The 49,739-nt window shown below is 59.8% G+C and carries 36 protein-coding genes, 1 tRNA gene, 2 rRNA genes and 2 pseudogenes (2 of these 41 running past the window's edge); 21 read left to right on the top strand and 20 right to left on the bottom strand.

The features are described 5' to 3' along the window. The 3 genes from ACSQ3Z_RS24250 to ACSQ3Z_RS24240 all read left to right on the top strand — a co-directional run. Nucleotides 1-1,500: ribosomal RNA gene (locus tag ACSQ3Z_RS24250) — 23S ribosomal RNA — on the top strand (it extends 1,298 nt beyond the left edge of the window). A 159-nt stretch (nt 1,501-1,659) separates the two neighbouring features. Next, nucleotides 1,660-1,774, top strand: a 5S ribosomal RNA gene (rrf, locus tag ACSQ3Z_RS24245). Nucleotides 1,775-1,902: 128 nt separating this feature from the next. Beyond that, nucleotides 1,903-1,979 (top strand) — tRNA-Met (locus ACSQ3Z_RS24240). On the opposite strand, the gene ACSQ3Z_RS24235 is transcribed toward ACSQ3Z_RS24240, so the two are convergent. The 6 genes from ACSQ3Z_RS24235 to ACSQ3Z_RS24210 all read right to left on the bottom strand — a co-directional run bounded on the left by ACSQ3Z_RS24235 (nt 1,936) and on the right by ACSQ3Z_RS24210 (nt 7,219). Beyond that, complete coding sequence (locus ACSQ3Z_RS24235) at nt 1,936-3,633, bottom strand: recombinase family protein (RefSeq protein ID WP_436173978.1); 1,698 nt, start codon at nt 3,631-3,633, stop codon at nt 1,936-1,938. The two genes, ACSQ3Z_RS24240 and ACSQ3Z_RS24235, sit on opposite strands and share 44 nt — an antisense overlap. A gap of 31 nt (nt 3,634-3,664) precedes the next feature. Continuing rightward, a complete protein-coding gene (locus tag ACSQ3Z_RS24230) occupies nt 3,665-4,045 on the bottom strand; it encodes a helix-turn-helix domain-containing protein (protein WP_436173770.1) in 381 nt (126 codons plus the stop codon). Then, nucleotides 4,035-4,358, bottom strand: coding sequence for a type II toxin-antitoxin system HigB family toxin (locus ACSQ3Z_RS24225; RefSeq protein WP_436173769.1), 324 nt, complete (start codon nt 4,356-4,358; stop codon nt 4,035-4,037). The genes ACSQ3Z_RS24230 and ACSQ3Z_RS24225 overlap by 11 nt, the downstream gene beginning before the upstream one ends. 704 nt (nt 4,359-5,062) lie before the next feature. Then, the gene (locus ACSQ3Z_RS24220; protein ID WP_436173768.1) at nt 5,063-5,686 is read right to left on the bottom strand and encodes an HD domain-containing protein; all 624 of its coding nucleotides are present in this window, start codon (nt 5,684-5,686) and stop codon (nt 5,063-5,065) included. Nucleotides 5,687-5,759: 73 nt separating this feature from the next. Beyond that, nucleotides 5,760-6,137, bottom strand: coding sequence for a Rieske (2Fe-2S) protein (locus tag ACSQ3Z_RS24215; protein ID WP_436173767.1), 378 nt, complete (start codon nt 6,135-6,137; stop codon nt 5,760-5,762). Next, complete coding sequence (locus tag ACSQ3Z_RS24210) at nt 6,134-7,219, bottom strand: amidohydrolase family protein (protein WP_436173766.1); 1,086 nt, start codon at nt 7,217-7,219, stop codon at nt 6,134-6,136. Before ACSQ3Z_RS24210 ends, ACSQ3Z_RS24215 begins: the two co-directional genes overlap by 4 nt. 176 nt (nt 7,220-7,395) lie before the next feature. Between ACSQ3Z_RS24210 and ACSQ3Z_RS24205 the strand changes: the two genes are divergently transcribed. Further along, on the top strand, nt 7,396-8,241 hold the full coding sequence (locus ACSQ3Z_RS24205; RefSeq protein ID WP_436173765.1) for a LysR family transcriptional regulator: 846 nt from the start codon (nt 7,396-7,398) through the stop codon (nt 8,239-8,241). 1 nt (nt 8,242) lies between these two features. Here the strand turns inward: ACSQ3Z_RS24205 and ACSQ3Z_RS24200 are convergent, their stop codons facing one another. The 4 genes from ACSQ3Z_RS24200 to ACSQ3Z_RS24185 form a co-directional block, all read right to left on the bottom strand. Then, the gene (locus ACSQ3Z_RS24200; protein WP_436173764.1) at nt 8,243-9,301 is read right to left on the bottom strand and encodes a flavin reductase family protein; all 1,059 of its coding nucleotides are present in this window, start codon (nt 9,299-9,301) and stop codon (nt 8,243-8,245) included. A gap of 149 nt (nt 9,302-9,450) precedes the next feature. Beyond that, entirely contained in the window at nt 9,451-10,194 is a 744-nt protein-coding gene (locus ACSQ3Z_RS24195) for a class II aldolase/adducin family protein (RefSeq protein ID WP_436173763.1), read from the bottom strand. Between the two features lie 121 nt (nt 10,195-10,315). After that, nucleotides 10,316-11,899, bottom strand: a complete 1,584-nt coding sequence (locus tag ACSQ3Z_RS24190; protein WP_436173762.1) for an ABC transporter substrate-binding protein — start codon at nt 11,897-11,899, stop codon at nt 10,316-10,318. 33 nt (nt 11,900-11,932) lie between these two features. After that, nucleotides 11,933-13,090 (bottom strand): serine hydrolase domain-containing protein, encoded by a 1,158-nt coding sequence (locus tag ACSQ3Z_RS24185; protein WP_436173761.1) that lies wholly within the window; start codon nt 13,088-13,090, stop codon nt 11,933-11,935. A gap of 153 nt (nt 13,091-13,243) precedes the next feature. Here ACSQ3Z_RS24185 and ACSQ3Z_RS24180 point away from each other — a divergent pair, with 153 nt between their 5' ends. After that, nucleotides 13,244-13,903 (top strand): TetR/AcrR family transcriptional regulator, encoded by a 660-nt coding sequence (locus ACSQ3Z_RS24180; protein WP_436173760.1) that lies wholly within the window; start codon nt 13,244-13,246, stop codon nt 13,901-13,903. A 299-nt stretch (nt 13,904-14,202) separates the two neighbouring features. Here ACSQ3Z_RS24180 and ACSQ3Z_RS24175 read toward each other — a convergent pair whose 3' ends face one another. Beyond that, on the bottom strand, nt 14,203-14,814 hold the full coding sequence (locus ACSQ3Z_RS24175; protein ID WP_436173759.1) for a hypothetical protein: 612 nt from the start codon (nt 14,812-14,814) through the stop codon (nt 14,203-14,205). Between the two features lie 327 nt (nt 14,815-15,141). Here ACSQ3Z_RS24175 and ACSQ3Z_RS24170 point away from each other — a divergent pair, with 327 nt between their 5' ends. Continuing rightward, nucleotides 15,142-16,062, top strand: coding sequence for a complex I NDUFA9 subunit family protein (locus ACSQ3Z_RS24170; RefSeq protein WP_436173758.1), 921 nt, complete (start codon nt 15,142-15,144; stop codon nt 16,060-16,062). Nucleotides 16,063-16,174: 112 nt separating this feature from the next. Continuing rightward, nucleotides 16,175-16,312: pseudogene (locus ACSQ3Z_RS24165) on the top strand (IS3 family transposase); the annotation flags it as partial. A gap of 262 nt (nt 16,313-16,574) precedes the next feature. On the opposite strand, the gene ACSQ3Z_RS24160 reads toward ACSQ3Z_RS24165, so the two are convergent. Further along, nucleotides 16,575-16,997 carry a CBS domain-containing protein gene (locus ACSQ3Z_RS24160; protein ID WP_436173977.1) on the bottom strand — a complete coding sequence of 141 codons (423 nt, stop codon included), beginning with the start codon at nt 16,995-16,997 and terminating at the stop codon, nt 16,575-16,577. A 438-nt stretch (nt 16,998-17,435) separates the two neighbouring features. Between ACSQ3Z_RS24160 and ACSQ3Z_RS24155 the strand changes: the two genes are divergently transcribed. Together ACSQ3Z_RS24155 and ACSQ3Z_RS24150 are read left to right on the top strand one after the other, a co-directional pair. Then, complete coding sequence (locus tag ACSQ3Z_RS24155) at nt 17,436-18,170, top strand: hypothetical protein (RefSeq protein ID WP_436173757.1); 735 nt, start codon at nt 17,436-17,438, stop codon at nt 18,168-18,170. 667 nt (nt 18,171-18,837) lie between these two features. Continuing rightward, nucleotides 18,838-20,052 (top strand): NAD-dependent formate dehydrogenase, encoded by a 1,215-nt coding sequence (locus tag ACSQ3Z_RS24150; protein WP_436173756.1) that lies wholly within the window; start codon nt 18,838-18,840, stop codon nt 20,050-20,052. Nucleotides 20,053-20,547: 495 nt separating this feature from the next. On the opposite strand, the gene ACSQ3Z_RS24145 is transcribed toward ACSQ3Z_RS24150, so the two are convergent. Next, nucleotides 20,548-21,063 (bottom strand): GNAT family N-acetyltransferase, encoded by a 516-nt coding sequence (locus ACSQ3Z_RS24145; protein ID WP_436173755.1) that lies wholly within the window; start codon nt 21,061-21,063, stop codon nt 20,548-20,550. A 1,089-nt stretch (nt 21,064-22,152) separates the two neighbouring features. Between ACSQ3Z_RS24145 and ACSQ3Z_RS24140 the strand changes: the two genes are divergently transcribed. The 4 genes from ACSQ3Z_RS24140 (at nt 22,153) to ACSQ3Z_RS24125 (ending at nt 27,042) form a co-directional block, all read left to right on the top strand. Further along, nucleotides 22,153-22,395 (top strand): hypothetical protein, encoded by a 243-nt coding sequence (locus ACSQ3Z_RS24140; RefSeq protein ID WP_436173754.1) that lies wholly within the window; start codon nt 22,153-22,155, stop codon nt 22,393-22,395. 464 nt (nt 22,396-22,859) lie between these two features. Next, nucleotides 22,860-23,942: a substrate-binding domain-containing protein gene (locus tag ACSQ3Z_RS24135; protein WP_436173753.1), complete on the top strand. Its 1,083-nt coding sequence runs from the start codon at nt 22,860-22,862 to the stop codon at nt 23,940-23,942. Nucleotides 23,943-24,017: 75 nt separating this feature from the next. Next, the gene (locus tag ACSQ3Z_RS24130) at nt 24,018-26,267 is read left to right on the top strand and encodes an ABC transporter permease (protein ID WP_436173752.1); all 2,250 of its coding nucleotides are present in this window, start codon (nt 24,018-24,020) and stop codon (nt 26,265-26,267) included. Beyond that, nucleotides 26,260-27,042 (top strand): ATP-binding cassette domain-containing protein, encoded by a 783-nt coding sequence (locus ACSQ3Z_RS24125; protein WP_436173751.1) that lies wholly within the window; start codon nt 26,260-26,262, stop codon nt 27,040-27,042. Before ACSQ3Z_RS24130 ends, ACSQ3Z_RS24125 begins: the two co-directional genes overlap by 8 nt. A gap of 33 nt (nt 27,043-27,075) precedes the next feature. On the opposite strand, the gene ACSQ3Z_RS24120 is transcribed toward ACSQ3Z_RS24125, so the two are convergent. The 4 genes from ACSQ3Z_RS24120 to ACSQ3Z_RS24105 form a co-directional block, all read right to left on the bottom strand. Continuing rightward, nucleotides 27,076-27,663 carry a hypothetical protein gene (locus ACSQ3Z_RS24120; RefSeq protein WP_436173750.1) on the bottom strand — a complete coding sequence of 196 codons (588 nt, stop codon included), beginning with the start codon at nt 27,661-27,663 and terminating at the stop codon, nt 27,076-27,078. A 24-nt stretch (nt 27,664-27,687) separates the two neighbouring features. Continuing rightward, nucleotides 27,688-28,917 carry a glycosyltransferase family 4 protein gene (locus ACSQ3Z_RS24115; RefSeq protein WP_436173749.1) on the bottom strand — a complete coding sequence of 410 codons (1,230 nt, stop codon included), beginning with the start codon at nt 28,915-28,917 and terminating at the stop codon, nt 27,688-27,690. 75 nt (nt 28,918-28,992) lie between these two features. Beyond that, entirely contained in the window at nt 28,993-31,452 is a 2,460-nt protein-coding gene (locus tag ACSQ3Z_RS24110) for a family 16 glycoside hydrolase (protein ID WP_436173748.1), read from the bottom strand. A 99-nt stretch (nt 31,453-31,551) separates the two neighbouring features. Next, nucleotides 31,552-31,719 carry a hypothetical protein gene (locus tag ACSQ3Z_RS24105; RefSeq protein ID WP_436173992.1) on the bottom strand — a complete coding sequence of 56 codons (168 nt, stop codon included), beginning with the start codon at nt 31,717-31,719 and terminating at the stop codon, nt 31,552-31,554. Between ACSQ3Z_RS24105 and ACSQ3Z_RS24100 the strand changes: the two are divergent. Beyond that, nucleotides 31,697-31,906 (top strand): annotated as a pseudogene (locus tag ACSQ3Z_RS24100) (IS5/IS1182 family transposase); the annotation flags it as partial. The gene ACSQ3Z_RS24105 and the pseudogene ACSQ3Z_RS24100 sit on opposite strands and share 23 nt — an antisense overlap. Nucleotides 31,907-32,391: 485 nt before the next feature. Here ACSQ3Z_RS24100 and ACSQ3Z_RS24095 read toward each other — a convergent pair. After that, a complete protein-coding gene (locus ACSQ3Z_RS24095; RefSeq protein ID WP_436173747.1) occupies nt 32,392-33,252 on the bottom strand; it encodes a DUF1194 domain-containing protein in 861 nt (286 codons plus the stop codon). Nucleotides 33,253-33,467: 215 nt separating this feature from the next. Between ACSQ3Z_RS24095 and ACSQ3Z_RS24090 the strand changes: the two genes are divergently transcribed. The 4 genes from ACSQ3Z_RS24090 (at nt 33,468) to ACSQ3Z_RS24075 (ending at nt 42,356) form a co-directional block, all read left to right on the top strand. Then, nucleotides 33,468-38,258, top strand: coding sequence for an nSTAND1 domain-containing NTPase (locus ACSQ3Z_RS24090; RefSeq protein ID WP_436173746.1), 4,791 nt, complete (start codon nt 33,468-33,470; stop codon nt 38,256-38,258). A 526-nt stretch (nt 38,259-38,784) separates the two neighbouring features. Next, nucleotides 38,785-40,530: an adenylate/guanylate cyclase domain-containing protein gene (locus tag ACSQ3Z_RS24085; RefSeq protein ID WP_436173745.1), complete on the top strand. Its 1,746-nt coding sequence runs from the start codon at nt 38,785-38,787 to the stop codon at nt 40,528-40,530. A gap of 410 nt (nt 40,531-40,940) precedes the next feature. After that, the gene (locus ACSQ3Z_RS24080) at nt 40,941-41,906 is read left to right on the top strand and encodes an IS481 family transposase (RefSeq protein WP_436173744.1); all 966 of its coding nucleotides are present in this window, start codon (nt 40,941-40,943) and stop codon (nt 41,904-41,906) included. A 45-nt stretch (nt 41,907-41,951) separates the two neighbouring features. Beyond that, on the top strand, nt 41,952-42,356 hold the full coding sequence (locus ACSQ3Z_RS24075; RefSeq protein ID WP_436173743.1) for an MAPEG family protein: 405 nt from the start codon (nt 41,952-41,954) through the stop codon (nt 42,354-42,356). Between the two features lie 379 nt (nt 42,357-42,735). Here ACSQ3Z_RS24075 and ACSQ3Z_RS24070 read toward each other — a convergent pair whose 3' ends face one another. Further along, on the bottom strand, nt 42,736-44,385 hold the full coding sequence (locus ACSQ3Z_RS24070) for a caspase family protein (protein ID WP_436173742.1): 1,650 nt from the start codon (nt 44,383-44,385) through the stop codon (nt 42,736-42,738). A gap of 102 nt (nt 44,386-44,487) precedes the next feature. Between ACSQ3Z_RS24070 and ACSQ3Z_RS24065 the strand changes: the two genes are divergently transcribed. The 3 genes from ACSQ3Z_RS24065 to ACSQ3Z_RS24055 all read left to right on the top strand — a co-directional run bounded on the left by ACSQ3Z_RS24065 (nt 44,488) and on the right by ACSQ3Z_RS24055 (nt 49,214). Further along, nucleotides 44,488-46,554, top strand: a complete 2,067-nt coding sequence (locus ACSQ3Z_RS24065; RefSeq protein WP_436173741.1) for a CHASE2 domain-containing protein — start codon at nt 44,488-44,490, stop codon at nt 46,552-46,554. Between the two features lie 12 nt (nt 46,555-46,566). Next, nucleotides 46,567-47,352, top strand: a complete 786-nt coding sequence (locus ACSQ3Z_RS24060; protein WP_436173740.1) for a hypothetical protein — start codon at nt 46,567-46,569, stop codon at nt 47,350-47,352. 254 nt (nt 47,353-47,606) lie between these two features. Further along, nucleotides 47,607-49,214 (top strand): heparin lyase I family protein, encoded by a 1,608-nt coding sequence (locus tag ACSQ3Z_RS24055; protein WP_436173739.1) that lies wholly within the window; start codon nt 47,607-47,609, stop codon nt 49,212-49,214. A gap of 151 nt (nt 49,215-49,365) precedes the next feature. On the opposite strand, the gene ACSQ3Z_RS24050 is transcribed toward ACSQ3Z_RS24055, so the two are convergent. Further along, nucleotides 49,366-49,739, bottom strand: the final stretch of a protein-coding gene (locus tag ACSQ3Z_RS24050; RefSeq protein WP_436173738.1) for a family 16 glycosylhydrolase. It continues 1,675 nt past the right edge of the window; the window shows 374 of its 2,049 coding nt (coding positions 1,676-2,049); the start codon falls outside the window, past its right edge; the stop codon is at nt 49,366-49,368.

Here is a 49,739-nt window from a genome sequence, read left to right as displayed (position 1 = left end):
CTGACATGAGTAACGTAAGGGGAGTGAGAGACTCCCCCGCCGAAAGACCAAGGGTTCCTGCTTAAAGTTAATCTGAGCAGGGTTAGCCGGCCCCTAAGACGAGGCGGAAACGCGTAGTCGATGGGAACCACGTTAATATTCGTGGGCCTGGAGGTAGTGACGGATCATTGAGGTAGTCCAATCTTATCGGATTGAACGGGCTGCTGCGTGGTTCCAGGAAATAGCTCCTCCTTATAGACCGTACCCGAAACCGACACTGGTGGTCTGGTAGAGTATACCAAGGCGCTTGAGAGAACTATGCTGAAGGAACTCGGCAAATTGCACGCGTAACTTCGGAAGAAGCGTGACCCTTTTCTGCGCAAGCAGAGGAGGGTGGCACAGACCAGGGGGTAGCGACTGTTTATCAAAAACACAGGGCTCTGCGAAGTCGCAAGACGACGTATAGGGTCTGACGCCTGCCCGGTGCTGGAAGGTTAAGAGGAGGGGTGCAAGCTCTGAATCGAAGCCCCAGTAAACGGCGGCCGTAACTATAACGGTCCTAAGGTAGCGAAATTCCTTGTCGGGTAAGTTCCGACCTGCACGAATGGCGTAACGACTTCCCCGCTGTCTCCAGCATAGACTCAGTGAAATTGAATTCCCCGTGAAGATGCGGGGTTCCTGCGGTTAGACGGAAAGACCCCGTGCACCTTTACTATAGCTTTACATTGGCATTCGTAGTGGCATGTGTAGGATAGGTGGTAGGCTTTGAAACCTGGGCGCCAGCTCAGGTGGAGCCACCCTTGAAATACCACCCTTATTACTATGGATGTCTAACCGCGGCCCGTTATCCGGGTCCGGGACAATGTATGGTGGGTAGTTTGACTGGGGCGGTCGCCTCCTAAAGAGTAACGGAGGCGCGCGATGGTGGGCTCAGAACGGTCGGAAATCGTTCGCTGAGTGCAATGGCATAAGCCTGCCTGACTGCGAGACTGACAAGTCGAGCAGAGACGAAAGTCGGTCATAGTGATCCGGTGGTCCCGCGTGGAAGGGCCATCGCTCAACGGATAAAAGGTACGCCGGGGATAACAGGCTGATGACCCCCAAGAGTCCATATCGACGGGGTTGTTTGGCACCTCGATGTCGACTCATCGCATCCTGGGGCTGGAGCAGGTCCCAAGGGTATGGCTGTTCGCCATTTAAAGCGGTACGTGAGTTGGGTTCAGAACGTCGTGAGACAGTTCGGTCCCTATCTGCCGTGGGTGTAGGAATATTGAAAGGATCTGTCCCTAGTACGAGAGGACCGGGATGGACGGATCTCTGGTGGACCTGTTGTGGCGCCAGCCGCATAGCAGGGTAGCTATATCCGGACGGGATAACCGCTGAAGGCATCTAAGCGGGAAACCCACCTTAAAACGAGTATTCCCTGAGAACCGTGGAAGACGACCACGTTGATAGGCCGGGTGTGGAAGAGCGGCAACGCTTGAAGCTTACCGGTACTAATAGTTCGATCGGCTTGATCGTTCTCATTCCTTATGCCCATCGCTCCCAAAAGGGAGGATGAAAGGCACAACAAAGACCAGCGATAAGCTCCGAGAGAGCACCAGAATAGGGATTCCCTATTCGCTACTCTCTCGTGGCTATTCGCTCAAAAAGCTTCTCGAACAACGTGCGTTTTGCCGACCTGGTGGTTATGGCGGAGCGGCTGCACCCGATCCCATTCCGAACTCGGCCGTGAAACGCTCCAGCGCTGATGGTACTTCGTCTCAAGACGCGGGAGAGTAGGTCGCTGCCAGGTCTGCCAAACGCACGTTGAAATCTTCTCCTTACGATTAGGCCCGCCAAACGGGATTTTGGGCCGCGCAAGCGGCCCTTTCATTTGGCGGCGCTTGAATCTGGTAAGTTTCGGCTTACTTCTAAGGTTGACGCGGGGTGGAGCAGCCCGGTAGCTCGTCAGGCTCATAACCTGAAGGTCACAGGTTCAAATCCTGTCCCCGCAACCACTGATACCGACACTCCCGAGGCGAAAGCTCCGGGAGTGTTCTTTTTTTGAGCTTTTCCAATTGTTTGGCGCTCAATCCAATTCAGAATAGTGCCTAGCTCGCCATAGAGAGTTGCGTTGATCTCGCCGCGATTGTGGCCGGGGCGCAGCACGATCTTCTCGATCAGCGTTCGTAATGCCTCGGCAGCCTCTGCCCGCCCTTCAGGGCGGTTCAGCGCTTCCGTCAACCGGGCAACCTTCTTCGCGTAGATCGCCGATGCACTCGGTAGCAGGAGCGGGACATCCTCAGGTACTTCAGTAAGGAGGACGGTCAGTTCCGCCTTACGTGTTTCCAGCTTCTCGATTTTCTCTTTGAGCGTCAGAGGAGGCACGCCGGCAAGAATGGCGTTGATGGCCTTCTCCAGTTCGCGTCCGGTCTTCTCAAGTTCTGCCCCCCATGCGTCGCCTTTGGACCTGCGCTCGCGATTGAGCCGGTTCGTCTCCTCCGCATGAGCGCGCATGGCCTCCGCGGCTACCTCGGATGACATCATTCGGTCCTTTAGGCCGGTCAGCACGCGGTTCTCGAGCTCTTCGCGCGGTATTGTACGGCTGTTGGAGCAGGATTTGTTGGCGATGTGGCTCGAACAGGCGAAGCGACCAGCACCACGAAGCGAGAAAGGGCCCCCGCAGCAGCCGCAGAAGATCAGGCCGGACAGCAACGACTTCGGCCGGTGTGCGCTGTTCAGCTTGTTCTTCCTATGGTGCTCACGCACCGCCTCGGTCACATTGGCATATCTCTCGGCGATCTCGCTCTGGCGAACTCGGACGGCCTGCCAGAGTTGGTCATCAACGATCCGCAACTCGGGAACCTCGGTCACGATCCAGTCGGCTTCCGGGTTCATGCGCGACACGCGCCTGCCAGTGGACGGGTCTTTCACATAGCGCAGCCGGTTCCAGATCAGCCGTCCGATATAGAGTTCGTTGTTGACGATGCCGGAGCCGCGCTTCTGATGCCCGCGGATCGTTGTGTCGATCCAGGGCTTGCCGCCGGGACCAGCGACACCTTCGTCGTTCAGCGTCTTGGCAATGGTGCGCGGGCCGATGCCGGCCGCAAAGTCGCGGAAGATGCGGCGCACGACCTCGGCTTCGTAAACGTCGATCTCGCGGTCGCCTCTGATCAGTTCGCCGCGGTGGTCCAGCTTCTTGACGATTTTGTAGCCGAAGCAAAGCCCGCCGCCGGACTTGCCATCCTCGACCCGACCGCGCAGGCCGCGATGCGTCTTGGCGGCAAGGTCCTTTAGGAACAGCGCGTTCATCGTACCCTTTAGCCCAACATGGAGCTCAGTGATTTCTCCTTCTGCCAGGGTGATGATCGGCACGCCGGCGAACTTCAGATGCTTAAACAAGGTGGCGACGTCGGCCTGATCGCGGCTTACCCGGTCCAGCGCCTCGGCGAGCACCAAGTCAAACTGGCCCTCCTGCGCATCCTGCAGCAGCATCTGGATGCCAGGCCGCAGGATCATGCTCGATCCGGATATGCCCGCATCCTTATAGCAACTGACGACCTTCCAGCCTTCCCGCTTTGCTTGCTCGCGACAGATACGGAACTGATCCTCGATCGAGGAGTCCCGCTGGCTTTCAGATGAATAACGGGCGTAAAGCGCGATGCGGGTCATCTGGAGTATCCTCTCGGCTTCTATCTTCCCGTCAGGCGGCTTCTTCCTGACGGGTGGGGCGGATCAGTACTTCGGCCGAAATGCCGAGCTGCTCGTGCAGGTTACGGATCATCTCGATCGAGAGACCGCGTCGACGGTTAAGCACCTCCGCTACTCGGCCCCGTGTTCCGATTATCGGTTCCAGATCCTTGCGGGACAGACCTTGCTGCTCCATGCGGAACTTGATCGCCTCGATCGGGTCGGGTGGGTCCATCAGATGGTGCTTTTCCTCATAGACCTCGATCAGCGTCGCCAGCACGTCCAGCCGGTCGCCCTCGGGTGTGCCGCTCTTTGCTCCCCACAGGCGCTCCACTTCGGCAAGCGCCGTCTCGTAATCCGCCTCGGAGCGGACAGGCTTCAGGTCAGTTGCCATGCTTCACCTCTGTCACGTCGATCCTGTCATAGGCCCCATGGGCGCCGATCCACTTGATCCAGACAATGCTCTTCTCGAAGTCGACCGCCACCACTAGGCGATAGGCATTGCCCTTGATGTTAAAGACAATCCGCTCGGCGCTGACGATGCTGGCGGTAGCGTAAAGCCGCTTCACATCCGCCGAACTTTTCCAGTCCGCCTTGCTGACTTCGTCGAACCAGGCATCTAGCGCAGCCTTCACTGCCGGCTGGTCCTTGTGCCTCTCAAGCCTGTCGACGAACTCCCGCAAAGTGCGACGGGCAATGATCCTCATGATGCAGCCTTACTTTGGTCCCGAAATGGGTGCAAGCCAAATCTGGAAAAGACCCGGCGGGCAAGCCTCGCCGGGGAATACAAAGCGCTGCAGAGGCAGGTTTCAGGGGCGATCGGCGGATCGCGTCCCAGCTTTCGTACGCTGTTCGGCTATCAGCCTCCGTTCGAACTGCTCGCGGGCGATCTGACGGCCGATTAGGCGGGCGAGACGCAGGACAGCTGCGTGTGCGACGGCCGGAGATCCCGCAGACGTCTCGGATTCGACCGAAGTGTCGCGAACCTCGATCCTGATCCTATCTCGTTTGGCTGCCATGCCTCCAGATCCCGGTGCCGAGCATCATCAGGGGCCATCGGAAACTCATTGCAGGCATAAGGGGAAGGGGCGCGCCGCCATTGTGCGGCGAATCGGATACCACGACTTGGAAAAAGGCTGGGTTGGCCGGGACTCGCCTGAAGAACGTGCGGGACCGAATCGATCGTCGGGGGTTCGAGTCGGGAGAGCGCTACCGCCTTTCCCCATACTCATCGAACTACCAGTTCAGGCTTCGCTGCTACGGCTGAGCGAAGCTAGCTCACGATTCTGGGTCGGGCGTGCCCACTCTCGAAAGAACAGAGGTTCACAGCTTTCAAATCCTGCCGCGGCCAACATCGCCTCCTCATGTCAGAATCGCGCCAATTCAAGACATTCGCCGATGGTGACGGTTCCTACACTGCCGACCGCGCTGCCGCGACATGGTCGTCCGACATCGGAACTCGGACTCCGATCCTGGTGACAGCGGAATCATAGCTCTTGCGAGCGAAAACCTCTCTCACCAGGGGCGCGAAGAACTCCAGCGGCTTGGTCGGATAGTCTGGGTCAAAGCTGGACTGGTCCCATTTCTCGCAGAACTCGGCGCAATCTTCGAAATAGGCCGCGCCTCGGAAAACATCTCTCTTGTGTGGATTGGCCCCGACATGCTCGCCATAATAGAGAAGCTGGAAATCACCATGCTTCTCGACGACCCAGGCGCACTGTTCGCGAACGAAAGGGCGGATGATGGCGGCGGCATATTCGTCGTGATTGTACGGCGCGTAGATGTCGCCGATGTCGTGGAGAAGCGCCGACACCACCCAGTCCGTGTCTGCTCCGGCATTCCAGGCCCTCGTTGCCGCCTGCAGTGAATGGCCGAGCCGTGTCACCTTGTAGCCGGAGAGGGATTTGTCGAGCTCGACCATGGCCGCAAGCAGGCGATCGGCCGTGCCGGCTGCGTACTCGATCTCGTGTTCGGTAAGGAAGGCGTAGTCCTCCCGGTCGCCATCCTTCATCTGCGTGAATTTCACGGTTTCCATGGTCACTGCCTCCGAAGTCTTGTCGTTAAGATAGCCGCGTTCGCGGCGGGCGTGGCGAAAACGGCCCGTCCGGTCATCGCCCCAATTCGACGTAGATGTCTTCGCCGTCCACATGGACCGGAAAGGTCCGTGCCTTGAGTTTGTCGTCAATGAGGCACTTGCCGGAGCGGATCTCGAACTCCCATCCGTGCCAGGCGCAGCGAATGAGTTCGCCGGCGCGCTCGTAGATGAACTCGGCCCTGTCGGTTTGCCGCGTGGTTCCGCATATCGGTCCCTCGCAGAGCTGGCCTGCGCGATGCGGGCATATGTTCAACAAGGCGGCGTAGCCGTCGTCGAGTTGAAAGATGCCGACGCTCATCCGGCCCAGGGTGACTATTCGCGGCTGTCCGATCGCCACCTCGGCGACCTTGCAAGCATAGGTTCGGGAGAGGGCCGTTGCCGCTGTCATCATGCAACCCTCGCGGAAGCGAGCGGCGCCTCGATGCGCTTGTACACTTCAAGAGCGTTCAGCCCCATCACCTTGTCACGCCACGCCGGCGGTATGTGAAGATTGGTCGGCGCGTCGAAATCCCAGTGCGGGTAGTCGGAGGCGAAAAGCAGCGTATTTTGACCGTCCATATGTTCGAGCGTTTCCCAGAGATGTTTGACGTTCTGGGGTTGCTCCAATGGCTGCGTGCTGAAGCGGATGTTGCGGCGGCAATATTCCGACGGAAGCATCTTCAGCCAGGGCGTTTCCTTGCGCAGCGCCTTGAAGTTGGCGTCGAGCCGCCACATCAGAGAGGGCACCCACGACACGCCGCATTCGATGACGATGAAATAGAGATCGGGGTATCTCTCGAACACGCCGTTGGAGATCATGCTGACCACGTGGGTCATGGCCGGTTGGCTCAGCAAGGCATGCGTTTCCCAATAGTAGGCGGTCGGGCCGCTGGCGACAGCGTTGTGATTGACGCCACCCTGGCCGCCGAAATGGATCGCGAAGGGCAGGCCGACTTCAGCGCAGGCCTCGTAGATCGGATGATAGAACGGATCGCCATAGGGACGCTGCGATCCGTGGCTGGCGAGAACCTGCACAATGTCCGGGTGACCCCCGAGGCGCCTGATTTCGGCGGCAGCGCCATGCGGGTCGGTCGGAGAGATGATGATCGATCCCTTGAAGCGCTTGTCCTTGGGCAGCCACCAGTCGACCATGTAGTCGTTGTAGGCTCTGACCAGCGCATTGGCGTAGTGGTAGTTGGCCAGTGTCGAGGCCTCCAATGGTTCGTCGGCCGTGAGGATCGCGACGTCGATATCGTAGAGATCGAGGTGCTTCTCCTTCATGATCAGGTAGTTGTCTTCTTCGGTCCGCGGACGGATATCGTGCCGCGAGAACCCTTCCGGATGCAGCCAGGGGCGGTGGGCGTGGGGAAAGCTTCCCGTTGGGCCAGGCTTCTCGCCGCGCACCAGAAAATCGCGCCAGTAGGGCTCGAGATAGGGGAGCAAAACCTCAGCGCTGGACCAGTAATTGTGGACGTCGGTGTCGACGATGAACATGGATGCTTGCCTGCCATGGAGAGGGTGGGATGGATGGGGCAAGCGTGCGCTTCGGCGGGAAGTCCGGCAACGCAGCCGGCGCCAAGATGTTGATCGAAGAATCCGATTACCCGTTGTCGGCCGGGCCCAAAAAGCGCTAGCCGTTGTGCGGAATTCCTTTCCGCTGGATGGTCGCAATGCAGATCGAACTGTTGGATACGTTCCTGGATCTGATCGAAACCCGCAACTTCAACAGGACCGCGGAGCGCCTGGGCATTACCCAGTCGACCGTCTCCAGCCGCATCCGCACACTCGAGGCGCTGCTGGAAAAGCAGCTGTTCATCCGAGGCAAAAGCGGCACGGAGCCGACTGTCGCCGGCCTTCGGTTCGAAGAGCATGCGCGCGCCGTCAGACTGCGTTGGCTCGACGCTCGCCGTGAAATCCAGTCGGTCGGCAAGTTCGACCGCCTGATCCGCATCGGCATCCAGTTCGAGCTCTACGAGCGCGTGCTGGAAGGGTGGCTGGAATGGGTGCGCGCAACAATGCCGAAACTGGCGATCTATGTCGAGATCGACTACTCGAACCAGATGATCCTCGACCTGACAACCGGCAGTCTCGATCTGGCGGTGCTCTATTCTCCGCAGCACCTGCCGGACATGCACTACGAGCAGATCGCCGAGGAGAATTTCGTCATGGTTTCGACGCGCGGCCTTGCCTTCGGGGAGGTCACCGCGGCGAACTACATCCGAGCCAACTATTCGGCCTATTTCAACCGCGCCCACAAGCAGATGCTGCCGGAATTGGAAAACAGCCCGGTCTCGACCGGTAACGGCGGCGCCGTAACCTATCTCTTGCGCAGCCGGGGCGGCACCGCCTTTGTCACCGAAACCGTGGCGACGAAATTGCGGCAGGAGGGCGTGGTGCAGCTGGTCGTCGATGCGCCGAAGATATCACATCCCATCTACTCGGCCGTGCATGTCAGGCACCATCACTCTCACACCCATGTTCGCCTACTGAAGGCGCTCAAGTTGATGACGGCCTGACCTAGAGATCAACGGTGACGTCGCCTCTCGGCGTGCTGCAGCACGCAAGGATGAAGCCGTCCTGGCGCTCCATGTCCGACAGGCCGCCCATGTCGTTCAGGTCGACTTCGCCATCGAGCAGCCTGACCTTGCATGTTCCGCACACGCCCATCCGGCATGATGTCTCGACCGGGATGCCCGCCGCTTCGGCGAGATCAAGGATGGTTGCACTAGCGCCGGCCACGCGATTGACGCCGGAACGCAGGAAAGAAATGTTTCTACCATCGCTGGGGGTAGCTTCGCAGGCTGACGACTTGGTCGCGCCGGACGCTAGGGCGCCAAAGGCCTCTTCGATGATGTCGCCCGCCGGGATCCCGAGTTCCAGCAGATGGCGTCGCATCGCTTCCATGAAGGCCGTGGGTCCGCAAAGGAAAGCAGTGCGTTCCGCCACGTCGGGTACCAGTTTGACCAACTTGGCCAGATCCAGCCGGCCGCTGGCAACGCGGGGGCCGGCTGCCTGACTGCAAACCGTCTCGACCCGCAGGTTCGGCATGCGAGCGAACCTGTGCAACTCGTCTTCGAACAGCACATCGTCCTGCGTTCGCGCGCATTGGATGAAACATATGTCCAGGTTGCTGCCTGCGTCGTCCAGCGACCTCAACATCGACATGAACGGGGTGATGCCGCTGCCGGCACAGAGAAAGATGGCCTTCCCGAAAGCGCGTCGCTCGAGCGTAAAGCCGCCGCCGGCCTCGCTGATTTCCACCGTGGCGCCCTCGCGGAAATGGTCGTGGAGGATACGTGTTGCCCTGCCGTCCTTCGCCGCCTTGATCGTCAACGAGATACTTTCTGGACGGGTTGGTGGAGAAGCTATGGTGAAGACGCGAGAAAACCCTTCGCCGTTCCAGGAAAAGCGGACCGTGACGAATTGGCCGGCGAGGTGTTTGAAAGCCCGGCCGTCCATCCGCTCGAAGACCAGGGTGACGACATCATTGGTTTCTTGAATGCGGCTGGTGCAGACGCACAGCTGCGATGAATCCAGGCTGGCGCCGATGCTGGCGAAACTGGGTACGAGGTTCATGGGCTCGTTTCCAAAAGAGAGGCGGATCTGCCCCTTGCGCTAGCAGATCCGAACGATCCCACCGCGTATGTCCTTGATCGGGAAAGCCGTTCACGGAACGACGCCTGGCGTGATATCGAGGATGGATAGCTCTGGGTGGTCCAGGCTTCTCAGGTCCGAAATGTCGGATCAATCGAATCGAGCATGCGCAAGTGTGCTGCCCATTCCAGCTCAAGCCCACCGTCGTCGAACGACATTTGATCGTTTTGCGAGGCCACTCTGCGTGCGATGGATTCTGGGATCACAACAACATCCCTGCCCATTGACAGCGTTGCCACCTGGATCTCGCAGGCTCGGTTCAGGTAGAACATGTTGTTGAACATTTCGGCAGCGGTGCGACCGACCGTGAGAAGGCCGTGGTTGCGCAAAACAAGTGCGGAGTGATTTCCAAAGTCAGAGACTATCCGACTCCGTTCCGCATGATCCAGGGCTATGCCCTCGAAGTCGTGGTAGGCCAATCGTTCGAAAAACTGGAGCGCCGTTTGATTCAGCGGAAGCAGGCCTTCCGCAAGGCACGAAACGGCTACTCCCGCCTTTGTATGTGTATGCATGACCCAATGCGCATCGGGGCGAGCATTGTGAATAGCGCTATGAATCGTAAACCCTGCCGGATTGACAGAGGCGGCTGTATTCTCAATTTTTTGGCCATCTGTATCGATCTTGACCAGGGACGACGCTGTAATTTCTTCCCACCGTCGGCCATAAGGATTTATGAGAAACTGACCTTCGGTACCTGGAACCTTGGCCGTAATGTGCGTGTAGATGAGATCCGTCATCTGAAAATGGGCAGCCAGCCTATAGCAGGCCGCCAAAGCAACTCTGGTAGCTTCTTCCGATTGCAGCGCGTGACTCATGGCTTTGCCCAGTCCTACAATTCGAATTTCGACAGGCCGTCATCAAGCTGATGCCCCAACAGCCGGCTCATTGGCCGCTGGGGCTTCAGAATGGAATCGGCAGGCTATGCGCTGTTCGCGACTAGGAGGTCATCCAACAGCGTATCAAGGCCGAGCCGCCGGACATTTCGTAATTTGGATCATCGACCCAGCCCTCCACATTTGGACCGGTTGCGTCGATGTAATCGTTGAACATGGGGATGACGGCCCCGCCATCGTTTCTGACAATGGATCCCATGTCGGCGTATAGCTTCTTGCGCTTTTCAGTGTCCAGCTCCGAGCGGGCCTGACTGAGCATCTTGTCAAAATCGTCGCGGAAGAATCGGGTCTCGTTCCAATCGGCCTTGGAATAATATCCCGTCGTGTACATGAGATCCTGCGTTGGTCGCCCACCCCAATAGGAAGCGCAAAATGGCTGTTTGTTCCACACCTCCGACCAGTAGCCGTCTCCAGGTTCGCGCTTGATGTCCAGCCTGATGCCCGCCTTTGATGCACTTTGCTGATAAAGCTGTGCGGCATCGACCGCGCCGGGAAACGCGACTTCTGACGTTCGCAGCAGGATCGAGCCGCTATGTCCGGATTTCTTGTAATGGAAGGCGGCTTTTTCCGGGTCGTATGACCTTTGCTCGACGGGCGTGTAGAGCGGGTAGGTTGTGTTTATCGGGCTGTCATTCCCGACACTGCCGTAGCCGTTCAGAATCTTCTTGACCATTTCATCGCGGTCTACCGCATATTTGAGAGCCAGCCTGAGGTCATTGTTGTCAAATGGCGCGGTGTCGCAGTGAACGACGAACAGGTAATGTCCCCTTCCCGCAACAGTGCGGATCGTGACGCCGGGTACGTGCTTGACCAAATCAACTATCTTCGGCTCGACACGATTGATCATATTGACCTGGCCGCCCTGAAGTGCGGCGGTGCGTGCGGTTGTGTCGTTGATCACAACAACCTCGACCGAACTGGCATGGCCTACATCGTCATTCCAGTATCCAGAAAACTTCTCTCCAGCATGCCGCACGCCGGGCTGGTTGGTCGAAATCTTGTATGGCCCAGTTCCTATTCCTGCCGCCGGATCGTCCTTGCCCCCATTTGGTTGGATCGCCAAATGATAGTCCGCCAGGATGTAGGGCAGATCAGCGTCGCCATCCTTCAACCCAATGACAACGCTGTCGCCATCAGCCTTGATCGTGTCGATCCCGCGCATCAAACCAAGGGCGCCGGACTTTGACTTTGCATCGGAATGCCGCTCGAGCGTCGCTGCAACGTCAGCGGGCGTCAGCTTCCTACCGTCGTGAAAGGATACGTCTTTTTTGATTCTGAACGTCCAAGTCTTGGCGTCTTTCGACGAGCTCACTTGATCAGCGAGTTTCATTGCGATCGAGCCGTCCGGACTGACGTCAACCAGCGTCTCGCCCCACGTCCGTCCGAATGTCAGAGGTACCTGGCTCGCCCAAGTTGCGGGGTCGAGGCTGTCCGTCGATTCGCCGCCGACCATGCCCGCCTTCAACGTGCCCCCCTTGGTTGGGCCCGCAGCTCGTACCGCACCCACAAGCAGGTTCTGGGCCACCGTGGCGGTGATCCCCAATGTTGCCGCACGTCCAAGAAATTCCCTCCGGCTCAGTTTGCCCCGGACCACGGCCTTTGCCATAATTTCGAATTCTTCCGACATTTGAATCTCCCCTTTTTGCGTATCCAACATTGCCTATTGCAGGTTTACCGCTTGGAAGAGCTTTTCCAGCACGAAGCGCGAGCGACGATCGTCTGGATCGCTCCTCATCTGGTTCATCGTGTAGGACAGCCCTGTTTTTCGTGAAGGCCAGGCGGCATGAATGGAGCCGCCAGCTCCAGAATGCCCGAAGGCATCACGAGCCGGGCCAAAACGCATCTTTTCTGTCTGAAGCGCGAAAGCCGTGGCAAAGGCCATCGGCTCAGAAAAATAGGGATCGGTGAAGCGCGAACGCTCAATCAAACCTTGATCCAACGTCTCGGACTTGAGAATACGCACACCGTCAATCTCGCCACCCTGGCTGAGACAGCCGTAGTAGCGGGCGATGGAACGGGCCGTTGCGATACACCCGGCGCCACCAATTTGAGCAGCGTGAAAGGCTTTCGTGTTCCATGAATTGGTATGGCTTGTGAGCAGTGGGGGATTTTGCCAGATCGAGCGATTTATTGGATTTTCCGGATCGGCATCGACCGAGGCCATGCCGCACTCAACCTCGATTACTCCCACGCGCCGCTCAAGGTCTTCCGGCAGGCCAATCCATGCCTCCAGATTCAGCGGCCGAGCGATCTCGTCGGCAAAGAACTGTCCGAGTGTCCGGCCATCCACACGGCGAACAATGGCCCCGCACAGCCATCCAATTGTCAGTCCGTTATAGCAAGCGAAGGCATCGGGGTCGTTTGCGATAGGCTGCGTTGCAAGCAAGCCTTCTATTTTCTCGTAGTCCGGCACGTCGTCTATCGACAACGGAGCCAAGACACCCGGTACCCCACTACGATGCGAAACGATATGGCGAACGAGAATGCGTTCTTTCCCGCCCTGTGCAAACTCAGGCCAGTATTTTGCGACCGGTGCATCGATATCCACCAGGCCGCGCTCGATCAGAATCAACATGCATCCTGCCAACAGGCCCTTGGTGCCGGAAAAGACAACTTGCAGGGTGTCTTGCTGCCATGGTCGGCTCGGCGCGGCGTTGCCGCCCCAGATGTCGACAACGGTTCGGCCCGAATGGACCGCGGCGAACGCGGCGCCTACTTCGCCACGTTCGGTGAAATTCCTCCCAAACTCCTCCGCAACAGCTTCGAAGCCTGGCTCGACGCGGCCCTTTACGATCCCATCTGACACGGTGGAGGGCATCGGATTCCTTGACAATTAGTACGTATGTACCATCGTTGTACGATCGTACCATATCCGTTGTCAAGGGACTGTCGGGCATGGCGAGCCGCGCGACCATTTGCATTTGGAATCGAAAGCCGGTTCTGTCGATGGAACGCTGAAAGCAGGGATGAGATGGCGGCAATGCGGAAATCCCCACGAACGTATCTAACCTCCGAGGAGCGGAGAGCCGAGATCATCGAGGCGGCGTTCAAGTGTGTTAAGGAGGTCGGCTACGCCAAGTTAACCGCTCGAAAAATTGCTGAGAATCCCAATATCTCCTTGGGTCACATAACCTATAATTTCAAAGATATGAACGAGGTTCTCGTTGAGACCTATCGATATACGTCAAAACTCCTGGTAGCCGCGGTCAGCGACCAACGCGCAAAAGGCTTCAATTCGCCACATGAGCAGCTCAAGATCTTTCTGGGAACGTTCCTGAACCCTAATTTCCTCAAAAGAGACTTCTTGCGGGTCCGGATCGACCTCTGGTCTGCCGCCCTGGCATCAGAGGATATTATGAGAACCGAGATTTCCCTTTACGAGCATTTCCGGAATGAGCTTTCTGAGATCCTGCGGCAGATAGCGGATGAACGAACGAAGGGCCATGAATCAATCCCGTTTCTCGTAGACAGTATTACTGCGACGATGGACGGGTTGTGGCTCGATTGGGTGCGTCGAAAGAATATCGAGGCCATAGAGAATGGCCTGAGAGCTTGCTTGCTTCTGGTGAATTGCGTTTTGGATACTGCCCCATCCAAAGCTGCCCAAGGTGACGCGCTCGAATCTGGATAGCAGGTGTCGCGGTTCGACTAGGCAATTTCCCCGAACCCGAAGGCAAGATAGTCGAACAAGCGTTTGCTCCCCCGGTCAAACGATTTGTGAAATTCCGTCTGGGGTCGCTACCATCGGAGGGGTATTCCTTATATTTCAGTGAGTTATCAGAACTTGGTAGCGGGAGACCGCTACCGCCTTTCCCCACACCAATTGGACTGTCTATTCCGCTTGCGTTGCTACGGTTGAGCGAACACGACTGCACTGATCGCCGCGCAGCGCCTGCCGAATGCATTTCCGTTTGTGAACCCTGCACTACTTCACAGCGAGCAAAACACCAATTTGGCTGCAACAAGATCCGCCAGACCGGAGCCGACTGCCTTGAAAAGTGTGATCTGCTGCGGATTGCTCCGTCCGCTGATCGCTCCCCTTGCGAGCTCGGCAAGGGTGCCGCGGATATGATTTGCCGATATAAGCGTGCTCGCAATCGGCTGGCTCAAATCTCCAGCCTCATGCAGCGCCTCGGGGGTGTCCACATATACGGTCGCACGTCGCACGGCCTCGGAGTCCGCTTCACGCATCTTTGGCGTGAAGCCTCCGATCAGGTCGACATGGATCCCCGGTGAGAGCCACGCACCCTGGATCAAAGGCGATGTGGCAAGCGTCGCCGCGCTGACGATATCGGCATTTCTGACACCAGCTTCGAGATCAGTCTCGATTGACGCCAGGAACCCCCTGTTGCTCAGGTCGGCAACCATGCGGGCGGCGCTCTCCCGGTTGATATCCCAGACCGATACCTCGGCAATCGGACGAACGGCGCGATATGCCTCGGGTACCCGCCGCGCCCTCGACTGGACGTCGAAGTATCGCGATCTGGCCAAGGCGGCCAGCGAGCTCGAGGTGGAAAGCGCCATCATCGACGGCGAGATCATCGTGCGTCTTCGACGTCCAAATCGAAATGGGCGAATTGACTGCATGGCGAAGACGGGTGGCGCTAGGCCAGGCGCCGGCCGCCCTAAGGGCAGCCTAAGCCGACGGCATGTCGAAGTTCTAGCCGGCGCGGTTTCGCAAGGCGTGACGCCGGTCGAATTCATGCTGCAGCCATCCGATTTCTAACCTGCAGGGGCAGTTGACGGACAAGATCGATCCCAATCTGTACGAGGCAGCCCAGGTGGTAGATAGTGGTCAGTAGGCGTGCTGTCCACGTGACCTGAACCGCCGGGTCGAGACGACCGACATGAGCTGACAAAGTCTAAGCCATGGCTGCCATGAACCATCGCGTCGTCACCGTGTTCGGTGGAACCGGGTTTCTCGGCCGCCGCGTTGTTCGGCATCTCCGCGATGGTGGGTTTTTCGTTCGGATTGCATCAAGACATCCGGAACGGGCCAAGAAGTTGTTTGGTTCTGATGATCCACAACTTCAATTGATCGAAGCCAATATCCACGATGAGCGGGCGATCGCCGATGCACTTGCCGGTGCCTACGGAGTTGTAAATGCGGTCAGTCTTTTTGTCGAACAGGGACAGGAGACCTTTCATTCCGTGCATGTCGAGTCGGCCCGGCGGGTTGCAGCTCAAGCACACCGAGCTGGCGTCGAACGGCTCGCTCACGTTTCAGGAATCGGCTCCGATGTTGCCTCGCCCTCGCTCTATATCCGCAAGCGTGGTGAAGGCGAACTGGCAGTGCGTGCCGCGTTTGCCGACGCCGCACTCATCCGCCCGGCGGTGATGTTCGGGCCGGACGACGCGTTTCTCACCACCATCCTCAAGCTGCTCGGCCGGCTTCCAATCTATCCGATGTTCGGCCGCGGCCTGACGAGATTGCAGCCGGCCTATGTGGATGATGTGGCGGAGGCGATCGCAAGAGTGCTGCAGGGGATGGAAAGGCATGCGATCACGTATGAGTGCGGCGGTCCTCGCGTCTACTCCTACAAGGAATTTCTCAGAGCCGTTGCGCACGAAGCCGGTCTTAAGCCCAAACTGATTCCAATCCCATTTGCCGCTTGGCACGCGCTGGCTTGGTTCGCCGAAATGCTCCCGAGCCCGCCCGTCACTCGGAATCAAGTGGAACTGATGCAGGTCGACAACGTGTCATCGCCGCAGATGCCGGGATTTGGGGAACTTGGAATTTCGCCGTACTCGGTCGAGGAAATGCTCCAGGAGATATTGTGGGATCACTGATTAACGAGCTTCATCGGCTAGCGCACTCCCGCCAAGGGGAACGACAAGGGCAAGGTAGAGGGCATGGTATTCCCGCTCGAACTTCATGACGCCGATACCGGCGGCGGCGAGCGTCGATGAGGCTTCGGTCTATCGTCTGCTCAAGGCGCACGGCCTGATCAACAGTCCGGCCTTCATCGTCATGAAGGCTGCCAACGAGTTCAAGGACAAGACGACGGCCCCCAACCAGCTATGGCAGACCGACTTCACCGAAAGCTGGCTGGATCGCGTTAAAGGCAACCGCATGCAGCCACAGCAAGGAGAGGGTGCAATTTTGCGCGAGGCGAGGGCGGACCGAGTGGCTCCGATATTTGCCGCTGCTCCTTCTCCGCCAGAGCTCCGTACAGGTGCAGTATAAGCTCGTCCCGCACACGCGGCATTTCCAAGGATGCAGCCGACAGTTGCGGTTCCCTTCCGCAATCGTCGGAGCCGAAGCCCGACGGATATCGACTATCCGCCGGGCGAGCCGCCCTTCAGTGGTGATGGGCGGAAACGCTCTTGACGTATTCGGACACAAGTTCCCTCGGCGCCGACTGACCGACGTCGCCGACGCTGAGAATGCCGACCATTCGCATACTCTTGTTGATCACCGGCAACCTGCGGATTTTCAGTTCCTCCATGTGCCGCATGGCCTTGGCCAGATCGTCGTCTTCGCGGCAGCAGTGAATGCCGGCAGTCATGACATCGCGCGCCGTCGCGGTACGGCTGTCGAAACCATCCTCCGCTAGTCCTTTGCAGACGATGTCGCGGTCGGTCACCATTCCGATCAACCGGTCGTTCTCTCCGATAGGAATCGAGCCAATATCCTCGGCTCGCATCATCTTCGCTAGTTCGGTGACAGGGGTTTCGGGGCTGACCCAGTCGACACCCTTGTGCATTGCGTCTTTGACTTTCATAGCGGACTCCCTTGCTGGTTGCCCCGCCGCTGAGTTGACGTTTGCTGACGAGGCCGCTGATTCCGGCGTTCTCCTGGGAATTATCTTGGTGCGATCATCATTCGTCATTCGTTATTTTCCTCCGGGCGCGGTCGCGTGAGCGTTCGGCGCATGACGGCCGCACCGAGATTCGCTGAGTGTAGCCACAAGGCGGAAGGGCCGGAATCCACCCTTAGGGGACCTACACGGCGGGTACCAAGCGTCTGATTTTATCCACTAGGCTCGTGCGAAGGAACCGCAACTCTCATGGGTTTTTGAACCTTTCGAGGGTCGCCAGATCCAATTGAGTCGTATGTATCAAACCGGCACACTATATATCGATGGTCGCCTGCACCTTCCCGGCAAGCCGGCGAGTGGAAGAGACCACCACGCTTTCGCCCAACAAAGGGAGAAGCGATAATGAGGTTCAATGACTCAGCGGACTCAAAGCAGCTTTCAATACTGGCCACAGTGGTCGATGATTATTGCCGTCAGGCCGGGATAGCAGTAGGCGATCCGGCCAGGGAACGTCTTGGCCGTCAAATCATCGAGTTGTTCCAAAGCGGCATGGATCAGCCAGACGAGTTGTTGTTGGCCCTAAACCATCACTACGACGAGTGGCTTGGTGAGGTTGGCCTGCCGTCGTCTCGTGCCGACCAAGCCGCATCGCTGATCTCTGGCGCTGCTCCCTCTCCTGCGGATCACCCGTCGATGTCGCCGCAACGCTTCCCCCAACGAAAAACCCCGCAGGAGCGGGGCTTCGAGTTTTTTTCGGCGCGGGCTTGCGGCTCCACTGAAAAAGTGGCGGAGCAGTTAGGCGACAGGGCCAGCGTCTGCCGTTACGGCGAGTCAGGATATCGTTGCATCATCGCCGTTCCGAGCCGCGTCGAACGCGGCCGGTCGATTGATGACGTTGCTGACGGCAGAACCAGCGAGTGTGCGCGTCACGGAAGCCGGAAAGCAGCGGTCGTTCAATTACGGAATTCGGATGGAATTGTATCGACTCCGACTAATCCTTGCACACCCCGCAAAGCTGCGCCGATGGCGCTTGCAAGGACGACAGGAAAACACCACCTATGGACTGATAGCGAACAAGCTGGAAACGTCGGTTCAAGTCCGACGGCCCCGACCGAATCGGGGTTTCGTCTAGGGTAGGACACCACACTTGGTAAACGCCGCTCCCTTCCGGTCGAGCGGCGTTTTCGTATCTTCTGTGAAAAGGCAACAAACGGCCCGCATTGTGGAAAGGCTAGCCTTGTAGCGCTGGCTAGTGCGTCCGCAACTCGAACTTGATCAGGACTTGCATAAGCTGCCTGCCTGTCTCGTCACTTTCGCCATTTCCAGGTGACATCGGTGAGCGTTGCGAACTGGCTTGGCAATACCGTCTGAGCGGCAAGCGATGCGAGATTCCTCTGCTTGATAAGCGCTGACTAACAGGTTGTTTGCAATCTTTGGGGGGATGCAGAAGCCCTTGATGCCTGCGAAGTCGGAGCCTGTCAGTGATCATGATGCACAGTGCCCAACCTCGGCAATTCTGAAGTGTCCGCATCAAGCATTTGTTGTCAGCAGACCGTGCGCGCGGTCTGAAATAAAGGAACTCGAACGCTGCACCAGTGCCGCCCGCAGCACTTGAAACCATGCCCGGGTCTTCCATGTAATACGCAATAGCGCACAACTTTCCGAATGAGGAAGCGCCGGCAGATGAGTCTGCTCCCCACCAGCAATTCAACTCAACAGAGCATCGCCGTGCCGACCAACGTTGGCCGGCAGCGTTAACAACAGAGCGTTTTCCTCTTCGTTGTCAGACGAAGGGAGATAAACAATGGCAAAGGTCGTTTGCGTCCTCTATGACGATCCGGTCGACGGTTATCCGACAAAATATGCGCGCGATGGCTTGCCAAAGCTCGACCGCTATCCCGGCGGCCAGACACTTCCCACGCCGAAGGCCGTCAACTTTGAACCGGGGGTCTTGCTCGGCAGCGTGTCGGGCGAACTCGGCCTGAGGAAATTTCTCGAAAGCGCGGGCCACAGCCTGGTAGTGACCTCGGACAAGGACGGTCCCGACAGCATTTTTGAACGCGAGCTCGTTGACGCCGAAATCGTGATCTCGCAGCCGTTCTGGCCGGCATATCTGACTGAAGAACGAATAGCCAAGGCAAGCAGACTGAAGCTTGCGATCACCGCCGGCATCGGATCCGACCATGTCGATCTTCAGGCCGCCATGGACCGCGGCATCACGGTCGCCGAGGTGACTTACTGCAATTCGATCAGCGTGTCCGAGCATGTGGTCATGATGATCCTGGGGCTCGTGCGCAACTACATCCCGTCCTACCAGTGGGTCGTGAAAGGCGGCTGGAATATCGCCGACTGCGTCGCACGCTCCTACGATATCGAAGGAATGCAGATCGGAACTGTCGGTGCCGGCCGGATCGGCAGCGCGGTGTTGCGCCGGCTGAAGCCGTTCGACGTCAAGTTGCACTACACCGATCGCCACCGCCTGCCTGAGGCGGTCGAGAAAGAACTTGGCGTCACCTTCCACCAGGACCCCGCATCCATGGTCGGCGTCTGCGACGTGGTCACGATCAATGCACCTCTGCATCCGGAGACGGAAAACCTCTTTGACGAGACGATGATCGCCAGGATGAAACGCGGCGCCTATCTGGTGAACACGGCGCGCGGCAAGATCTGCAATCGTGACGCCATCGCCCGCGCGCTGGAGAGTGGCCAACTCGCTGGCTATGCCGGTGACGTCTGGTTCCCGCAGCCGGCTCCCAAGGACCATCCGTGGCGATCGATGCCGCATCACGGCATGACGCCGCACGTCTCAGGATCGTCGCTCTCCGCCCAGGCGCGCTACGCCGCGGGCACCCGCGAAATTCTGGAATGCTGGTTCGAAGGCCGACCGATCCGTGAGGAATATCTGATCGTCGATGGCGGCAAGCTCGCCGGCGCTGGCGCGCATTCCTACAGCGCCGGCGACGCCACCCGCGGCTCGGAAGAGGCAGCACGCTTCAAGGCCAGGAGTGATCCGCGCTAGATCGATTTCCGCTGCGCTCGACTCGGACGAGAACAAGACAAGGGTGACGTGGGGGCAGATCGACATGGGTTCTGCTGCCAAGGTTGACGAAAAGACCAAGGCCGAACTCAAGAAAAATTGGACGATAATGCTGGCCGGTTCGAAAAAGTCCGCTAAAGAAGATTGATATGTCCGTGCCTCTGATTAGCGTTAACACGCTAGGGCGGAGCGGTTGGACGGGGACTCATCCCATCCGGAACAAGTCAGCTTCCGCGCATGCAGGGTGCGCCAGCCATCGGGCTGAAATTTGACCATTTGCTCACCCTATCAGTCAGCCACGACAGTTGCATGAGGGGCAAGGGGTTAGCCATGCTGCGCCTCGTAGGCTCTGCACGTTACCGGCGGATCGGCGCGGTTGGCGCTGCAGTCGTTCCTCGAGGGATCCTAAGCTTTCTGCCGCAAGTCGAACAACACCGCGTGCTCGGGCTATAGGGCCAGGTTCGGTCCTCAGGTCGCTTACCCACGTAGGAACAGATGAATTTCCTGACCGGGATGTTCAGTGGACGGGTAGGGAGACCCATTGGCCGTGAAACCGCGAGCCGGCAAGATTCGCCGCATGGCGGCATTATTGCTGCGTGTTGTAGCGAACACGGCTGATCCGCTTGCGAATGACAGCGCCGCGTCGGCGAGACGCCAGCCCAATTTATGACGGCGATGGCTTTCTGCGACGACCACATACCCTAGTTCGACTGGGTAGGCGGCGGCGTCCGCATTTGATTTCGACTTGGCAAAGACGGCGGTTCGATAGTCCGGCTCTGGATTTATAATCGCGGCAGTTCCGACCAGCTTCTTACCGTCATAGAGCATGACTAGGCCCCGCGCACCCTTGATGCGTTCAAGCAGCCCATAGTGGGAAACTTCGCCCTCCGAAACAGCCAACTTGACAAAGGCATCGAGTTCTTTGTCGGAATATCCATGCGGGGGCTTGGCGGTCAACGAACTGAGATGTTGCATTGCTTGAGCATAGGTCACTCAGATTGAGGTCGCAAATTCATCGACACGGGCGGGCCGAGAGCGCCCTCCTCAGTCCTCATCTTTCCAGATGATCCGCCGCACCACCCTTATCTCAAGCACGGTGAAGGATGGATCGCCGGGCCGCGCGATGTTCGCTACTTCAACCGCGGTCCTCTACCATGGGCAAAAAGTACCATCAGGCCTGTACGAGTGCCTTTATTTCACCGGAACAGGCATGGATTTGATTTATTCTAAGACAGGCTGCGAGCGGCTTATCACCGTTGTGGTGAATACAGGCGACGCAGGCCCGCCGTAGCGGCAAAAGTGGTCTTTCCGCCGGTGCCAGGATCCGCATCCACCCCGGACCACCAGAAAGCGAAACCCACATTTGCGATCTGCAGAAAGCTCCGTTGATTCTGATCGGCGGGGCTTTTACAGGGCCGCCGCCGAGCTCGCCTTGGCAACAATGGGGTACAAAGCTGGCCCAGCCCAGGCACAAGCGCCCGCCAGGACGCGGCAAGCGCTTCAGCGCTGGGCACAGACAGCGGCCGACAGAAACGCGCACTGCCGAGGCTCCCAGGCGGCCCGACAATCTGTTGGGGTAAGGTTCGACTGACCGCCGGGCCTGACCGGCTTGGGGGGCAAGCCGGCTAAGACGAACCTATTGGCGGCTCTGCAACAAAAACCAACTGCAGCCGTTTTCCCCCACTTTTGGCCCGGAGGAATTGCGGTGTCCGGCGGCCACAAAAAGGCTCGCTGACAAGGAGGAGCAGCGGGCTAAAACGAGGGGATGTCTGCGCAATTTACGCGACCTTTCCCAACGCGGCCGGATCGTGGATATCCAGCCGTGAGCGGCATTTGTACGCCTTCGACAATCGGTTGACGAGTAGCAACGAAGGACGAGAGGACCGGAACCTGGTTTTTACAAACCATGCCGTGACACCGGACAAGCGGCGCTAGGCGACGCGACGTCGTGCTGCACCGTCATTCGAACCCAGCCAGATAATTGCGTATTTGCTAATTTAGTGAAACGATGACGCAGGGACATAGGGCAAAGTGGCGCCGATTCTCGAACCGGGAGGTTTGGGATAGGCTGGGGAACAGAGAATGTATTTTCCGCAGTTTCTGGTCGGGATGTCTGCCACGACAGTCGTTGTGGCGATCTGGGCCTACATAGAAGCCAGTTCAATCTGGACCGCGCTCGGCTGGGCAATCCTTGCCATGGTCGTCCTGCAGGTCGGGTACGTCGGCCTGGTCGTTCGCTTGATAGTCAGGCGATCGGAAGCCGAGGACGCGGGGACGGCGTCGGTTGACCGTACGTCCCCGTTGGTGTTCCGGGATTTCTATTAGCAACAAAAACCCCAGCGCGAGGTCCGTGTCACGCATCGCCAAGTGCTCGACCTGGTGATGCTCCTCGATCGGTTCGGCCCGGATGCGCCGGCGATGGCGGACGACCTCATTCCGAGGCTGAAATGCGCGCTAAGTGCGCCGCAAGCAAGGGCTGATCTGCAATTCGGACACCAGGCCGAATGCCAATGGCAAGGCGAAGGTGGGCGATCAGAGGCTCTAAGGGCTGGACGTTTCAATCTAGGGTGATGAGAGCCTTTAATTGCGTCCGGCCTGGCTGAAAACAACCGTCCCGTCGTCTTTGCGAACTTCCACCGCTACGATACCGTGGATGCAGCGGACTATTTACTTGGACACGCTTTGAGCAGACAATTGCAAAATGGGCGGAAGCGGATCGGAGATTTCCCGAGTTCCTGAATAATTGCGCCCGAATGGCTTCCGACCCTTGGATGCAAGGGAGGAAAATCATGAGACTTACTTTTCCGCTCGCGGCGTGCACCGCGGCGCTGTTGCTCGGCGTTCCATCCGCATTCGCACAATCCGGCGGCGTCGAGAAAGCAGTCGGCGGCTACAGCTTCGAAGAAGCTGCAAAGGAAGCCGCCACCACGAAGGATTTCCATTCGGCCGATGGTCACCTCACTTTTGCGATCGTGACCCACACGGCCGGCAATGGCTTCTTCGATCCGGTCTATGTCGGCGCGCTGGCCGCCGGCAATCTGATCGGCGCCAAGATACTGCTGCTCGGCTCGGAATCTCCGACCGACGACCCGGCCCGCGAGATCGAAATCCTGAACCAGATCGTGCAGGATCCGACGATCGACGGGCTGATCATAACGACGCCCCAGGTCGGCGCCTATAACGATATCGTCAAGGCCGCCGAGGCTAGCGGCATACCGGTAGCCACAACCAATTCCTTCGACGGCACGATCCTCAACCGAAGCGGCATCAGCCACACTGGCCAGGACGCCTCCGCTGCGGGGATCGCCGGCGAGGCGCTGGTCAAGTGCCTGGCGGACAAGGGCATCGAGAAGGGCTCGATCGTCCTGCCTTCATCGACGGCGATGGGCAACATCGAGGTGAACAATCGCGTCACCTCGGCCTTCAACGCTATCGTCAAAGGCCTGAAGGACGCCGGCAAGCTTGACGCTTTCAGGGTCGACGCGGGTCCCGAGAACACCGGCATCGACACCAATCCGAACGATCCGGTGAACGGCATCGTGACGCTGTTCGAATCGCGCGGTGACGTCGTCGGCGCGTTCGCCGGCAACAACGTGTTCACGCCGGCGCTCGCCAAGGCCGTCGCCCAGACCGGAAAGGCCGGCAAGATCTGCGCCTACGGCTTCGATCTCGGCCCGGCTCAGCAGGATGCGTTGAAGAGCGGCGACCTGACCGGAGCTCTTGGACAGCAGCCCTTCTTGCAGGGCTTCTATCCGGTCATGCAGCTTTATCTGCAGATCGATCGCGGGATCGCGGCAGCCAATCTCGACACGCGTGCCCAACTGGTGACGCAGGAAACTGTGGGAAAGGTTGGCAAGCGCTTCGAGAACTGAGGAAGCGATCCTGAACCCGTCGCGGGAGGGCTGGCATCCTCCCGCGCATCTTGTCCCCGGGACCCTTTGATCAGCATGGCCGCCGAAGCTCTTGCCCGTCGCCTTCCACCCCAGCTCGTCGGAGGCTGGGAAATGGGATTGCTCACCCTGCTGGTGCTGATCTATCTCGGCGGCGCTGTGGTCAATCCGACGTTCTTCGGCTCGTCGGACGCGTTCCATGCACTGCTTCGCGACACCTCGCGGGTCGCCATCATCGCCGTCGGAATGACGTTCGTTATCGTCAACAAGGACCTCGACCTTTCGGTCGGCTCCATCTACGGCCTGGTGGCCGTGGTCTTTGCCAGGCTGTTTGCGCCAAGCTTCGCCGATCTCGACATCGTCACATCGGTAATCGTCTGCGTCCTTCTTGGCGTGCTGATCGGCTTGGTCAACGGCGTGCTCGTTACCGTCCTCAAAGTGCCGGCGTTCATCGCCACCTTGACTACGCTATTGATCGGCCGCGGTTTCGTGCTCGCGTTGACGCACGGGCAGGCGATCTATTATCCGGCCAAGGCGAAGGAAGCCCCGCTCTTCTTCCATCTCGGCGAGACGAACCTCTTCGGCTTCAACAACCAGATCGCGATCTTCGCGGTCGTTGCCGTGGTCGGCGCCTACGCGCTCGCCAACACCCGCTGGGGCTACGAGACCTTCGCAACAGGTGGCAACGAGCAGGCAGCGGTCTATGCCGGCATACCGACGAACTGGGTGCGCATCCGCGCCTATTTGCTCTCGTCGCTCTGCGCCACCGTCGCGGGCCTTCTGTCGGCCGCCCAGGACAAGGGCGTGACCCCGCTTTACGGCGTCAGCGGCGAACTGACCGTCATCGCAGCGGTAATCATTGGCGGCGCTTCGATTCTCGGCGGTCGCGGTCGCGTCGTTGGGTCCTGCCTCGGCGCCATGCTGGTCGTGCTACTCGACAAGGTGCTGCGCGAGGGTTTGCCGATCACGCGCACGATCAAGATTGGCGAGGAAGAGGTGACGGTCAACGCCGTCTACTCCCTGCCGGTGGGCGCGGTGCCGGTCTTCCTCGGGCTGCTGCTTGTCATCGCCGTGCTGATCGAGCCCTACCTCATCCGCCGCCAGGTCGCGGCGCGCCTCTGGGCATGGCTGCGTGGCAGGCCGCCGCCGCCCGCCTATGAGATCGGCGGCGTGGCGCTCGAGGGCGTCGTGACCAAGGGCGCAATGGCGACCGACATCGCACTGTCGGCGACCGGCTTCGGCAAGTTCCTCGCCCGGCGCGATGCGCTTGCTGTCATCCTGACCGTTGTGCTTTGGCTCGCCGGTCTTTTCCTCAGGCCGGATTACTGGTGGAACCTGTCCAACACTTTCGCGATCCTGCTCAACTATACCGAGTTGGCGCTGATCACGGTGGGGCTCACTTACGTCATTGCAGCCGGCGATATCGACCTCTCCGTCGGAGCGGTCCTCGCTTTGGCCGGCAGCGCGGCGGCCTATTTCCTGAAGGTCCTGGGCGCCGACCCCATCACCGCTGTCGCGATGGGCCTGCTTGCGGGAATGATCGCCGGCCTCGTCAACGCCGTCATCGCCGTCGGCTTGAAGCTCCCGGCCTTCATCGCCACGCTGGGCATGTTTTACATCGCCCGCGGCCTCGCGGCGTGGTTCGTCGCCGGCCAGCAGCTTACCGGCTGGCCGGAGGGCTACAACCTGCTCGGCCGCAAGGTGAACGACATCCTCCTTCATTTCGGCATCATGCTTCCGGACGGCATCTTCAGAACACTCGCCGAGGTGGTCAGCGTGCAGACGATCTGGATGCTCTTCGTCGCCCTGATTGCCGGCATCGTGCTCGCCTATACGCCGTTTGGGCAGAAGGTTTATGCGACCGGCGGTAACATCCGCGCCGCCGCCTATGCCGGCATTAACACCAACCGGGCGCGCTTCATCGCGCTCATGCTGTCGGCGTTCTGCGCGACCATGGCCGGGATCATCAACGTCGCCTACTTCCGAAGCTTCAATCCCGTTGCGGGCCAGTTCCGCGAACTTGACGCCATCGCCTCCGTGATCATCGGCGGCGGGTCGATCTTCGGCGGTTACGGCACCATGTTGGGTTCTCTCGCCGGCGCGGCCGTGATCACCCTCGTTCGGGCGCTGCTGCAGCTCAATGTTCAGGGCTTCAGCATGCCGCAGCATTGGATCAACGTCTTCATTGGCGTCATCCTCATCGCCGCCGTGCTGATCGACATCTGGGTGCGCCAGGCCAACCTCTTCGGCCGCCTGCGAACCCGCCTCGGGCGACGCGCACGAACCCCGGAGACGACCCATGCCTGATACTGCGTTGCCTCAACCGATCGTGGAAATGCGGGGCATCGAAAAGGCCTTTGGGGCCGTGCAGGCGCTTCGCAAGGTCGATCTGGTGCTCTATCCGGGCGAGATCCTTGGGCTGGTCGGCGACAACTCGGCCGGCAAATCGACGCTCATGAAGATCCTGACCGGCGCCTATCAGCGCGATGCCGGCGAAATCGTCGTTGCCGGACAACCGGTGCACTTCAAGAGCCCGCATGAGAGCCGCGATGCCGGCATCGAGATGATCTACCAGGATTTCGCGCTTTGCGGGAACATGGATGTCGGCCAGAACATCTTCCTTGGCCGCTGGCCGCGCAAGGGCCCCTTTGTCAATCGCCGGAAAATGTACGCGGAAGCCGACAGCGTGCTGAAGCGGCTCAAGGTCGACGTGAACTCCGTCTTCCAGAAGGTCGAGAGCCTGTCGGGCGGGCGCCAGCAATCGGTGGCGATTGCCCGCGCGATCTCGTTCGAGCCACGCGTCGTGATCCTCGACGAACCGACAGCCAACCTCTCGGTGATGGCGACCGAGCGGCTGCTCGAGACCATGCTGGAACTGAAAAAACAGGGCGTTGCGCAGATCATCATCTCGCACCGGCTGGTCGACATTTTCGCAGTGGGCGACCGTGTGATGGTGCTCAAGCGCGGCGAGAATGTCGGCGACCGTCACGTCAAGAACACCGACGAGCATGAGGTGCTGGAGATCATCGTCTCCGGCACGCGAGAACAGGCCCGTACGGCCGATCAGGCGAGGGCAGTTTGATTGATCGTGGTTACTCGTCATATACGAAATCGCCTAAGCCGCGATAGGTTGGCCCGGCAGGTGCAATGCCTGCCGCGCCATATCCGCCTCGGTGCGGATCATCTTTCTTGTGGCAAGTCTTTCCGGAACCCGTTCGCCGGTCTCGAAGTCGAGCGTCTCGCGCTGCAGCCGCACCAGCTCCGGGCTGGTCATGAGTTGCGCCATAACGTTCGAGAACGTGCTGGGATCGTCGACATAGCGGTGAACGAGCTTTGCCAGATCGCGCTCGGCAAAGACGCTGCGCTCGCGCGCAATCATGTCGAGAATGATTTCTGGACGGCGCTCAATCCGTTTCGCCGATTCCTGTCTCTGCTCCTCGGTCGCGGGCATCCTGTTTGCCGTCACCATGATGGCCGGGGTAGGGCTGACACTGTCCACGGTCGCCGTTCTGTCGATCCTGTTTCGCGAAAGGCTGGTGCATTTCTTCGACAGTCGCCCACTACTGTTCGATGCCATTTCCCGAACCATCGACGGTGTTGCCGGAATCATTCTTGTGGCCGTGGCCTTTTTGCAGCTCGGACGAACGTGAGTGTGTTTCAACAAAAGTAAGTTTCGACTGGAGCGAGCTTTGGGCTGACGCAAACCAGTCTCCTGCACCCCCGGCCGCTACGCCACGGCTTGGCACCACACCGGAAGGGCCGGAAGCGGCCCGCGTTCTGGTGTCAGAGCCATGGTCTCAGCGTAGACCGCTCGCATCCGCTCTATGATCCCTGAATACAACCAATTCTTTCGCACCTCGTGCGCGGCGGCTCGTCCCAGGCGATGCCGTAGTGCTGGCGTCCCGATGAGGCGAATAAGTGCCTGGCCAAGCGCCGTCGCATCGCGCGGCGGGAACAGCAGGCCGGTACGCTCGTGATCGAGGATTTCCGCCGGCCCGCCAACTGACGAAGCTGCGATTGGCAGGCCAAACAGCATTCCCTCGAGTACGACCATCCCGAATGGCTCATACCAGCTCGGCACCACGAGGACGTCAACTTCCTGATAAAGCCGAGCAAGCTGCTCTTGAGAAAGCCAACCGGTAAAATGAACTTGTTGCCTGAACCGTTCCAAGCCGGCAGGCAGCCAGCACCGCGCCATATCATCGCCACTGCAATGCCTGTGCCCGCCGGCAAGCACGAAGTGCGTGTCCGGTGCGTGCTGCAGTACAGTGGGTATGGCTTCGAGTAGCTCCCGCACGCCTTTACGGTCAACGAAGCGTCCTGAGAAAAGCACACGCAACGGATTCTTGTTGGTGCGGTCGCGTCTTGTAGCTGCAAGGGCATCGGGGCGGTCTTCGATGCCGTTGCCCACGATCCGGACCCGGTTGCGGGCGTCCGGACAGTAGGTTTCGACCAACTCGCGTTCACTTCTGGTGAGCGTCACAACAAGATCGGCCGAGGCGATCAATTCTTGCTGGATGTCCCACTGTGTTAGGCACTCCGGTGGGCCCTGAGCGATTTCGTACTCTGCTCGATCAAGCGAGTGCACGGTGTATACGATGGGTACCCCGGTGCGCATCCGCAACGCGTTAGCCAGAGGCCATAGCCAGAACGAGTGGAGATGAAGCACGTCCGGGCTCCAATTCCACAGCCAGCTGACGCCAACCGCTTCAGCTTCCTGGTGCGAAACATGGAGTAGGCGGACGCTCGGATTCTCATCCCAGGGAACCTCGGCGGTGGCGGGCAGCATCGTCATATCTGGCGCCTGCCAGTAAGATGGGCTGGCATTTCCCCCGACTAACATCACGCTAACCTCGATGCCAGCTTGCGATGACGCGCGCACCAAGCCTCCGATTGCCGTGCCGAGACCGCCGTAGATGAGGGGTGGGAACTCGGTCGTCAGGTGCAAGACCCGCATTTCGGCAACTCCATATGGCCCGCTGACCCACGAAAGGTCAGCGGAGCTGTGAGTGGTGTGGATTGCCCCCGTCGGTTACAGCGCAACTATCTGAATGTTGCGGAACGCGACCGAGCCAGAGTGGGTCTGCAATCCGATAAAGCGGGGGACAGCATTGGTGCTGGGCAAACCACGGTCGGGGTGCAGCGCGTCCGAACCCGCCACGAATGCGAATTGAGTAACCTGAACTCCATTCAGCGTTACGGTGTAGTTTTGCCCTTGCGCCATTATCTCGAAGGCATTCCATTCCCCGACCGGTAGCGTCGGCAATGCGTTGGGATTGTTGGGTCCCTGGAAGCCGTAAATTGCCGCCGTTTTGTGGACCGGCAAACCATCGGGCGCTGCCATCTGATCGATCTGAACTTCGAAACCAAAATCCACGCCCACATACGCTGTGTTGTCGTAGTTCCGGCTCTCCGGATCTGGAAAGCGCAGGAAAACGCCCGAATTGGCGTCTTCTTGCCAGCGCCGCCATTCGAGCCTCAGCACAAAGTCAGGTGGCGTCGGCTGCGTGTGCCACAACAGACCGATGTCGGTTCCAGGCTTCGCAACAAGTGCGCCGTTGGTCACGGAAAACCGGCCCGGATCGTCGTGCCCCGGCTGGTTCCGGATCGTTGACATCTGCCAGTTCTGTAGCGTGGCCCCGTCGAACAGAGAGGTGAAGCCTGCCTGTGCAACGAACGGCGTTGCCAGGTGGTCAGCAAGGCGTCGCGCCAGTGCCGTCCCTGTGAGCATCGGGTTCGGCGAGCCGACCGTCGGGAATAGCGCAGGTCCAGCGACGTAGAGATTGGGCACGCGGTGGAAGCGCGCATTGGCATTGGTAACTGACGTATTTGGGTCGTCACCCAAGGCCAACGTGCCGGCCTCGTGGTGAGTGGTGCCAAGGCCGTCGCGACGGCCTGGGAATGGCAGTACCGTCGAGGCAGCCTGATTGGCAGGGATGGGCTGGAATGCGCCGGCGACAAGTACTTCGTAGGGCTGGCCATTGGCAAATACCAGGCCGACTTCGTCAGCCGCAGTATCCATCGCGTCCCACAGCACTCCGTCTTCTGCCCCAGGGTTGATTGAGACAAACGCGCGGGCAATTCCGAACTCGTCAACTTCGCCGGCGAGCGTCACCTGACTTGCTGGATTGTTCGGCCTCAGTTCGCCGATGCCGCGAATTGTTATGACGATCTGGTCATCGTTGGCGTGACGGAAGGCGGCGATAGTGTCTACGTCGGGGATCTTCTTGAAGAGCTCTGCTTCGGAGTCAGTGCTCGGCGTGTTCAAGCCTGCAGCAGTGATTTGAAGGTGGAAATGGCCGAATAGCCCGTCGGCATGAGCATGACGGCCCTTGACGAACAGCGCCGATGCCTGAAGCTCATGCACGGCTGGGCTCAGCCCGTTTATGGCTGCTCGTGGCAGCCGCACTGTGAGGTTTGAACGCAAATGTGGCATGAGGTTAGCGCCGATGCGTTCTGCGCCAGGCAAGCCGGGCAGCGACACAAGAGCGAGCCGGGCATTTTCGATCGTGCCGAGTGCGAGCACGACCACCGCTTCCTCGGGGACCTGCACCGTGCCATGGTTTGTTTCAACCGCAACGACGCGACGAACTGGACCGCTGCCATCCGTGACCAGACGGGTGACGTGGCAATCTGGGACAACCATCAAGCGTTTCCGCGTATCGTCGCCACCCGACTCAAATTGCGCGGCGCGGCTAGTCTCCATCAACAGCGGCAGGCTCGAAAACTTGCTGAACGGAAAGAAGCCGGCGCGAGGCGGGCGCGCCTGGACTGCGAGCGGCGCTTCGAGTTTGTTCAGATTGCGCTGTGCGTTGGGAATGCCGTCGAGGTGCAGCGGCAGTTGCGCCAAGGGGATCGCATCGGTCACATTGTTGTTGTCGATGCCCTGCTTAAGCTGCGCGCGCAGGGCGGTGTGCAGCGCTCCGAAGATGAAGTCGTTCGTCGTCGTGGTTCCGATCTGCTCGGCGGCCTGACGAAAATATCCGTCTGCGCCGCTTGGCAGGGGGCTGTCTAAATCGGCGATGACGGCCGCCGGCCAGGCACCTGACAGTTCGGACGCCAGCAATTGCGGGGACCAGCCGCCGAAATAGACGGAACGGCCCCCAAGGCAATAGGCCAGCCCCGGGAAGCCGCGCGGGACGTCGGTGCGCCAGGGAAGCCCCCAGACTTCCGCGCGCGCGATGCCGGGGTCAACGGTGGTCGGACCCGGTACGTTGAGTCCAAGCAGCGGTAGATTCTGGACGTGCTCGGCGAGCACGAGGCGACCCGCATCGAGCACCAGCGCACGACGCGCGTGCGCCGTGTCGTTGTAGATCAGGTGCTGGGCGAAAATCGGTCCGAAGGAGCCGCCGCCGATCACGACCACATCGAACGGACGGGGGCTTGCGCCACTGTTGCTGCTTGCGAGGGCTTCATCGAGACCGTTGCAGACATAGCGCCCAAGCACGTCACGCGTGAAATCGGTGTTCTGCGGAACCGGACTGGTCGACATTACAACACTCCCCAAATCGGCGATGAAGGTGGCTGAACGCTGTGCACGACCACCCACGGTCACTGTATCCGGGCAAGTGCCACTCCAATGTGATCGGGCTCACAGTTTGGTTTGGAATTCGCGGGTTGAAACGATCGTGGTGAGGCCAAATGTATCCGACCTGTCGTTGGGTTGCTTCAGCGCCAGGAAGGTCCGCAACTCAACGCGATTCAGACGTTTTCTTTCGATCGACGAAAGGTCCGAATTGGGTCGCATGCCGGACGCCATGATCATCCGCCGGCAGACCGTCGGCACCCGTTGGGGACGCTCAAGGTGTGGATGGGCAGTACCCATTTCCTGACTAGGACCTCGAAAAGGTCAAACCGAGATGGGCTTGCTGGTGCTCGCCTACAACATGAAGCGCATGATCAACATCTTCGGCGTAAAGCCGCCGATGACGGCAATCGCCGTCTGATCCACACCCCTGCCTGCCAGCGGCCTCTTCGCTGCCACGCTCAGGACAGGCGAGACCGGTCAGGCCGGGAACAGGGATAACCCATGCGATGTCGGAGGCATCATAGCCTGCAAAGCAGATTGGGACCTTGTTCGCCGACCCCATCAGGGCCAGCAGCTTCAAACGGCTGCATGAACAGGCCGGACAGAAGACGGCACCCGACCAATGCGCCAGAACAGCGAATTACCTCTTGCAATACGGGAGCCATCCACAGAAGACATCGCGGGGGATCATTGTGGACGTCGTGGTCAACACGCCATTTCCAGACCTACGCGGGGACAAGCGCTAACGCCTCGTCTCGACCCTTCGACGGCGCTCACTGCTGCTGAGGGCAATGGCTGCCTCGGGGTCCGCAAGCAGACCCAATTTGACTGTTGGCAGCGGTGCGCGAAAGGCATTCCGTTGCTGCCCACCCTCCACATCGCGGTCACCCGCATCGCCTATCGTTAGCGGCCCGGCAACTGACCGATCACGTTGCAATCGACCGTGCGGTCTGAACGCGTGGTGTAGGCGGCGTGGATCACCTGACCCATTTTCATGGAGATTTCACGCACCAGCTTTCGACGGACTGCGGTGGCGAACATGCCAGCTTCGGTGACGCCGATTGCAAATGCGTCTGGTCCGCCAATGACGCAACGCTCGAAATAGGATTGCAGGTTGGAACGGTCGTACATCGCAAACCCGTCGGCCCCGCCAATGCGGGGCAGTGCGATAGGCAGCCCGTTGATCGTCACGCCTTCCGCGAAAAGAACCTGCCGGATGGGGTCAAGGAGCGCTCCGGCATTGTTGGGTCCGTCGCCGGATACGTCAATAACCCTGCGCGGGCTGCGCAAGCCACTCTTCGCGAACAGATCATTCGCGGCCGACAATGCGCCGGAAATCGACGTTCCGCGGCCTTCAGTCAGCGGCAGCGCCGCGAGCCTGTCTGCCAAAGTCAGAGCGTCGTCGAGGCTTTCGACAATTGTCCACGGCATGATGACTGTTTGCTGACGTGGCCCTGCCCACTCCAGATAAAGCACTGCGATTCTGCCCCGCTCTCCCGACTTGATTGCCCTCGCGATGTCCGCGTGGCGGAAGGCACCGGCGTAGCCGTCACGTTGCACTCTTTGCTCAACGCTGCTCATCGAGGGCGAGACGTCCACGGCAAGGATCAATTGCAGATCGACTTCGGCCAGATCGTACGCGGGACGGTCGGTCGAGTGAGCCTGTGACGCCATCGAGAAGAACAGAGTGAACAGGCAGACGCCCGTGAGCCGTAGCACCGGTCTTGCACCCGCACATCGAGCAATCTGCACCAAGTAGTCCATGGCGAACCTCTCGCTGACAATGCAATTGTCGGTCGCAATTGTCGGTCCGAGGGGTCTCCTGGGTCACGAACGGCTTCCGATCATTCGCCGAAATCTGCACTCTCCGCTGATCTGGATGGTGATGACCCTTCGCAGCGCGAAACCGTGCTAAGATCGAAGAGTTGGACTGCGGCTTCGTGCTTGAGGGAACCGGCTTGACTAACTCGCCGCCCACGATGTTCGTGCTCAACGGCGTTACCGCCGACGTGAGTAGCGAGACCTTGCGCGACAAGTCCAACAGGACAATCGCACTTCGCCATCAGACCTTCGCGGTGCTTCGTCATCTTTTGGAGAACGCTGATAGCGTCGTCACCAAGGACGACCTGATGAGGGCGGTCTGGAACGGGATAGCCGTCACCGACGACAGCCTGGTGCAATGCATTCACGAGATCCGTGCGGCGCTCAACGACAGTCGGCAGGCCGTCGTGCAGACAGTGCCGAGGCGCGGTTACAGGTTGGTCCTTCCCTCAAATGCCGGACCGAGAATGGCCACCATCCTGGCAGCCGAATTGGCCCCTGAGGGCCGGCCGACAGGCAAGGATGAGCGGATCTCTGCTGCAACCTTCCGGGCGTACAGGCAGATCGTCGATCGGCTGCTGGTTCAACATGCGGGTCGCGTGTTCTGGAGCGCCGAAGAGAGCGTGGCCGCCGAGTTCACCGGCCCAGTCGAGGCGATGCGGTGTGCGAGCGAGATCCAGCATGACGTCGATAGGCGGAACTGCGAAGTTCCCGAGACAAAGCGCCTGCGCTTTCGCATTGGCGTTCACCTTGGCTATGTCGTCGCAGAGGGCGACCACCTCGCGGGCGAGGCCGTCGAGGTCGCCGCTCATCTGCAAACATTGTCGCGACCGGGCGGGATTTGCGTCACGGAAGCGGTCCACGCCCAGGCACAAGACCGACTCTCGCTGGAATTCGTCGATCTCGGCGAGCACAAGCTGAAGAACGTCGCACGCGCCTTGCGCATCTATCGCGTGCCCCTTGCTTCGGAGGAACCGGTCAAGTCGCCATTTCGCGGTCTCGATGCATTCGAATTCGAAGATGCCGACCTCTTCTTCGGCCGAGCGCGGGCGATTGCTGCCTGCACTGCAAGACTGGAGCAGCAGGCAACCGGCGGCACGGCATTCCTGCTCATCTACGGAATGAGCGGTTGCGGCAAGTCTTCGCTCCTGCGCGCTGGCCTGCTGCCGTCATTGACACGGCCTGGAGCCGTCGCGGGAATATCCTTGTGGCGCCGCTGCCTGATCCGCCTGTCCGAAGGACCGGACGCATTCGCTGTGCTGGCAGCGGCACTGCTTCGCGAAGCTGCTGTGCCGGAACTGGCCTGCGAAGTAACAGCCGCGGAGTTTGCCCTGCTTTGCAGGAGCGCGCCGGATCGGGCACTGGCGATGGTCCGGCAGGCTCTTGGCAAGGCCGCCGGGTCGGCCCGCTCGCAGATCAGATTGCTTGTCGCCATCGATCAGCTGGAGGACCTGTTCACGACAGAGAAGCAGCCGGCGACGCGCGAGGCCCTTGTTCGGCTCATGGCGGCGCTAGCCGCGAGCGGACTGGTCTGGGTGATCGCGGCGATCCGTTCGGACTTTTTTCACCGCTGTGGTGAGGTCCCGGGTTTCTCGGCGCTCAAGGACGGCCTCTCCAGCTACGAACTCCTGCCGCCGACTGGCCCAGAGATCGCGCAGATCATCCGCGAACCGGCGGGCGTTGCCGGACTCCGCTTTGAAGAAAGTGCCGAATTGGGGCGGCTCGATGATGTGCTGCAGGAGGGAGCAGCTGCCGATCCCGGATCATTGCCGCTTCTCGAGTTTGTGCTCGACGCGTTGTACCAGGCCGGCCGCGAGCGCCGAGTTCTCACCTTTGCGAATTATCGCGCGCTCGGCGGGCTCGAAGGCGCAATCGCGCGCCGCGCCGATGAAGTCGTAGACTTACTCGCGCCCGAGATCCAGGAGGCCTTACCCCCGGTACTGGGCGCCCTCACAACAGCACGTCCGGGCGATGAAACGGTGACGGCACGTCCGGCCCTGCTCACCGAAGTTGCAGGCACTCCCGCGCGATCGGCCCTAGTCAGGGCCCTGATCGACGCACGGCTCCTTGTCAGCGATGAGGACGCCGGAGGGCATGTCGTCGTCCGCGTTGCACATGAAGCACTGTTGAGCCGTTGGCCGCGCGCCGGTGACATTGTGAATGCAAACCGGAACTTCCTCGAGACGCGCGACCGCCTTGGGGCCGACGCTCACCGATGGCACCTGGAGAGCAGGAATCGAGAGCTTCTCCTTCCGTCTGGCAAACGGCTCGCGGAGGGCGAAGAACTGCTGCTGTCAAGACGGGAGGAGGTCGACGATGACGTCCTTGAATACATCGAGGCGTCCTTGCGTGCCCATCAGCAGAAAGAGGAGAAGGACCGGCACGCAGAGCTGGCGCTGATCGAGGCCGCCGAAGAGGCAAAACGCGAGCGCCTGGAGCGCGAGGCCGAGCGGCGGAGCCTCGCGGCTGCCGCGGCAAACCGGCTTGCCCGACGTACGCGCAATGCCGCGATTGTGGCGATAATGCTCGCTCTCATGGCGGGCGCAGGTGCACTGGTCGCCTTCAGGGCGCAGGAGGAAGCAAGGTGGCAACGCGACCAGGCGCTGCGCAACCAGTCTCTTTCGCTCTCGTTGCTTTCGCAGCAGTCCACGGCGACAGGTAACACCGAGGCTGCGATCCTCTTGGCGCTCGAAGCACTGACCTCGAAAGACCAGTCCGAGCGGCCATATCTCTTTGAAGCGGAGGCAGCCCTCTACAAGGGTCTGTTGGCGCATCACCAGATCAAAATCTTCCGGCATGCCGCCGGCGTAGCGGATGCGGCGTTCAATCCGGCCGGCGATCACATCGTCACTGCATCCCACGATAAAACTGCAGGCGTCTGGGACATCTCCAGCGGTGCCGAAACTGCAGTTCTAAAAGGTCATGAAGGGACTGTGGAGAGGGCTGCATTCAGTCCGGACGGGAGCCGTATCCTGACGGCCGCGAGGGACGGCACTGCACGCGTCTGGAACGCCATCTCGGGAGAACAGCTCTTCATCCTGCAGCCGGTAGGGAATTATCCAACGGCAATCTTCAGCCCGAATGGCAACCAGGTGCTGACGGCGGGGGAGAACAGCGATGCAGCGCTCTGGGACGCTCGGACCGGAAAGAAAGTCCTGAGTGTAAGCAGCGACGGATATGCACGGGCTGACTTCAGTCCCGACGGTCGCAGCTTCGCGACGGCACGCAAGCACCTTGTTTCGATCTGGAATACCGCAGATGGCGCACTGACGCGGTCAATCCGGGTGAACTTCCGGCCCTACAGCCTGGCATTCAGCCCGGACGGAAGCCGGCTACTGGCTGGCGCGTGGGGCTCGTTTTCATACGGCGGCGCTTCCAGCCTTTGCGATGTGTCGAAAGGAACGGAGATCGCAAAGCTGGCCGGGCAGAAGAGCGACACGCAATTGAACGGTGTGATTTTCAGTCACGGGGGTCAGCGAATCGCCGCGGTATCACTCGACGGCGCTGCCCGGATTTGGGATGGAGCGCTAGGAACGCTGCATGACCTGCTTGGCCAGGAGGTTTCGGGTTTGAAGCTGGCTGATATCGGTGCGGATGAACGCGATGCGGAGATGAACGGTGCTTTCAGCCCGGACGACCGCTTCCTGGCGACCGCTTCAGTCAATGGGCCGATCCGCATCTGGGACGTTGAACGCGCCTCGTTGGTCACGACGATCGCCGGTCATGAATCTTTGGTCGAGCATCTGGATTTCAGCCCGGTTGACAGCAACATTCTTCTCACCGCTTCACACGATGGCACAGCTCGGCTGTGGGATGTCGACGGCGTCCTGACGACGACGCTCTCTCATGAATATCGGCCGACTTTCGCGGCCTTCAGTCCCGACAATGTCCACCTGCTGACCGGTGGCGGCGACAGCGCGGCGCATCTGTGGGATGTTGTGAGCGGCCGCGAGATAGTCCGGCTCGATACCCATGAGATCGTTCAACGCGCGACGTTCAGTCCCGATGGAAGGCGCGTCGCGACGGCATCGCTTGGGGGCCAGGTCCGAATTTGGGAGGTGGCCAGGGGATTCGAGACCGCCCAGTTCCGATCGCATGGCGGACTGATCCAGATCCAGTTCGGTCGCGATGGCAAATCGCTTGTTTCCGCATCGATCGACGGTACCGCGCAGCTGTGGGACGCGGCGACCGGCACCGAGCTGGCCGTCATCAAAACAAGCAGCAAGCTGCCGCAGGCCATTCTTAGCCCCGACGGACGTCTGATCCTCGTGGCCATGGAAGACAATGCGGGCCACCTCCTGAAGGCGGGCGGGGCTGAGCTTAAGGCTCTTGTGGGGCATCAGGATCGCATCACGGCAGCGGCCTTCAACCCGAACGGTCAACTGGTCGCCACGGGCTCACTCGACCATACGGTCCGAATTTGGTCGACCACGGACGGAGCAAACGTCGCAACGCTAGAGGGACATACCGACGAGGTGACGGTGGTCGCCTTCAGCCCGGACGGTCAGTCGCTGCTGACTGCCTCACGCGATGGAACCGTCCGGATCTGGAACGTCTCTGGTGGACTGGAAAGGGCCGTTCTTAGGGCCCACAGCGGCGCGGTGGACAGCGCCCAGTTCAGTCCCAGTGGTTTGTATGTCGTGACCGCGTCGTCCGAAGATCGCACGGTCCGGCTATGGGCGACGCAATCGGGGCGCCAGATTGCCGTCCCTGCCAGCCAGGACGAAGCGACCGTTCGACCGAGCCTTACACGCGCAGCTTTCAGTTCCGACGGCACCCAGGTCGCAATTGTTTCCGGCGAAGAAAGGGTCCGTATCGTTCGCGTCTTCCAGACGCCCAACGACCTCATTGACTTCGCCCGGCGCACCGTGCCTCGCGAACTCACCTCTTGCGAGCGGCGAAGCTTCTTCCTTCCTGAAGACCCTGCAGCTGGTACTTGTCCGGGCTGACGGCGGCAACGGGGTCAGATTGCCGCTTGAGCCGGCCGCCGGAACGGGCAACTTAGCGCCGCATGGACGCCGTAGAGACTGTATTAAGCCTTGCTCAATAGCAGACATTCGACAACCGGATTCGGAAGTCCGCCGATGCGCCACTTGCCGACCTCAGCACCTCTAAGCGCGAACGTCTGGTGTGGTGCCCGATGCGCCCGTACATAGGGCATCTCACTGTTACATCGCGGTGACAAAGGCACCGCCACGGTGGCGTCAACCGGTTACACAGGGGAGGAAATATCTCCGGCCTTCTGGGAGTGGCGTGTCAGCGTCCCCAAAGGCTGCGTGGGCGTGTCATTGGTTGGCCGTTAGCGAGGCGACTGGAACGCTCCACGCCTCGCAAGCGGGATAGCGAAATCTCGTGAAGGCAAGGTCAAGCTGCGTTCTCCGTTGTATCGGCGACGGGCGGCGACTGGGAGAGATGGATACCATGCACGTGGGGCGTCTGGAAGTTGGCAGGACATGGACGCGGGGCGGCGGTGCAATGACCACGCAGCGCCACCTCGCAGCGATCCTGGCTTGCGACGTGGTCGGCTATTCGCGCCTGACGGAGCGCGACGAGCGCGGCACGCTCGAGCGGCTGAAGATCTACCGCAAGGACCTCCTCGAACCGCTGGTCTCCGAGCACCAGGGTCGGATCGTCAAGCTCACCGGCGACGGCATGCTGTGCGAGTTCGCGAGCGTCGTTAACGCGGTGACCTCGGCGATGGCGATCCAGCAGGCCCTGGCGGTACACGAGGCGGCGACGCCCGAGGAAAAGCGGATTCGCTTCCGCATCGGCGTCAATCTCGGCGACGTGGTCTGCGAGGAGGACGGCGACCTCTACGGCGACGGGGTCAACATCGCCGCCCGCCTCGAAAGCATCGCCGATCCCGGCACCGTGGTCGTCTCGGGCACCGCCTACGACCACCTTCAGGGCAAGCTCGACTGCGGCTTCACGCCGCTCGGCGACCTGCGCCTCAAGAACATCGAGCGGCCTGTGCGCGCCTACCGCGTCGAGACCGACGCCAGCGCCTCGGTGGCTGCACCGCCTCCCCTGCCCGAGAAACCCTCGATCGCGGTTCTGCCTTTCACCAACATGAGCGGCGACCCCGACCAGGAATATTTCGCCGACGGGCTGGTGGAGGACATCATCACGGGATTGAGCCGGGTGAACTCCTTCTTCGTGATCGCCCGCAACTCGTCCTTCACCTACAAGGGCCGGGCGGTGGACCTGCGCCAGGTCGGGCGCGAGTTGGGCGTCCGCTACGTGCTCGAAGGCAGCATCCGCAGAGCAGGATCGCGGGTGCGCATCAGTGGGCAGTTGGTGGACGCGATCAGCGGACACCATGTCTGGGCCAACCGTTTCGAGGGCGACGTGAGCGACATCTTCGACCTGCAGGACAAGGTGACCGAGAGCGTCGTCGGCGCTGTCGAACCGAGCATCCGGCTGGAGGAGATCAAGCAGGCGCGCATGAAGCCGACCGACTACATCAGCGCCTACGACCTTTATCTTCGCGCGCTGCCGCGCTTCTACAGCATGACGCGCGAAGGCTTTGCCGACGTGCGCCGGCTCACCAACGAGGCGCTCAGCATCGACCCTGGCTTCAACTTGGCGAAGGCGCTCGGCGCCTATATCCGCAGCCTATCCGTAAGCCAGTGCTGGCACGAGCCCGACGATATCCGAGTCGCCGCGCGCATGGCGCGCGAGGTACTCGCGGAAGCGCGCGACGACCCCACGAGCCTACGCTTCGCCGCGCAGGTGATCGCCTACAGCGCGAAGGACTACGAGATGGCGCTGGGCACAATCGAACGATCCCTGCTACTCAACCCCAATTCGGCGCAGGGCCATACGGGCAGCGGCTGGGTGAACGCACATTCCAGCCGCCCGCTCGTCGCGATCGAGCACTTTCACAGGGCAATGCGGCTGAGCCCGGTCGACCCCGAGAAGGGCATCGCGCTCTCCGGCATCGGGATGAGCTACCTGATGCTCGAGCGCTACGAGGAAGCGCTGGCATGGGGAGAACGCGCGCTGCACGAGATGCCGAACTACGGCTCCTCGCACCGGGTGGTGATCATGGCGCTGGTCGAACTCAACCGGCTGGACGAGGCGCAGGCGGCGGCGCGGCGGCTGATGGAGGCGTTCCCGACCTTCACGCTCACCCTGCAAAGACAGATCAACCCGTGGCTGGACAAGGTGTTCGCCGAGCGTTACGTCGAGGCGCTGGGCATCTCCGGCGTGCCGGAGTGATCGTCGCGGTTGCAAAGATGTCGTCTCCTGCGCGTCACGTCCGGCCAGGCGACGTCCCTTGATCCCACGTTGCTTCTGGAAGGATAGTTCTCTGACCGGCTTGTCCGAGGACTGAGCGCGTAGAGCAGCCGTGAACAGCCGGCGAGCTCTCTGTTGGGTTCGCGTCGAACTTCCGGTTTCCATCCTGACGAGACCTACCGACGGTCCAGACAAATGTCGCCGTTGGGTCAGGTCACGACAATGGGTGTGCGGAAATGAATGTCTGCTCTGCTAGATCGGGAGATCAGAACCCGCCAGTCCGTTTTCCGCCACCAAAGGCCGCCCGTCCTCTTCGAATAGCGTTGGACTAGGTGTCTAGTCCCAGAGTGTGGGGGAATCAGTCAAGCTGATCCTTCATTGAGGGATCAGCTATGGGACAGATACTCCACGGCAGCGCCACGACCACGTACGCCATCCGAGCAGCGATACAGCGATCGAAGGCTCCGCTCAAGGAACTCGCCACGCAGCACGGCCTAAATCAGAAGACCGTCGCCAAGTGGCGCAAGCGGACCTTCGTCCACGACGCGCCGATGGGCCCGAAGGCTGTACGCTCCACCGTTCTGACGGCTGAGGAAGAGGCAATGGCCGTCGCTTTCCGCAAGCACACGCTGCTGCCTCTGGATGACTGTCTCTATGCGCTGCAAGCGACGATCCCGCACTTGACGCGGTCGTCCTTGCACCGTTGCTTTCAGCGCCACGGGATCAGCCGCCTGCCCGAGGTCGCCGGCGACAAGCCAGCCAAACAGCCCTTCAAGCGCTACCCGATCGGCTATTTCCACATCGACATCGCCGAGGTCCGAACCGAAGAGGGTAAGCTCTACCTATTCGTGGCGGTGGACCGGACCTCGAAGTTTGCATTCGCTCGGCTGATGCAGAAGGCGACCACTGTCACCGCCAGAGCTTTCCTCGACGAATTGGTCGAAGCAGTCCCTTACAAAATCCACACCGTGCTCACCGACAACGGCATCCAGTTCGCTGACCTGCCCAAGAACCGGGATGGCCCTACCGCGCGCTGGCGCGGCCATCCATTCGACCGGGCCTGCTGGGGGCATGGCATCGAACACCGTCTTACCAAGCCCAACCACCCATGGACCAACGGTCAGGTCGAACGGATGAACCGAACGCTGAAGGAGGCAACCGTCCGGCGGTATCACTACGATACCCACCGCCAACTCGAAAATCACCTAGCTGCCTTCCTCGACGGATACAACTTCGCCAGGCGCCTCAAGACCCTTCACGGCCTCACACCTTACGAAGCCATCTGCACGGCATGGGCCAAACAGCCAGACCGGTTTAGACTCGATCCAATCCACTTGACCTCGGGACTGAACACCTAGTTGATCGGTTACAACGAGCGAGAGTGCTAGCAACGGGGACGGCACATGTCGGCGAGTGCTTTTGCATTGACTGGATTCATCTCGTGGGCACTGGGCCTGCTGATCGTGATGGAAGTCATCCGGACGTACTTGGTGATCTCTGGACAAATCACGGCAAACGGCTTTACGCCAGATAACGCAACGCTCTCCCCCTTCATGCAGAGGTTGGCCCGTGCCCACGCCAACTGCATAGAAGGGCTTCCAATCTTCGGAGGTCTGCTCGGAGTCGCGATCATTATTTCAAAGACAGATGTCACGGATCCCCTGGCCTACACGCTTTTAGGCGCACGGATAGTGCAGTCGGTGATCCACCTCGTCTCGACAAACCAACTCGCGGTCAGTCTCAGGTTCACCGCGTTCGCCGTGCAAATGGTGATTGGTGCGTATTGGTGCTGGGTGCTGTTGATCTGAAGAGTGGCGGAACCCCAGAACATGAAAGCGGACCACCTCGATTCCGGGAGCCTTGCCAAACCCCGCTCCGGGTCGCGAGCCGAAAGATTGTCCCTTTTGGCAGGCGAGTGAACCGCAAAACCGCCCGTAGCAAGGCCGGCGCTAAGGCATTGGTATTGCTGTTGTCAGAACCTGGGGATTTTTGGAGCTGCTCCCCAGCTTCGGAGAATGATGACATTCGGAGAGCAGTTTGGGCGGGAATGTTGTTTCCGCTCTCCCCGGCCTTTGGCCGCACATCTCACAAACTCTGGGCTTCCGAGAAGCCATGAGGGGTCCGGAGAATTGTTTGGACTTTGAAGGTGGTAGAGGGACACGAACCCAGAACCGACCTTCTCTATTTCTACATTCTCTCCATGATAATTTTTCCTGAACACCCGCTGCCAGCTCCGGTCCCTCTAAATTTGCCGGTTCCGTTGTTACCCTTTATGACACCATTCAGGGTGTTCCCGCCTGTTCTTCCTTTATAAACAAAGGGCTGTTTCATATTGACGGCGCCACTGCTAGAAATACTTCCTGTAAATCCAGAGCTAGACGATATTCTGCCGTCATTTATGACGACGAATGTTGAGAGTTCTCGCCAATCGCCGCAGTTCGTTGTGGCTCGTCTGACCAATTTCCATGTGCCATTAAAGGCGCTTAGCCCACTCGTCTGAGGCACACAATGGTTGCCCTGCACCTTCATTCCGTCTTCACAAGTAAGCGGGCAGATACGAGTTCCGACCGCCCTTAGTCTTTCCAGAAGTCCCGCTGTCGGTTCCAGCGATGCAAGCTTGACACCTTGCCGCCCCGCATATTCCTGAAGCGCTTTGCGGCTGGCGGCCCCCCATTTTCCGTCAGCCTGGCCTCCAAGGCATCCTATGCGGGAGAGTTCCGTTTGAGTGGCGCGCGCAAGTTCGCTGTGGTCTGTGGTAGGTGCCAATGACTGCGCCAGCGGGTCGGGGTGTTCAAGGCTTGCGACTTCCGTCCCCTTGGCATCGTCGGTTGCCTTAGTGGCGCCCTCCGTCTCCGGCAGGTGCGTCACCTGCCGTTCCGTTTCGATGCGCTTGTCGATCGCGTCGATCTTCAACCTCGCAAGGGCCGCAAAAGCGCCACCCGGAAATTGCTGCAAATACGCCTCGAAGAAGCTCTTGTCGGTCGAGTCCTTGATAGTCGCCCAATATGCAAGTTCGATTGCATTGTCCGGCGACGTCGACTGTGGAGTGGGGGCAGATATCGCCTTCGGTTGCGTTGCGAGAGGCTTCAACACAACCTCGCCCGTGAGCGAAGAGTTCTCCCACGGCACTTGCTTGCCCTCCGTGGCAGCCAGCACATCGCGGCGCACATCGATGAGGTCGCGCGTGATATCCTGCCCCGGCGTACCGAGGTGAGCGACCAGTGCAGTCGTGAATGGAGAATTCCGCCCTGCTCCGTCCATGGCGACATTACCCGGTTGCGTTGCGAATGCTATGAGCGAGCCGACTCCGCTGCCAAGCTTGGCCAGACCCCGACTCACGGAACCGGAGCGCGTCCCCATCGAGCGGGAAAGCTTCTCGGCGAACGGATTGTCCCGGCAGGCATCTAGGAAGATGAGGTTGACCTTGGTGCTGCGCTCCATCGCTGAAAGTACGAGGTCCATCGGAAGGGCCTCGAAGTCGAGGTCATTGTAGCTGGACAACTGGGCATCGACCGGTACCATGTAGTTGTTGCCATTCACCTGCAGGCCGTGCCCGGCATAGAAGAACAGCGCCATATCGGCACCGTCGAGCTTTTCCAAGAACTCGCGCACCGTGCGACGCATTCCCGCGAGGTCGAGGTCCTGGCCGCTGACAACCTCGAAGCCGAGGCTTTCAAGCTTGGCATTCATGTCGGACGAATCGTTCTTCGGATTGGCGAGTTGGACGGCATGCTGGTAGGCCGAATTGCCAATAACCAACGCCACGCGTTTCTCGGCGACTGCCCGTCCCGAAACAGCGGCAAACAACAAAACCAAGAGAATGAAAGCGCTGCGCATGGCAGAAACGGCTCCCCTGGGAACTATAGCAGAGGCTAATGCAACCGAAAAGAGCTATGCCCCCGGGCTGCGGACGAGTGGTCTGCGGCTCCGAGATGATTGTTGGGCGACACCGTTTCGCTGCTGGGCCGTGATTCCCCGGGCGACAATTTGCTTGATGCGCCTGAACGGGTATGCTGGCAGCGAAGCGCTTCTACTGGCTTAGGGGTCTATTTGGGCGTGCGGACACTTGGCCGGATCGTCAGCCTGCAGCGAGGTGGCATCGCCGCATCGCTCGCCTATCTGGGCCTGCTGGGCCTCTCGACTGCTCTCGTGTCACCGCCGTTGGAGAATATCCTGCGCGACGTGATGATGGTCTCGATCTCGCCGTTCACCCATGCTCCACCCAACATCGTTGTGGTCTCAATAACGGAACAGACCCTAGCCAATTTTCCATACCGCTCACCACTGGACCGTGCCTTCTTGGCCGACATCGTGGCTCGGATCGAGTCGGCCCGCCCTCTTGCCATCGGCATCGACCTGCTGTTCGACCAGGCGACGGAGCCGGAAAAGGATGCCCGCCTCGAAACTGTCATCGAAACCGCCAGTGTGCCTGTGGTGATTGCCTCGGCGTCGCGCACTGACGGCCTTACCCAAAGGCAATCCGACTATCTCAACGCGTTCGCTCCGTCGGCAAAGCGGGGCCTTGCCGCATTGTCGCATGACAATCTCGACGGCGTGGTCCGTGGAGCTTTTCCCGGTCGAGAAGCGGACGGGGGCTGGACGCAAAGCTTTGCTGCTGCGATCGCAGCATCAACCGGCATTAGTCGCGGCCACTGGCCGGAGGAAATGGTCTATTATCGCACGGCGAACAGCTTGCCCTTCAACTTTCCAACCTATCCGGCACAGGCCGTTCCGCTGGCACCGCTCAGCTGGTTCGAGGGGAAATATGTTCTTATCGGCATGGACCTACAGCAAATAGACCATCATCCGACACCGTTCGCGTTGTTGAGCGGCGCGGAAATCGGTGTTCTCCCTGGCGTCGCCATCCACGCCCACTCGTTAGCCAGACTCTTGTCCGGGGACAGAATAACGATCCCTTGGCCTGCAGCGGGTTACGCGCCAATGCTTCTTGTCGGGCTGTTCTGTTTGTGGGTCGTTTCGCGGCCGAACCCGGTGGTCTTCAAACCTGTCGCGGTCGCCGGTGCCGTGCTGCTGGTGTGGATCGGTGAGGCGTGGGCCTTCGCGAGGTTCGCAATACTCGTTCCGATGGTCGCCCCTGCATTGCTTGTGCTCGGTCTGTCGGCATTCTTTGGCTTCCTGGCTTGGAGACGGGATGCGAAGGCTCGCCACTTCATTCAAAACGCGTTCTCGAAGTATGTCAGTCCGGCCGTCGTTGCAGCGATCGTCAAGGAGCCCGACGCTCTCCATCTCGGTGGCGAGAGGCGTGAGGTCACCTGTGTATTCACGGATGTCGAGGGATTTACGTCACTCAGCGAGAAACTCGCGCCAGAGGTGCTCGCAGACGTGTTGAACGAATATCTGGACGGGATCTGCGAGTTGTTCATCGAGCATGGTGCAACCATCGACAAGGTCATCGGCGATGCGGTGGTCGGCTTCTTCGGGGCTCCGGCAGCGCAAAATGACCAGGCGGAGCGGGCGGTGTCCCTGGCACTGGCTGTGCAGGACCTGGCACAGCGGCTGCGAGAAAGATCGGCGGGACGAGGCCATTCATTCGGCACCACCCGCATAGGTATTCATGGCGGGCCGGCAATCGTCGGCAACTTCGGGGGAAATCGGTTCTTCAACTACACAGCTATTGGCGACACGGTAAACACCGCGGCCCGATTGGAGGGCGCAAACAAGTACATCGGCACGAAAAATTGCATAAGTTCGGAAGTCGCGAAACAAGCAACGCGCTTTTTGCTGCGCCCTGCGGGAGTTCTGCACCTTAAGGGCAAGAACCAAGGCATCGAGGCTTTCGAGGCAATGAGCCGTACGTCAGAAAATACGATACTTTGCGAGGAATATGCAAAGGCGTACGCCCTGCTTGCAACCGACGATAAGCTCGCGACGGCGGCATTTGAGCTGTTGGTCACAAACTACCCGCAAGACGCTCTGATCGCTTTTCACCATAGTCGTCTTGCAAGCGGACGCTTCCGAGCAGACATTCATCTTGCCGACAAATAGGGCCATCATGACATGAGCCTCATGCGTCCGATCTCGCAAATCGCCTCTCTGACCCTCGCCGCGGCCGTTCTTGTGACGGCGCAACGCGCGGTGGCCGGCAGCCAGTACGTGGTCCTGTCGGCTCAGCCGGTGGTAGATGAACTGCCGCCAGGCAAGCTTTTTATGCCAAGCGACGTCATCAACGTGCCAGCCGGTACGGTCGTCACTTTGCTCGGTGAAGACGGCAGCGTGAACCCGATTTCGGGTCCAGGTTCCTTCGTGGTCACTGAGGATGCATTGACGTCCGGCAGTTTACAGGGTGCTACCAACGCGCAGGAAGGGCCTTCAAAACTTGACCTGATAGCCGGCCTCTTGGCGAATGAGCGCAAGAGAACGGAGTCTATCGGCGGTTCGCGCACCACTACCGACTATTCCACGCCGAGCGGACTCGACGACCCCTGGGCAGTGTCCATCGAAGAATCCGCCCCTGGCTGCATCCGCGATGGTGAAATGGTTCTGGCGCGCGAGGGCATAGGTCAGAGCGCGGTCTTCTCGATTCGCATCGGCGACGGTGAGCCGTTCAACGGCATAGTCTGGAGCGCCGGCAAGCTCACTTACTCTCTTCCAGACCCTATTCCTCCCGAGGTGAAATCTGTTGTCGTCGAGACCAACAAGACATCGGTGTCGATCGAAATCAAGACGTTTCCAAAGAACGCTGTTCTTGAAAATCCGCTGGAAGTTCTTGGATGGATGGTGAGCAGCGGTTGCGAACGCCAAGCATTGGCCTTGGTGCGTCAACTTGTGACAAAACAGCAATAGGTTATTGGCCAGGAGCCAACGCCGCGAATGCCAGAGCGACTGGCCAATGACATAGCGGCGCCATTCTCACAGTCGCCATCGCCAGGCATCAGGAAAACTGCATGGCCGTGGGTTTGGGTGGGCTGTCAGTGCGCTGACGATGATCCGAGCTTGTCGATTTCTGCACAAGAGCACAGTATCGGGCGAACGAAAGGTGTCATCGGCCAGTGTCTGATTGAATCCCGGACTCGCTGGAAAATCGAGAGGAAGGTGCGATGCTCCATCCGCGTTTCAACGTTATTGTGGCCTTGGCTGTGACTGCGGTCGTGAGTTGTGCCACGGGCCAGCTGAAGGCCGCCGAAGAAACCGGCTTCGATCCTCTCGTAATTGACGAGTTGAGTGCTCCCAAGTCCGTTGCGATCATCGATGACCCGACCGGCGAGGCGCCGACCTCCAAGATTTATTCATTTCGGATCCCCTCAGGCTATTGCAATCCACAGCGCTATGAACCGCATGCTCCAGCTAACGACTGCGATGAGCAGTCGGTACGGTCGCAAGTTCGTGAAAACGTCTTTGTAACCAAAAAGAACGGCAATGGGCAGCCGAAACAAAACTGGTATGGGTTCGCTGTCTACTTACCAGACGACTTCCCGTACGGCAAAAAGCAAGCTGACGGTTACATGCAGTCATTCTACTTTCATAACAAACAATGCCAGCATGTTTCACTCGCAAATTTCGCGGGCAAAGATGACTCTCTCTACCTTGCATTCAGTAACGCGCTCGGAAACTACAGCTGCACGCCCGGTCCGCGTCTCAAAGTCGCCGATTTCAAGAACCTCGTCGGCAAGTGGAGCCGCTTCGAGCTATTTATTAAATGGGCGAAGGACAGCTCCGGTCAGGTTAAGGTGTATCTCGACGGCAAACTAGTGACCGAGTGGCGTGGACCGACCTTCACCCCCGGACTTGAGAGCACCAATTACGCCAAGTTCGGCATCTATCTTTGTTGTACCCAAGCGGTCGCTCGGATCAGAGACGCGTCGCTATACTTCGCGGCGGTCAGACGGGCCGAAAGTCGCGATGGCCTCTATACTCAAGGAGACGCCGTCGCGCTCAAATCGCTCCAGGTGATCCTCAATGCTTTGGGCTGTAACGTCGGCAAGCCGGACGGGCGTCCCAGCGGGCGCACCCGCGAAATGGCGCTGAGTTGCCGCACATTGCCGGCGGACGCCGCACCTCGGGACCTTAGCGTTGCGACGGTTCGGTCTTTCCTCGCGCTCTACTCGGACCCGACAGCCGCTGGGTTGCAGAGGGGAACATTCATCGAGCCGTCACCCCAGGTGGCGGCCGTCTCGAACGTGCCGAACGATGCCGCGGCACCGTCCGGTCTGCTGGTGCCCGTGTTCAAGGTACACGCGTACGAGGGACAGACGCAAAAAGGAGGCAGCGACTCGACCTATGTCACAGACCTTGACGTCAAGATCGACAAATCCAGCGGAACGCCGAGCTTCTCCCTGGCTGTCGTAGTTCATTCCTATGTCCCTGGGCACATCGATAGACTTGAGATGTTCCTGAACGCTCCCACGAAATCAGCCGCCAAGATCGCTTCTTGCGCCATTGGCAGTATTAAGTATCCCGACGGCACCGATCATGTCGCCTTCAGGTTTGACAAGTCCGGCGACACCTGGATTGTCGATAACGCTTCATGCCTGATCGCGGCGCTACCCAAGAAGGAAGCTGCGGTTGTGCGCTTCGTCGCCGAGCACTTCTCGGACGTTGCGGTAGGCATGGTTACCGATGGCAGTGTCAACCTTCTGACGTTCGACGTGATGCGCAATCTTGTCGGCAGGGTCGCCACCGGCGAACTGAAGATCGCGGGCCGATAGCCTTCGCAAAAAACTCCACTATCCGAAGAGAAAGATCATCGCCAAGACTCTTCCCCTCCGAATTGGTCGAGAAACTCTCGCGAAGTCAGGTCGATCCTCGCAAATCATAAGACAGAGGGAGGTCAAAAGTCGATCATTCGCAGATGCCGGATCAGATCACGAAAAAATCGTCGGCGAGCAGCGTCGGCCTGTTCGTCAGCGTCGCGAGCTGTGTCACGCCACCTGCTGCAATTCCGTTGGAATCGTAAAACAACTCACCCGTAACCTTGTTATAGATGATGTGGTCGTCGGCGTCGTGGGCGCTGGTTCCAGCGAAGAAGTAGTCTGGGTCGAGGGCCCCGGTGGTGGCTCCAAGCGCCTGCATATACGCATTTTGGAGCCTGATTGAGTCGGCCGAATGGTTGAAATCCGTGATAATGTCGCGGTTGGCCACTGAGAGCGGCGCGCTGAAAACGAAGGAATCGTTGCCGGCGCCACCAGTAAGCCGGTCAATGTCCAGGCCGCCGGTTAGTGCATCGTTGCCAC

Source organism: Mesorhizobium sp. LjNodule214 (genome assembly GCF_964252735.1).
Lineage (GTDB): Bacteria > Pseudomonadota > Alphaproteobacteria > Rhizobiales > Rhizobiaceae > Mesorhizobium.
This window is presented reverse-complemented; position numbering and strand designations above follow the sequence as displayed.

Bases quoted from the DNA above. Each gene is read 5' to 3' on its own strand.
- ACSQ3Z_RS24235 (WP_436173978.1), bottom strand. From the start codon at position 3,633: ATGACCCGCATCGCGCTTTACGCCCGTTATTCATCTGAAAGCCAGCGG.
- ACSQ3Z_RS24230 (WP_436173770.1), bottom strand. From the start codon at position 4,045: ATGGCAACTGACCTGAAGCCTGTCCGCTCCGAGGCGGATTACGAGACG.
- ACSQ3Z_RS24225 (WP_436173769.1), bottom strand. From the start codon at position 4,358: ATGAGGATCATTGCCCGTCGCACTTTGCGGGAGTTCGTCGACAGGCTT.
- ACSQ3Z_RS24220 (WP_436173768.1), bottom strand. From the start codon at position 5,686: ATGGAAACCGTGAAATTCACGCAGATGAAGGATGGCGACCGGGAGGAC.
- ACSQ3Z_RS24215 (WP_436173767.1), bottom strand. From the start codon at position 6,137: ATGATGACAGCGGCAACGGCCCTCTCCCGAACCTATGCTTGCAAGGTC.
- ACSQ3Z_RS24210 (WP_436173766.1), bottom strand. From the start codon at position 7,219: ATGTTCATCGTCGACACCGACGTCCACAATTACTGGTCCAGCGCTGAG.
- ACSQ3Z_RS24205 (WP_436173765.1), top strand. From the start codon at position 7,396: ATGCAGATCGAACTGTTGGATACGTTCCTGGATCTGATCGAAACCCGC.
- ACSQ3Z_RS24200 (WP_436173764.1), bottom strand. From the start codon at position 9,301: ATGAACCTCGTACCCAGTTTCGCCAGCATCGGCGCCAGCCTGGATTCA.
- ACSQ3Z_RS24195 (WP_436173763.1), bottom strand. From the start codon at position 10,194: ATGAGTCACGCGCTGCAATCGGAAGAAGCTACCAGAGTTGCTTTGGCG.
- ACSQ3Z_RS24190 (WP_436173762.1), bottom strand. From the start codon at position 11,899: ATGTCGGAAGAATTCGAAATTATGGCAAAGGCCGTGGTCCGGGGCAAA.
- ACSQ3Z_RS24185 (WP_436173761.1), bottom strand. From the start codon at position 13,090: ATGCCCTCCACCGTGTCAGATGGGATCGTAAAGGGCCGCGTCGAGCCA.
- ACSQ3Z_RS24180 (WP_436173760.1), top strand. From the start codon at position 13,244: ATGGCGGCAATGCGGAAATCCCCACGAACGTATCTAACCTCCGAGGAG.
- ACSQ3Z_RS24175 (WP_436173759.1), bottom strand. From the start codon at position 14,814: ATGATCTCGCCGTCGATGATGGCGCTTTCCACCTCGAGCTCGCTGGCC.
- ACSQ3Z_RS24170 (WP_436173758.1), top strand. From the start codon at position 15,142: ATGGCTGCCATGAACCATCGCGTCGTCACCGTGTTCGGTGGAACCGGG.
- ACSQ3Z_RS24160 (WP_436173977.1), bottom strand. From the start codon at position 16,997: ATGAAAGTCAAAGACGCAATGCACAAGGGTGTCGACTGGGTCAGCCCC.
- ACSQ3Z_RS24155 (WP_436173757.1), top strand. From the start codon at position 17,436: ATGAGGTTCAATGACTCAGCGGACTCAAAGCAGCTTTCAATACTGGCC.
- ACSQ3Z_RS24150 (WP_436173756.1), top strand. From the start codon at position 18,838: ATGGCAAAGGTCGTTTGCGTCCTCTATGACGATCCGGTCGACGGTTAT.
- ACSQ3Z_RS24140 (WP_436173754.1), top strand. From the start codon at position 22,153: ATGTATTTTCCGCAGTTTCTGGTCGGGATGTCTGCCACGACAGTCGTT.
- ACSQ3Z_RS24135 (WP_436173753.1), top strand. From the start codon at position 22,860: ATGAGACTTACTTTTCCGCTCGCGGCGTGCACCGCGGCGCTGTTGCTC.
- ACSQ3Z_RS24130 (WP_436173752.1), top strand. From the start codon at position 24,018: ATGGCCGCCGAAGCTCTTGCCCGTCGCCTTCCACCCCAGCTCGTCGGA.
- ACSQ3Z_RS24125 (WP_436173751.1), top strand. From the start codon at position 26,260: ATGCCTGATACTGCGTTGCCTCAACCGATCGTGGAAATGCGGGGCATC.
- ACSQ3Z_RS24115 (WP_436173749.1), bottom strand. From the start codon at position 28,917: ATGCGGGTCTTGCACCTGACGACCGAGTTCCCACCCCTCATCTACGGC.
- ACSQ3Z_RS24110 (WP_436173748.1), bottom strand. From the start codon at position 31,452: ATGTCGACCAGTCCGGTTCCGCAGAACACCGATTTCACGCGTGACGTG.
- ACSQ3Z_RS24105 (WP_436173992.1), bottom strand. From the start codon at position 31,719: ATGGCGTCCGGCATGCGACCCAATTCGGACCTTTCGTCGATCGAAAGA.
- ACSQ3Z_RS24095 (WP_436173747.1), bottom strand. From the start codon at position 33,252: ATGGACTACTTGGTGCAGATTGCTCGATGTGCGGGTGCAAGACCGGTG.
- ACSQ3Z_RS24090 (WP_436173746.1), top strand. From the start codon at position 33,468: ATGTTCGTGCTCAACGGCGTTACCGCCGACGTGAGTAGCGAGACCTTG.
- ACSQ3Z_RS24085 (WP_436173745.1), top strand. From the start codon at position 38,785: ATGACCACGCAGCGCCACCTCGCAGCGATCCTGGCTTGCGACGTGGTC.
- ACSQ3Z_RS24080 (WP_436173744.1), top strand. From the start codon at position 40,941: ATGGGACAGATACTCCACGGCAGCGCCACGACCACGTACGCCATCCGA.
- ACSQ3Z_RS24075 (WP_436173743.1), top strand. From the start codon at position 41,952: ATGTCGGCGAGTGCTTTTGCATTGACTGGATTCATCTCGTGGGCACTG.
- ACSQ3Z_RS24070 (WP_436173742.1), bottom strand. From the start codon at position 44,385: ATGCGCAGCGCTTTCATTCTCTTGGTTTTGTTGTTTGCCGCTGTTTCG.
- ACSQ3Z_RS24060 (WP_436173740.1), top strand. From the start codon at position 46,567: ATGAGCCTCATGCGTCCGATCTCGCAAATCGCCTCTCTGACCCTCGCC.
- ACSQ3Z_RS24055 (WP_436173739.1), top strand. From the start codon at position 47,607: ATGCTCCATCCGCGTTTCAACGTTATTGTGGCCTTGGCTGTGACTGCG.